The 42,783-nt window shown below is 71.3% G+C and carries 38 protein-coding genes and 1 pseudogene (1 of these 39 only partly in view); 20 read left to right on the top strand and 19 right to left on the bottom strand.

What is annotated here, in order from left to right; genetic code table 11:
• Positions 1–85: 85 nt before the first annotated feature.
• Together AB0B28_RS14720 and AB0B28_RS14715 are read right to left on the bottom strand one after the other, a co-directional pair.
• A complete protein-coding gene (locus tag AB0B28_RS14720) occupies positions 86–685 on the bottom strand; it encodes a bifunctional 4-hydroxy-2-oxoglutarate aldolase/2-dehydro-3-deoxy-phosphogluconate aldolase (protein WP_360120945.1) in 600 nt (199 codons plus the stop codon).
• Complete coding sequence (locus AB0B28_RS14715) at positions 682–1,596, bottom strand: sugar kinase (RefSeq protein ID WP_360120943.1); 915 nt, start codon at positions 1,594–1,596, stop codon at positions 682–684. The genes AB0B28_RS14720 and AB0B28_RS14715 overlap by 4 nt, the downstream gene beginning before the upstream one ends.
• A 155-nt stretch (positions 1,597–1,751) precedes the next feature.
• Here AB0B28_RS14715 and AB0B28_RS14710 point away from each other — a divergent pair, with 155 nt between their 5' ends.
• The 3 genes from AB0B28_RS14710 (at position 1,752) to AB0B28_RS14700 (ending at position 4,762) form a co-directional block, all read left to right on the top strand.
• Positions 1,752–2,153, top strand: a complete 402-nt coding sequence (locus AB0B28_RS14710; protein ID WP_360120941.1) for a hypothetical protein — start codon at positions 1,752–1,754, stop codon at positions 2,151–2,153.
• Between the two features lie 135 nt (positions 2,154–2,288).
• The gene (locus AB0B28_RS14705; RefSeq protein WP_360120939.1) at positions 2,289–4,193 is read left to right on the top strand and encodes a DEAD/DEAH box helicase; all 1,905 of its coding nucleotides are present in this window, start codon (positions 2,289–2,291) and stop codon (positions 4,191–4,193) included.
• Complete coding sequence (locus AB0B28_RS14700) at positions 4,190–4,762, top strand: hypothetical protein (RefSeq protein WP_360120937.1); 573 nt, start codon at positions 4,190–4,192, stop codon at positions 4,760–4,762. The genes AB0B28_RS14705 and AB0B28_RS14700 overlap by 4 nt, the downstream gene beginning before the upstream one ends.
• Positions 4,763–5,197: 435 nt before the next feature.
• On the opposite strand, the gene AB0B28_RS14695 is transcribed toward AB0B28_RS14700, so the two are convergent.
• A complete protein-coding gene (locus tag AB0B28_RS14695) occupies positions 5,198–5,848 on the bottom strand; it encodes an HAD-IA family hydrolase (protein WP_360120935.1) in 651 nt (216 codons plus the stop codon).
• 134 nt (positions 5,849–5,982) lie between these two features.
• Between AB0B28_RS14695 and AB0B28_RS14690 the strand changes: the two are divergent.
• Positions 5,983–6,501 (top strand): annotated as a pseudogene (locus AB0B28_RS14690) (GNAT family N-acetyltransferase); the annotation flags it as partial.
• 38 nt (positions 6,502–6,539) lie between these two features.
• Positions 6,540–7,307, top strand: coding sequence for a class I SAM-dependent methyltransferase (locus AB0B28_RS14685; protein ID WP_360120933.1), 768 nt, complete (start codon positions 6,540–6,542; stop codon positions 7,305–7,307).
• A gap of 126 nt (positions 7,308–7,433) precedes the next feature.
• Here the strand turns inward: AB0B28_RS14685 and AB0B28_RS14680 are convergent, their stop codons facing one another.
• The 5 genes from AB0B28_RS14680 to AB0B28_RS14660 all read right to left on the bottom strand — a co-directional run bounded on the left by AB0B28_RS14680 (position 7,434) and on the right by AB0B28_RS14660 (position 12,742).
• A complete protein-coding gene (locus tag AB0B28_RS14680) occupies positions 7,434–8,108 on the bottom strand; it encodes a response regulator transcription factor (RefSeq protein WP_360120931.1) in 675 nt (224 codons plus the stop codon).
• Positions 8,105–9,313 (bottom strand): histidine kinase, encoded by a 1,209-nt coding sequence (locus tag AB0B28_RS14675; RefSeq protein WP_360120929.1) that lies wholly within the window; start codon positions 9,311–9,313, stop codon positions 8,105–8,107. The genes AB0B28_RS14680 and AB0B28_RS14675 overlap by 4 nt, the downstream gene beginning before the upstream one ends.
• Positions 9,314–9,323: 10 nt before the next feature.
• On the bottom strand, positions 9,324–10,148 hold the full coding sequence (locus AB0B28_RS14670; RefSeq protein ID WP_360120927.1) for an ABC transporter permease subunit: 825 nt from the start codon (positions 10,146–10,148) through the stop codon (positions 9,324–9,326).
• On the bottom strand, positions 10,145–11,065 hold the full coding sequence (locus AB0B28_RS14665; RefSeq protein ID WP_360120925.1) for an ABC transporter ATP-binding protein: 921 nt from the start codon (positions 11,063–11,065) through the stop codon (positions 10,145–10,147). Before AB0B28_RS14665 ends, AB0B28_RS14670 begins: the two co-directional genes overlap by 4 nt.
• 132 nt (positions 11,066–11,197) lie before the next feature.
• Positions 11,198–12,742, bottom strand: coding sequence for a bifunctional 3'-5' exonuclease/DNA polymerase (locus tag AB0B28_RS14660; protein ID WP_360120923.1), 1,545 nt, complete (start codon positions 12,740–12,742; stop codon positions 11,198–11,200).
• Between the two features lie 163 nt (positions 12,743–12,905).
• Here AB0B28_RS14660 and AB0B28_RS14655 point away from each other — a divergent pair, with 163 nt between their 5' ends.
• Positions 12,906–13,049, top strand: a complete 144-nt coding sequence (locus AB0B28_RS14655; protein WP_360120921.1) for a GPGG-motif small membrane protein — start codon at positions 12,906–12,908, stop codon at positions 13,047–13,049.
• A 77-nt stretch (positions 13,050–13,126) separates the two neighbouring features.
• Here AB0B28_RS14655 and AB0B28_RS14650 read toward each other — a convergent pair whose 3' ends face one another.
• From AB0B28_RS14650 to AB0B28_RS14625, 6 genes are all read right to left on the bottom strand, one after another.
• The gene (locus AB0B28_RS14650) at positions 13,127–14,170 is read right to left on the bottom strand and encodes a LacI family DNA-binding transcriptional regulator (RefSeq protein ID WP_360120919.1); all 1,044 of its coding nucleotides are present in this window, start codon (positions 14,168–14,170) and stop codon (positions 13,127–13,129) included.
• Between the two features lie 16 nt (positions 14,171–14,186).
• Entirely contained in the window at positions 14,187–15,017 is an 831-nt protein-coding gene (locus tag AB0B28_RS14645) for a carbohydrate ABC transporter permease (RefSeq protein ID WP_360120917.1), read from the bottom strand.
• A 107-nt stretch (positions 15,018–15,124) separates the two neighbouring features.
• Positions 15,125–16,075, bottom strand: coding sequence for a sugar ABC transporter permease (locus AB0B28_RS14640; RefSeq protein WP_360120915.1), 951 nt, complete (start codon positions 16,073–16,075; stop codon positions 15,125–15,127).
• Positions 16,076–16,143: 68 nt separating this feature from the next.
• Positions 16,144–17,415 carry an extracellular solute-binding protein gene (locus AB0B28_RS14635; RefSeq protein ID WP_360120913.1) on the bottom strand — a complete coding sequence of 424 codons (1,272 nt, stop codon included), beginning with the start codon at positions 17,413–17,415 and terminating at the stop codon, positions 16,144–16,146.
• Between the two features lie 228 nt (positions 17,416–17,643).
• Positions 17,644–19,101 carry a glycoside hydrolase family 16 protein gene (locus tag AB0B28_RS14630; protein WP_360120911.1) on the bottom strand — a complete coding sequence of 486 codons (1,458 nt, stop codon included), beginning with the start codon at positions 19,099–19,101 and terminating at the stop codon, positions 17,644–17,646.
• A 213-nt stretch (positions 19,102–19,314) separates the two neighbouring features.
• On the bottom strand, positions 19,315–19,758 hold the full coding sequence (locus tag AB0B28_RS14625; RefSeq protein ID WP_360120909.1) for a hypothetical protein: 444 nt from the start codon (positions 19,756–19,758) through the stop codon (positions 19,315–19,317).
• 104 nt (positions 19,759–19,862) lie between these two features.
• On the opposite strand from AB0B28_RS14625, the gene AB0B28_RS14620 reads away from it, so the two are divergent.
• Positions 19,863–20,585, top strand: a complete 723-nt coding sequence (locus AB0B28_RS14620; protein ID WP_360120907.1) for a M50 family metallopeptidase — start codon at positions 19,863–19,865, stop codon at positions 20,583–20,585.
• Here AB0B28_RS14620 and hrpB read toward each other — a convergent pair.
• The 3 genes from hrpB to msrB form a co-directional block, all read right to left on the bottom strand.
• Positions 20,582–23,050 (bottom strand): ATP-dependent helicase HrpB, encoded by a 2,469-nt coding sequence (gene hrpB, locus AB0B28_RS14615; RefSeq protein WP_360120905.1) that lies wholly within the window; start codon positions 23,048–23,050, stop codon positions 20,582–20,584. The two genes, AB0B28_RS14620 and hrpB, sit on opposite strands and share 4 nt — an antisense overlap.
• Positions 23,051–23,159: 109 nt before the next feature.
• Positions 23,160–24,701 carry a serine/threonine protein kinase gene (locus tag AB0B28_RS14610; RefSeq protein ID WP_360120903.1) on the bottom strand — a complete coding sequence of 514 codons (1,542 nt, stop codon included), beginning with the start codon at positions 24,699–24,701 and terminating at the stop codon, positions 23,160–23,162.
• Positions 24,702–24,822: 121 nt separating this feature from the next.
• Positions 24,823–25,227: a peptide-methionine (R)-S-oxide reductase MsrB gene (msrB, locus tag AB0B28_RS14605; RefSeq protein WP_360120901.1), complete on the bottom strand. Its 405-nt coding sequence runs from the start codon at positions 25,225–25,227 to the stop codon at positions 24,823–24,825.
• Between the two features lie 61 nt (positions 25,228–25,288).
• On the opposite strand from msrB, the gene AB0B28_RS14600 reads away from it, so the two are divergent.
• The 5 genes from AB0B28_RS14600 (at position 25,289) to AB0B28_RS14580 (ending at position 31,916) form a co-directional block, all read left to right on the top strand.
• Positions 25,289–26,317 (top strand): beta-propeller fold lactonase family protein, encoded by a 1,029-nt coding sequence (locus AB0B28_RS14600; protein WP_360120899.1) that lies wholly within the window; start codon positions 25,289–25,291, stop codon positions 26,315–26,317.
• A gap of 84 nt (positions 26,318–26,401) precedes the next feature.
• A complete protein-coding gene (locus tag AB0B28_RS14595) occupies positions 26,402–27,010 on the top strand; it encodes a TetR family transcriptional regulator (RefSeq protein ID WP_360120897.1) in 609 nt (202 codons plus the stop codon).
• A 139-nt stretch (positions 27,011–27,149) separates the two neighbouring features.
• Positions 27,150–29,390 carry an MMPL family transporter gene (locus AB0B28_RS14590; RefSeq protein ID WP_360120896.1) on the top strand — a complete coding sequence of 747 codons (2,241 nt, stop codon included), beginning with the start codon at positions 27,150–27,152 and terminating at the stop codon, positions 29,388–29,390.
• A gap of 71 nt (positions 29,391–29,461) precedes the next feature.
• Positions 29,462–30,211, top strand: a complete 750-nt coding sequence (locus tag AB0B28_RS14585; RefSeq protein ID WP_360120894.1) for a hypothetical protein — start codon at positions 29,462–29,464, stop codon at positions 30,209–30,211.
• A gap of 13 nt (positions 30,212–30,224) precedes the next feature.
• Entirely contained in the window at positions 30,225–31,916 is a 1,692-nt protein-coding gene (locus AB0B28_RS14580) for a DUF2264 domain-containing protein (protein WP_360120892.1), read from the top strand.
• Positions 31,917–32,018: 102 nt separating this feature from the next.
• On the opposite strand, the gene AB0B28_RS14575 is transcribed toward AB0B28_RS14580, so the two are convergent.
• Entirely contained in the window at positions 32,019–32,645 is a 627-nt protein-coding gene (locus AB0B28_RS14575; protein WP_360120890.1) for a TetR/AcrR family transcriptional regulator, read from the bottom strand.
• Between the two features lie 75 nt (positions 32,646–32,720).
• Here AB0B28_RS14575 and AB0B28_RS14570 point away from each other — a divergent pair, with 75 nt between their 5' ends.
• Positions 32,721–34,172, top strand: a complete 1,452-nt coding sequence (locus AB0B28_RS14570; protein ID WP_360120888.1) for a serine hydrolase — start codon at positions 32,721–32,723, stop codon at positions 34,170–34,172.
• 63 nt (positions 34,173–34,235) lie between these two features.
• On the opposite strand, the gene AB0B28_RS14565 is transcribed toward AB0B28_RS14570, so the two are convergent.
• Positions 34,236–34,616 (bottom strand): nuclear transport factor 2 family protein, encoded by a 381-nt coding sequence (locus tag AB0B28_RS14565; RefSeq protein ID WP_360120886.1) that lies wholly within the window; start codon positions 34,614–34,616, stop codon positions 34,236–34,238.
• A gap of 306 nt (positions 34,617–34,922) precedes the next feature.
• Here AB0B28_RS14565 and urtA point away from each other — a divergent pair, with 306 nt between their 5' ends.
• The 7 genes in view from urtA to uca are tightly spaced (at most 28 nt apart) and all read left to right on the top strand, a layout consistent with a single transcriptional unit that may run on beyond the window.
• On the top strand, positions 34,923–36,191 hold the full coding sequence (gene urtA / locus AB0B28_RS14560) for an urea ABC transporter substrate-binding protein (protein WP_360120884.1): 1,269 nt from the start codon (positions 34,923–34,925) through the stop codon (positions 36,189–36,191).
• A 28-nt stretch (positions 36,192–36,219) separates the two neighbouring features.
• Positions 36,220–37,104, top strand: coding sequence for an urea ABC transporter permease subunit UrtB (urtB, locus tag AB0B28_RS14555; protein WP_360120882.1), 885 nt, complete (start codon positions 36,220–36,222; stop codon positions 37,102–37,104).
• The gene (gene urtC / locus AB0B28_RS14550) at positions 37,101–38,177 is read left to right on the top strand and encodes an urea ABC transporter permease subunit UrtC (protein WP_360120879.1); all 1,077 of its coding nucleotides are present in this window, start codon (positions 37,101–37,103) and stop codon (positions 38,175–38,177) included. The genes urtB and urtC overlap by 4 nt, the downstream gene beginning before the upstream one ends.
• On the top strand, positions 38,174–38,929 hold the full coding sequence (urtD, locus tag AB0B28_RS14545) for an urea ABC transporter ATP-binding protein UrtD (RefSeq protein ID WP_360120877.1): 756 nt from the start codon (positions 38,174–38,176) through the stop codon (positions 38,927–38,929). Before urtC ends, urtD begins: the two co-directional genes overlap by 4 nt.
• On the top strand, positions 38,913–39,602 hold the full coding sequence (urtE, locus tag AB0B28_RS14540) for an urea ABC transporter ATP-binding subunit UrtE (RefSeq protein WP_360120875.1): 690 nt from the start codon (positions 38,913–38,915) through the stop codon (positions 39,600–39,602). Before urtD ends, urtE begins: the two co-directional genes overlap by 17 nt.
• Entirely contained in the window at positions 39,599–40,306 is a 708-nt protein-coding gene (locus AB0B28_RS14535) for a GntR family transcriptional regulator (protein ID WP_360120873.1), read from the top strand. The genes urtE and AB0B28_RS14535 overlap by 4 nt, the downstream gene beginning before the upstream one ends.
• Positions 40,307–40,333: 27 nt before the next feature.
• On the top strand, positions 40,334–42,783 hold the 5' portion of the coding sequence (gene uca / locus AB0B28_RS14530; protein WP_360120871.1) for an urea carboxylase. It continues 1,126 nt past the right edge of the window; only the first 2,450 of its 3,576 coding nucleotides appear in the window; the start codon lies at positions 40,334–40,336; its stop codon lies beyond the right edge, outside the window.

Raw genomic sequence — 42,783 nt, 5'->3', positions numbered from 1 at the left:
CGTGGTCTCGCTCCGGGCCACGCTCTACGGCCGCCACCCCACCCCGCGCGGAGCCGGTGGCTCCGCGCGTCGCCTCACTTCCAGGTCAGCCGGTCAGCTTCGCCAGGTTCGCCGGGTCGGCCAGCGCCGAGCCCATGCCGATCACCGAAGCGCCCGCCGCCAGATAGGCGTCGACCTCGTCGGGGCCCACCCCGCCGGTGGCCACGAACTTGACGTCAGGGAACGGCCCCGACATGGCCTTGAACCAGTCGACGCCGAGCGCCGAGGCCGGGAAGACCTTCATCCAGGTGCAGCCCAGTTCGCGCGCGAGGCCGACCTCGCTGGCCGTGGCCACGCCCGGCAGGTGCGGCAGTCCGGCAGCGTGCGAGGCCTCCAGTACGGCCGGGTTCAGGCCCGGCGCGATCGTGTAGGCCGCCCCGGCGGCGGCGGCGCGCTCGACGTGGCCCAGGGACACCACGGTGCCCGCGCCCACGGCGCGTCCGCGCCCCTCGCCCGCCTGCACCGCCGCGGCGAGGGCCTCCTCCTGCCCGGGCTTGCCGATCGGGACCTCGACCAGGTCGACCGAGGCGTCCCAGACCCGCTCGGAGAGGGCCACGGTCTCGTCGGCGGGCAGGCCCCGCCAGATCGCCATGACGCGCTGGTCCGCGAAGAGTCGGTCGAAGTAGTCGCCTTGGTCAAGGGTCACTGGTCCTCCAGGATGGCTCGGACGGTCTCGGACGGCGGCGGGGGCGCGAGGTCCCCGACGGTCTGGAGGGCTCCGGCGGCGAGCCGGTGGCCCAGACGCAGGCACGCGTTCAGGGACGCGTTCTGCAAGCGGCCGTAAAGGAATCCGGCCGCGTAGGCGTCGCCGGCGCCGACGGGTTCGACCACGTCGACCGGTTCGGCGGGGGAGTAGTGCCGCTCGGTCCCCTCGAACGCGGTGACGCCGTTGCCGCCGTCCTTGACCACGAGCACGGCCGCGCCCGGCAGGAGGTCGCGCACGTCTTCGGCGGTTTTGACGCCCCACAGGGTCTGGGCCTCGTCCAGGCCCACGAACGTGATGTCGGCGCGGCCCGCGAGGCGGGCGAGGACCGGTCCGGCCTCGTCTGCGGGCCACAGGGCGGGCCGGTAGTTGACGTCGAAGCTCACCAGCGCGGGGGCGAGGGCGCGGTCTTCGAGGAGCTCGTCGACGAGCACGGCGCACGTGTCGGAGAGCGCGGGGGTGATCCCGGAGAGGTGGAGCAGGCGCGGGGGCGCGGTGTCGGCGAGGTGGCCCGGGCCCATCGTGGAGGCCGCGGAGCCGCGCCGGTAGTAGTGGACGGTGGTGCCCTCGGGGCCGGGGTCCTTGAAGTAGACGCCGGTGGGGCGGATGGGATCGGTGCGCACGAGGGAGCAGTCGACGCCGGCTTCGGTGAGGACGTCGAGGATGCGGCGGCCGAAGGGGTCGTCGCCGACCTTGCCGCACCAGGCGGCGTCGGCGCCGAGGCGCGCGAGCGCGACGGCGACGTTCGATTCGGCTCCGGCGACCCCGGCCTGGAGGTCGACGGCGGTGCGGAGGGGTCCGGCGGCGGTCGGGGCGAGGACGATCATCGACTCGCCGAGGCACAGGACGTCCATGCAGCTCCTGATCGGTTGCAGGCCCGTCGCTCGGGCCGTTGTCGGGGGTCGGGGGGACGCTTCAGCCTACCGGCTGGCAAGCGCGTTCTCAAATTCCCCGGGACCGTCCACTCCGATAGACTTGGATCACAGTTGGAGCCTTCCTGGGAGCGGCCATGACCGATGCGCGGCTGTTCAAGCTGTTCGCGTGGGTGATCGGCGTCCTGCTCATGCTGTGGCTCCTGGCCGAGTGCCTCGGCGGGGTGGACGAGACCGACACCCGCTTCGAGGACATGGAGCGCGACGCCGACCAGTACGCCGCCGACTGCGGCCGGGCCTGGGAGGCCCTCGACCTGGTCGGCACCGTGAACGGTGACAACGTGGCCGTGGTGGTCGACCAGATCGACTCGCTCGGCACCGCCGTCGCCGACCCGGACCTGAAGAACCTGGTGGCCGCTTATGCCGACCGGGCCCAGGAGATCGTGGTCGAGGCCTCCGGCGAGGACCTCGCCGGGGCGCACACCGAGTTCCGCGACGCGGCCGCGGTCAACCTCGCCATGAGCTGCCCGATGCGCTGAGCTGTGACCGGAAACGGCCCGCTCCGTTTGCGGGAGGAACCCTCCCGAACCGGCGCAGACCGACTTCTCGTGTTTGGGATCGGGCCCGCGCCTGTGGCAAAATGGCACGTCTGCCGTTGACCCGTAGGAGCCTCGTTGCCACCCAGCGAACTGCACGCCACCTTCCTGCCCGACCACGCCTCCCCGGCCGACGGGCGGCTGCTGTTCTTCGGCGGCGAGCGGCCCGCGGCCGCGGTGGCCGAGCTCGGGCTCCCCCCGGGGGAGGCGGTCGAGGCCGAGCTGTACCTGGGCGGCGAGCTGCGCGAGGTCGAAGGCGTGATGCTCCCGGTGCGGCCGGTCCTGCGGTCGCTCACCCGCATCGCCTCGCGCCCCGACATCACCGACTCGATCGCGGTGTGGGCGCGCATCGCGAACGCGGTGGACGACGACAAGTTCGACGACCTCGACCGCATCGCCGCCGAACTGCCCGCCGAAGGCCACGCCGCGCCGCACTCCGAAGGGCACGTGTGGACCCGCCCGGCGCTGGTGGGCGCCTTCGTGGAGTCCTACACCGAGCTGCTGCGCTCCGACTCCGGTCTCAACCTGCGCCTCATCACCGCCCAGCACGCCGACCCCGGCGAGGTCCGCGTCAACGCCGACCTGCGCCGCTACCAGTCCCACGGCATCGCCTGGCTCGAAGCGGCGGCCGAAGGCGGCGCGGGCGTGATCCTCGCCGACGACATGGGCCTCGGTAAGACCCTCCAGTCGATCGGGCTGCTCGTGCGCCGCGCCGGGAACGCCCCGCACCTGGTGGTCTGCCCGACCTCGCTGGTCGGGAACTGGCAGCGGGAGATCGCCCGCTTCGCGCCCCAGCTGAGCGTGCACCTGCACCACGGGCCCTCCCGCACCAAGCAGGCCGCGCCCTTGACCGAGGCCGACGTGGTCGTGACCTCCTACTCGATCGCACTGCGCGACGTGAAGCTCCTGCGCCACCTGGCGTTCGACACGATCGTCATCGACGAGGCCCAGGCGATCAAGAACCACCGCTCCCGCACCGCCGGGGCCGTGCGGGACCTGACCGGCCGCGTCCGAGTGGCGTTGACCGGTACGCCGGTCGAGAACCACCTCTCCGAGCTGTGGTCGATCTCCGAGTTCGTCAACCCCGGGCTCCTGGGCGGCCAGACCGACTTCAAGCGCCGCTTCGCCGACCCGATCGAGATCGGCCGCGACCCGGTCTCGGCCGCCACGCTGCGCGCCCGCATCGACCCGGTCGTGCTGCGCCGCATGAAGGAAGACGTGGCCGCCGACCTGCCGCCCAAGATCGAGTCGGTGGTGGCCTGCACCATGACCGACGAGCAGGCGGGCCTGTACAAGGAGGCCATCCGCGAGGCCTTCGACGAGGGCCTGGGCGACGGCATCACCCGCCGCGGGCGCGTCCTCAAGCTCCTGACCCGCCTCAAGCAGATCTGCAACCACCCGGCCCAGTACGTGGGCGAAGGCGACGGCGGGCTCGCCGAGCGCTCGGGGAAGCTCGACCGCGTCACCGAGATGCTCGCCGAAGTCGTCGAGGAGGGCGACAAGACCCTCATCTTCACGCAGTACCGGCAGATGGGGGAGCTGTTGTCCAAGCACCTCCACGCCGAGCTCGGGGTGGCCGCGCCGTTCCTACACGGCGGCCTCGACCAGCCCGCCCGCGACCGCCTCGTGGACGAGTTCCAGACCGGCGAGGGCCCGGCGATCCTCCTGGTGTCGCTGCGCGCGGGCGGCACCGGTCTCAACTTGACCGGCGCCTCGCACGTGGTCCACTACGACCGCTGGTGGAACCCGGCCGTGGAGGACCAGGCCACCGACCGGGCCCACCGCATCGGCCAGACCCGCACCGTGCACGTCCACAAGCTCGTGACCGCCGGTTCGCTGGAGGAGCGAGTGGACGAGCTGCTGGCGCGCAAGCGGGCCATCGCCGAGGCCGTGGTCGGCTCCGGCGAGGACTGGCTCGGGGAGCTCGACGACTCCCAGCTGCGCAAGCTCATCGAACTCGACGACGACGGAGGCCACCTGTGAGCGACCCGTACGGCCGGACCTGGTGGGGCCGCAAGTGGTGGCGGGCCCTGGAGACCATCGGGCTCAACTACCCCGACCAGCGCATCGTCAAGGGCCGGGCCCTGGCCGGGCAGGCCGCGGTGACGGGCATGAGCATCGAACCGGGGTCGGTGACCGGGCGCGTGAGGGACGGCGCGCGGACCTACGACGCCGCGATCCACATCCCGGTCTACAGCGCCTCGGCGTGGACGGCGGGCATGACCGCGCTGTCGCTCTCGCCCTCGTGCGTGGCCGGACTGCTCGCCGGGCGGCTGCCCAAGCGCATCGACGAGATCCTCGGCGAGACCGGGATGCGGCTGCTGCCCAAGAAGTTCGTGACCGAGGACCACAACCGCATCACGACCGAATGCCCGTGCGCCGACACGCGCGACGTGTGCGCCCACATCATGGCGCTCGCGCTGGTCTCGGCCGCGAAGATGGACGACGACCCATGGCTGGTCCTGCTCCTGCGCGGCGGCCCGACCAGAGACCTCGCGGGCCGCTTGAGGGCCGCCCGCCTCGCGAGCATGGACGCGGCGCAGGCCGCGTAGGCGACCCGGACGCAAGAGTCCGGGCTGCGCAAGGGAAAGGCACGACCGGCACCGAGCGCACCACTGAGCGATCGGCGGTCCGCCGCGCGCGGAACCCGCTCTGGAAGCCCGCCTCGCACACTGCTGGACAGGGGCGTTCCGGCGTGCGCGCGGAACCCGCCCGGTCTCCGGTTCGATCGCGGCGTCGATCGTGGGGATCCGGCGTGCGCGCGGAACCCGCGCCGCCCGGTCGGGGACTGCCGACCGAGCCGTGTCGCGCTGCGATCGGCGGTCCGGTTCGGCATCGTGTGATCGCCGAAGCCCGAAGCCCGAAGCCCGAAGCGAGGCGGCACGGTCCGCCCGGCGAGGTCAGTTCGTTCAGCGTTACGCGCCGAAGCGCGGGCGCGCGCCGCAAGATGGCTCGGTCCAGGCCAGCCTGGCGAGCGGCGCGGCCCGTCAGGCCAGCGTCACCGTCCAGCCTTGTTCCCCCGGTGTCACCCGGACGCCGCTCAAGTCCGCGACCCTCGGCAGACCGGCCGCTTCGTCGCCCTCGTAGCCGCCCACGACCACCGGGGACGCTCCGGCCGCCAGTGCCGATCGCAGACCCGCCGGGGCGTCCTCGAACACGACCGCGCGCTTCGCGTCGGCACCAAGGGCCTCGGCCGCCATCAGGTACGGCTGCGGGTGGGGTTTGCCGCTGGTCACGTCGTCGGCCGCCACCAGCACCTTCGGGAGCGGGACGCCGACCGCGGCGAGCCTGCGCACCGTCAACGCCCGCGTCGCCGAGGTCACCACCGCCCACGAGGCCGGGTCAAGCGAGCCGAGCAGTTTCGCCGCGCCGGGGATCTCGCTGATCCCGTCGGTGCGGTCGATCTCCTCGGCCTCGATCCGGTCGGTCTCTGCCGCCGCGTCCACGCCCGGCGGCGCGAACTGCGCGACCACCTCGATCGTGGGTCGCCCGTGCGCCACCGCCAGGATCGCCGCCGCGTCCAAGCCGTGCCGGGCCGCGAAGCGCCCCCACGCCCGCTCCACTGAAGCGGTCGAATCGACCAGCGTGCCGTCCATGTCGAACAGCAGCACCTCGGCGGCCAGTTCCGTCTCACCCATGCGCGTTCCCTCCTCGAACCGATCGGCAACGCTACCAACGGGAGATGTCCGTGACGCTACATTTCCCAGCCATCGGTGCGAACCCTCCCGAATTGCGGTTGCGCCCCTCTACCCCCTCGCCTACCGTCGTGCCCATGCCAGCGCTCATCGACCCGGACGCCCGCCTCGCCCCCTCCTTCGCCGCTGCCATCGAGGAGTTCATCGCCGAAGGCCGCGGCGCCCCCGAGGACGACTCGCTGACCGGCATGGTCATCCGCGATTACGCCCGCCCCGGCCACGACTGGGTCGCCCCCTATCTCGCCGTCGAGCACCGCTGGCGCACCGTCGCCCCCGAGAACTTCGTGACGATGACGATGCTCTGGTGGACCGAAGGCGACACCTACCTGGGCCGCATCAGCATCCGCCACCACCTCGACGAGCACCTGCGCGAGGTCGGCGGCCACATCGGCTACGACATCCGCCCCACCGCCCGCCGCCGCGGCCACGCCACCGCGATGCTCGCCGCCGCCCTCCCCAAGGCCGCCGCCCTCGGCATCGAGAAGGCCCTGATCACCTGCGACGCGGGCAACATCGGCTCCCGCAAGGTGATCGAACGAGGCGGCGGCGTCCTCGAAGACCAGCGCGGCGACAAGCTCCGCTATTGGGTCCCGACCGGGACCGTCTTACAGCAAGCGACCGCAGGGGGCATCAGGTGGGATTCGAACGGGTCGACTACGACCGCACGCAGCACGCCGGATACGCCAAGGGCCGCAGACTCCTCCCGGTCTCCCGGCGCGGCTGGAGCCGGGCCTTCCGCGAGCACGCGGGCGAGCGCCGCGTCAGACGCGCCGTCGACATCGGCTCGGGCACCGGCCGGTTCACGCCCGCGCTGGCCGACGAGTTCGGGGCCGAGGTGGTCGGGGTCGAACCGTCGGTGCGGATGCGAGAGGTCGCCCACATCGAGTCCGCGCACCCGCTGGTGACCTATGTGGAGGGCGAGGCGGCGGCCCTGCCGCTCGACGACGCCAGCGCCGACCTGGCGCTGATGTTCCTGGTCTGGCACCACGTGCCCGACCACGCGGCGGCGGCGCGGGAGATCGCGCGGGTCCTGGCCCCGGGCGCGCGGCTGCTCATCGCCACCACGCTCGCGGACCGGCTCAAGGACCTGGTGCTCTACCGGTACTTCCCGCGCACCAGGGAGATCGACGCCGCGCTGTTCCCGACCTCGGTCGAGACGGTCGACCTGTTCGCCGAGGCCGGGTTCGCGCTGGCCTCGCTCACCGAGGTGCGCCACCGCTCGGCCGACAGCCTCGCCGAATACGCTGAGCGCCAACGGATGCGGGCCCTGTCGGTGTACGAGCGTCTGAGCGAGAAGGAGTACCGGGACGGCATGACCGCCCTCGAACACGCCGCCGCGACCGCCGAAGGCCCGCAACCGGTCGAGGCCTCCTGCGACCTGCTGGCGTTCACGCGACTCTGAAGCACGCGGCAGCCGTCACAGGCTTGACGCCGCATCCGAGCCCCGCCGCGCGGGCCATGCGATTCGCGGAACGGTCAGCGCCGCCCGACTCCCGCAGGCCGAAAGCGGGCGCGCCGCGCCCGCCGCCTACTTCGCGTCGGGGCTGACCAGGCCCGTGTTGTACGCGAAGATGACCGCCTGGACCCGGTCCCTCGCGCCGATCTTGGCCAGGATGCGGCCCACGTGGGTCTTGACCGTGGACTCGGCCAGGTGGAACCGCTCGGCGATCTCGTTGTTGTTCCAGCCCTTGCCGATCGCCGTCAGCACTTCACGCTCGCGCTCGGTGAGCACTTCGAGCTGCTCGGCCGCGGCCTTGCCGTCGTCCTCGCCCTCGACCGGGAACTGGTCGGAGAACCGGTCGAGCAGGCGGCGGGTCAGCTTCGGCGCGACCACCGCGTCCCCGGCGGCCACGACCCTGATCCCCGACAGCAGCTCCTCGGGCTGCGCGTCCTTGACCAGGAACCCGCTCGCCCCGGCCCGCAGCGCCGCGTACGCGTACTCGTCCAGGTCGAACGTGGTCAGCACCAGGACCCGGCTGCGCCCGCCCGCGGCGATGATCCGCCGAGTCGCCTCGATGCCGTCCACGCCGGGCATGCGCACGTCCATCAGGACCACGTCGGGCCCCAGCTCCGTGGCCCGGCGCACCGCGTCCGCCCCGTTGTCGGTCTCGCCGAGCACCACCAGGTCCGGCTGGCTCTCCACCAGCATGCGAAAACCCATGCGCTGCAACGGATGATCGTCCACGATGAGCAACGTGGTCACCGGCGCTCCCTTCCATTCCTGGGAAGCCACAAGGCGACACGCCAACCGCCGCGCGCCTCGGGCCCGGCCACCATTGTGCCGTCGAACGCCGCGGCGCGCTCGGCCAGCCCCGCCAGGCCGCGCTGCGCCCCCGGCACATCGACCCGGTCGCCCGAGTTCGCCACCGTCACCGACAAGCCGTCCTCGCGGTAGTCCAGCGCGACCTCCGCGCGTTTGGGCCCCGTGGCGTGCTTGAACACGTTCGTCAGCGATTCTTGGACCGTGCGGTACACCGCCAGCTGCTGGTTCTCCGTCAGCTCCCACGGCTCGCCCGAGGTCCGCACCGTCACCGGCAGGCCCGCCTCGCGCACCCGCTCGATGAGCACTTCGAGCTCGCCCAGCCCCGGCTGCGGCGCGAGCTCGACCTCCTCGCCGTCCTCGGCCTTGAGCACCGACAGCACCCGACGCAGCTCGCCCAGCGCCTCGCGGCTGGTGCTCCCGATCGCTTCGAGTGCCTCCTTCGCCCGCTCCGGAGAGGCCTGCGCCGCATACGCGCCGCCGTCGGCCAGCGCGTTGATCACCGCCAGGTTGTGCCCGATGATGTCGTGCATCTCCCGCGCGATCCGGCCCCGCTCCTCGGCGACCGCCTCTCGCGCGGCCTGCTCCCGCCCGGCCTTCTGGAAGTCTCGCCGGGTGCGCACCAACAGCCCGATCGCCACCACGAACCCGGTGTAGAACAGCGTCGGCGTCAAGAACCCGAGCAGCCCCAGCAACGAGATCTCGTAGTTGACCAGCCAATCCACGAACGACGGCAGCGTCGACACCAGGATGCCCCACCACACCAGGCGCCGCGGCCGCCGCAGCACCAGGTTGTACAGCACCAGCGTGAACGCGATCGCGCCCGCCGAGTTCACCAGGCCCGCGTTCGCGTCCGACAGACCCAACGGGATCGTGATCGCCAACGGCACCAACTGGCTCAGCAGCACCGCGAACGGGTACTTGCGCCGCCACACCGTCCCCGCCATGAGCATCGCCGCCGCGACGAACTGCGCGAGCGGATGCTCGATCTCCACCGCCCCCGCCGCCGCGGCCATGAGCCCCGCGCACAGGCCCAGCGAGTACAGGATCGTCGGGAGGAGATTCCAAAGCAGCGGATGCCGAGAGTCGAACTCCGACATCCGCTGCCACAACCCGCGTTTGCGGGAGACGGTCACGGCTTTGGCCACGACCGGATTCTCACACGTCCCGGCGCTTCAGCAGCACCGCGGCCAGGCCGTAGGCCACGACGAGCCAGATGCCCATCCACAGCCACGACTCGCCGACGCCCAGCGCCTGCCCGGCCGGGTCGACGTAGGTGATCGTGTTCGACACGTTGCCCGGCGCGTACGGCGTCACATCGGACACCCACTCCCACGGCAGCAGCAGCGCCAACTGCGGCAGGATCATGATGACGCCGATGTAGAACCCGATCGAACCGGCCGAGTTGCGCAGGATCGAACCGATCGCGATCGCCAGGAGCGTCAGGTAGACGATCATCGCGACGTAACCGAACAGCGCCCTGGTGACACCGTCCTCACCGAGCGAGACCCCGCCCAGTGCCGTGCCGTCCAGCAGCGCCTGCGACAGGAAGAACGTCGCGAACACCATGACGGTGAACAGCACCGCCACCACCGCACCGAACACGGCCGCCTTCGACCACAGCACGCTCAGGCGCCTGGGAACCGCCGACATCGTCGACCGGATCGAACCGGTCGAGTACTCGCCGGTGATCGTCAGGATGCCCAGCACCGCGATGAAGATCGAGCTGAGCCCCACACCGGACATCGCGATCTCGATCGCGTCCCCGGCGCCGGAGATGCCCACGTCCTCGACCGGGATGGTCCCCGAGATCAACGCCCCCAGCCCGGCGGAGAACACCACCGCGCACAACAGCACGATCCACGTCGAGCGCAGCGACCACAGCTTGGTCCACTCAGAACGCAGCAGCCCCGCCGCGCTCAACTTGTAGTTCGCCGAAGGCGTGAAGGCCGCCGGCCGTTCGGTCATCGCAGCGGCGGTCATCGGCTCGCCCCTTCCGTGGTCTGGCGGTACTCGACCGAGTCCGCGGTCAACTGCATGAACGCGTCCTCGAGGGACCCGCTGTCGGTCCGCAGCTCGTGCAGGACCAGGCCGTGCGCGGCGGCCGTCTGGCCCACCACCGCGGCCTCGGTGCCCGACACCTCCAGGACGCCCTTCTCCGGGCTCGCGATGGAGATCCCCGGACCGGCCAGGTGCTCGGCCAGCCGCGCCGCGTCGGGCGAGACCACCCGCACGCGCGACTTGCCGCCGCCCGACACGAAGTCCTCCACCGTGGTGTCGGCCAAGAGCCTGCCCTGCCCGATCACGATCAGGTGCTCGGCGGTCTGCGCCAGCTCGCTCATCAGGTGCGAGGACAAGAAGACCGTGCGGCCCTCCGCGGCCAGGCCCTTGAGCAGCAGCCTGATCCACTTCACGCCGTCGGGGTCGAGGCCGTTCACCGGCTCGTCCAGGATCAGCACCGCCGGGTCGCCCAGCAGCGCCACCGCGATGCCCAGGCGCTGGCCCATGCCGAGGCTGAACCCGCCGACGCGCTTGCCGGCGACCTCGTGCAGGCCGACCAGGTCGATGACCTCGTGGACGCGGGACTTGGGGATGCCGTGCGTGCGGGCCAGGGCCAGCAGGTGCTTGTAGGCGCTGCGCCCGGCGTGGACGGACTTCGCCTCGAGGAGCGCGCCGACCTCGGTCAGCGGCGACTTGAACTCGGAGTAGTGCTTCCCGTTGACCCGGGCCAGCCCCTCGGTGGGGGCGTCGAGCCCGACGATGGCGCGCATCGTCGTCGACTTCCCGGCGCCGTTCGGCCCCAGGAACCCGGTCACGACCCCGGGCTTGACGGCGAACGTCAAGTCGTCCACGGCGGTCTTCTTGCCGTAGCGCTTGGTCAAGTGCTCTATCTCGATCATGCCCACCAAATTACGGCGCTCTGAGCGCCGCTTCATCGGTTTCCAGAGCGAACTTCAGAGGTGGGAGTGGTACCCGAGTACTACGACTTGAGCAGTGCAGCCGCCGAGCGCGCCCCCGCCTGAAGCAGGAGGCTACTTCGCCTCCGCGTAGCTGTCGACCGCCTTCGGGCGCAGCGGGATGCGCACCGGCACCTCCCCGAACAGGGTGCGCGTGGCCCCCTCGGCGGCCCGCTCGATCGCCCGGCACACCGCCGGGGCCCGCTCGGCCGGGCAGTGGACCATCACCTCGTCGTGCAGGAAGAACACCAGTTCGCCCAGGCCCTGCTCGTGCAGGTCGCGCCGCAGCAGCGCCAGGACGATCAGCGCCCACTCCGCGGCCGTGCCCTGGACGATGAAGTTCCTGGTGAACCGGCCCCGCTGGCCCGCCGACTTGGTGCCGTCGTCGGAGTTGAGCGAACGCCACCACCGGTCGCTGGGCGCGGGCACCGTGCGCCCGAGCCACGTGCGCACCAGGCCCCCGTGCCGCCCGACGCTCGCGGCCGACTCGACCCGGTCGAACGCGGCCGGGAACCGGTCCCGCATGAGCGCCACCAGCTGCGCCGCGTCACCCGAGGTGCCGCCGTACATCGCCGAGATGAGCGCGATCTTGGCCTTGTCCCGCTCGCCGCCCAGGCGCGGCGCGAGCTCGGTGTACAGGTCGTCGGCCGCGGTGGCAGCGATCATCGCCTCGTCGCCGCTGATGGCCGCGAGCAGCCGCGGTTCCAGCTGCGCGGCGTCGGCGGCCACGAGCTTCCAGCCCGGCTCGGCCCGAATCGCCTCCCGCACCGCGTGGGGGAGTTGCAGCGCGCCGCCGCCGTCGGTGCCCCAGCGGCCCGTGTCGGCCCCGCCGACCATGTACACCGGCCGGAACCGGCCCCGGTGCCCTTCCTGGCCGGGCGCGTCGCCCACCCACGTGTCGGCCCAGTTCCACCCGAAGGCCGACCACACCCGCGCGTGCTCGCGGTAGACCTTGAGCGCCTCGACCGCCGGATGGTCGACCGACGCGAGCTCCCAGTGGTGCGTGGTCTTGACGTCGAGCCCGGCCGCGTGGAACGCCGCGAGCACCTGCTTGGTCGAGTCGGGGTTGAGCTGGTGCCCGAACGCCTCGGTGACCTTGTCGGCCAACGATTGCAGCCGCCGGGGCCGCATCCCTTTGGACGGACGCGGACCGAGCAGGTCGCGCAGGAGCCGGTCGTGGACCTCCCGGTCGAACGGGACCCCGACCCGGCTCATCTCGGCGGCCACCAGGCCCCCGGCCGACTCGGCGGCCAGCAGCGTCGGCAGTCCCGTCAAGGCGGCGGCGACGGTGCGGCGGCGCTGGTCGAGCCAGGCGGCCTGCAAGCGGGTGAGCTCGGCGGGGCCGTCGACCGGTTCGGGCTCGCGTTCGAACAGCGTCCCGGCGTCGGGGTCGGCGGCCACGACGTGGGCGGGCGGCTCATGCCCCTCGACGCGCGAGAGGATGCGCTCGCCCAGGCGCAGGTCGCGGCAACGGCCGAGCCTGGCCCCGGCCTCGATCAGCGGCGGGTAGTCGCGCGCGAGGTCGGCCACGACCCACCTGGGCGCGACCTCGGCCTCCATCGCCTCGACGGCCTTCGCCAGCTGCGGGTGGTAGGCGACCTCGCCTCCGGGCAGGGGCATCGTCCACCCCTCGCCCGCCCTGCCGGACACCACTGCGACCTCCACCGCTCAAGTGGATCACGGACCACCGACATTCGGTCCCGCTCGCGGGCCGGGACCTGCGGCGCGGCGGGAAGTGAGGACAGTAGACATACTTTGCGCGCCACGGGGGTACCCGGGGCGCATGGCATTGATCCTTTGGATCCTCGCGGTCATCCTGGTCATCTACGGCATAGTGATGATCTTCCGAGGACAGGTACTTCTGGGCATCGTCGTCATCATCGTCGGCCTGCTGGTCGGCCCCGGTGGGGTGAGCCTGTTCGTCTAGCGAAGCCGCGCCCCGGGGCATCTCCCGGGGCGCGGCACTCTGTCCCATATAGGATATATCCTATACGATATAGGATTTCAGGCGGAGTCGCGGATGACCAGCGACGTGGGCAGGATCGTCAGCGGCTCGACCGGTTCGCCTTCGAGGACCCGCAGCATCGCGCGGGCCATCGTGGAGCCGATCTCGGCGATCGGCTGGCGCACCGTGGTCAGCGGCGGGTCGCAGAAGGTCGCCAGGGCGATGTCGTCGAAGCCGACCACCGCGACGTCGTCGGGGACGCGCCGCCCGGCCTCGCGCAGCGCCTGGAGCGCCCCGTGGGCCATGAGGTCGGAGGCCACGAACACCGCGTCCAGGTCCGGCTCGTCGGCCAGGAGTTGGCGCATCGCGGCCTGCCCGGACTCGGCGGTGAAGTCGCCTACGGCGATGATCGCGCGCCGGTCGGCGGCGGTCATCGCCTCGCGGTAGCCGTCGAGGCGGGCCCGCCCGGCGACCATGTCCTGCGGCCCGGCGATCGTGGCGATCCGCCTGTGGCCCTTGGCGAGCAGGTGCTCCACAGCGGCGAGCACGCCGCCCTGGTGGTCGACGTCGATGCACGGGGCGTCCAGGTGCGGCAGGCCGTTGCACACGACCGGCACGCCGCGGCGCAGCATCAACTCCGGCAGCAGGTCCGCGTCGTGCAGCGAGGCGAACATGACGCCGTCGACGTGCCCGCCCACGGCGTAGCGCTCGGCCCGCTCGCGGGCCTCGGCCGAACCGGTCGTCAAGAGCACCAGCAGCTTCCCGGCCGCGTCGAGCTCACCGGCGACCCCGCGGATGACGCTGGGGAAGAACTGGTCGTCGGAGAAGACGCGGTTGGGCGACTCGGGGAGGATGAGCGCCACCGAGTCGGTCCGGTGGGTCACCAGGGACCGGGCCGCGGCGTGCGGCACGTACCCCAGCTCCGCGGCGGCGGCCTCGACCGCGACCCGCAGGTCCTCGTTGACCGTGGTCTGGCCGTTGACGACCCGCGACACCGTCGCCCGGGACACGCCCGCCCGCTCGGCGACCTCCTCCAATGTGGGCCGCCCCTGGCGGGGTCCCCGCACCGTGCCGCCGCCTGGGCCCGCTTCCACCCGCCGCATGCCTTCCGCCTCCGTCTCAGCCCTTGACCGCGCCCTGCATGATCCCGGAGATCATGTACTTGCCCAGAAGGGCGAACACGGCCAACAGAGGAAGCGTAGCCAGCGCCGTCCCGGTGAGCACCAACGACTGGTCGGTGACGTAGCCGCCGCTGAGGGTCGACAGCGCCACCTGCACCGTGTAGGTGTCGGGGCTGGAGAGGACGATGAGGGGCCAGAAGTAGTCGTTCCAGGAGTTCAGGAAGGTCAGGACCCCGAGCACGACCGCGGCGGGCCGGGCGGCGGGCATGACGATCTGCCAGAAGATCCGGAACGTTGAGGCCCCGTCCATGCGGGCCGACTCGATGAGCGAGCCGGGCATCGCCCCGCGCAGGTACTGGGTCATGAAGAACACCCCGAACGCGCTGACGAGGGCCGGTGCGATGACCGCCCACAGCGTGTCGGTCCATTCGAGCTCGATCATGAGCATGTACAGCGGGATCACGCCCAGCTGCATGGGCACCATCATGGTCGCGATGACGCCGAGCAGGAGCACCTTGGTGCCCTTGAACTGGAGCTTCGCGAACGCGAACCCGGCGAGGGTGGAGAAGAACACCACCGAGACGGTCACGATCCCCGACACGATGAGCGAGTTGACCAGCGCCGCTCCGAACGGGACGGTGTCGAAGACGCGCTGCACGTTCTCGATCAGGTTGGCGCCGGGCACGACCGGCGGCGGGATCGAGGCCAGGGCCGAGTTGTCCCTGGAGGCGACCACCACGGAGTAGTAGATCGGGAATCCCGAGAAGAACAGGACGGCCACGAGCGTCAGGTACGCGAGGCGGCCGGGCTGCTCGCGCAGCGCGCGCATGCGGGCCCGGGCCCGGCGATCGGGTCGGCCCGGCAAGGCTGTGCGACCCGACCGCCGGGAGTCTGCGGGCGGTTCCACTGGAGTGGGGGCGAGGTCCTGGCTGGTCACTAGCTGCTCCTGATGCGGCGGATGAAGACGTAGTTGAGGAGGGCGACGATCACGATGACGGCGAACATCGTCCAGGCCACGGCGGAGGCGTAGCCGAATTGGAAGCCGCGGTTGAAGCCGTGCTCGTAGAGGTAGAGCGTGAGCGTCTGGAACTGGCGGGACGCGCCGCCGGTGATGCCGTTGGTGCCGCCGCCGCCGAACAGCTGCGGTTCGGCGAAGATCTGGAGCCCGTAGATGGTCGACACGATCACGGTGAACACGATGGTGGGCCTGATCATCGGGACGGTGACGCTGAACAGCTGCTGGAGGCGCGAGGCGCCGTCCAGGTGCGCGGCCTCGTAGACCTCCCGGGGCACGGCCTGCATGGCGGCCAGGTAGATGAGGGCGTTGTAGCCGGTCCACTTCCACGCGATCATGACCGCGATGGCCACGTGCGAGGAGGCCTTCCCGGTCTGCCAGTCGATGCGGCCCGCGCCCAGGGACTCCAAAACCCAGTTGATCAGGCCGAAGTCGCGGCCGAACATGGTGCTGAAGATGACGGCCACGGCCACGACCGAGGCCACGTTCGGCAGGAGCATCCCCATGCGCCAGAACGTCTGCCCCCGCAGGCGGGTGGTGAGCAGGTGGGCCAGGAACAGGGCCGCGAACAGCTGCGGGACGGTGGCCAGCAGCAGGATCGAGAGCGTGTTGCCCAGCGCGTTCCAGAAGTACGGGTCGGTCAGGAGGGTCTCGTAGTTCCCGAAACCCACGAACACCCGCTCGTCGGACAGCAGGCTCCACTCGTGCGTGGACACCCAGGCGGTGTAGGCCAGGGGGAAGATCCCGAACACGGCGAACAGCGCGAAGAACGGGGCGATGTACAGGTAGGGGGAGGCCTTGAGGTCGAGGCGGTAGCGAAGCAGGGGAGCGGTCTTGACCGGTGCTCCCTTGCCTTTGGCGGCGATGGTCATCGGATCGCTTTCACAGTCGGGGACGGGGCGGCGGGGCCGGCCGGGCGAGGAGCCCGGCCGGCCCTGGATCACTTGAACGATTCGAGGTCGTTGAGCACCTGGGCCCACGCCTCTTCAGGGGTCTGGCTGCCGTCCTCGATGCGGCCCAGGCCCTGGCCGATCGTGGCGAGCACGTCACCCTGGAGCGGACCCTGGTACTGCGGCTGGACCGCCTGCGCCGCGGCGGTGAAGATCTCGCCGACCGGGGCCTCGTTGAAGTACGCCTTGGTCAGGCCGGTGAGGGCCTCGTCCTCGTACAGCGAGGGCGTCGAGGGGAAGTTGCCGGTGGCCTCGAAGACCTTGAGCTGCTGCTCGGGGGCGGTGAGCCACTCGATGAACGCGTACGCCTCCTCGGGGTGGTCGCCCTGCTCGGGCAGCACCAGGTGCGAGCCGCCCATGTTCCCCGCGCCGCCGGGTACGGTCGCGATGTCCCACAGCCCGGACGCGTCGGGCGCGTTGGTCTCGATGTAGGAGGTCATCCACGCGGGGCAGATGATGGTCGCGAAGGTGCCCTCGTTGAACCCGGCGTTCCACTCGGGCGTCCACGCGCCCAGGCGGTTCGACATGCCCGCCTCGATCGCCTCGACCGACAGGTCCCAGGCCTCGGAGATGGCCGGGTTGGACTCCACGATCAGCTCGTTGTCGCGGTCGTAGACCCCTTCGGGGGCCTGCTCGACCATGGCGCGGAACATGTTGCCCGAGGACTCGAAGAAGTAGGCGCCGTCGGTGGCCTCGGCGTACTGGTGGCCCACGGCCACGTAGTCGTCCCAGGACTCGGCCCACAGCGCCGAGACCGCGTCGCGCTCGGTCGGCAGGCCCGCGGCCTCGAACAGGTCGGTGCGGTAGCACATGGCCATGCCGCCGACGTCGGTGCCGAGGCCGATCAGGGACTCCCCGTCGGCCGACAGCGCCTGCTGCCACTTCCAGTCCAGCCACTGGCCTTCGAGCTCGTCGGCTCCCAGGTCGAGCAGGTTGTGGAAGCGGTCGGGCTGGGCGGTGTACTGCGAGACGAACCCGACCTCGACCGCCTCGATGTCGGCCGCGCCCGAACCGGTCGCCAGGTGCGTGGTCAGGTTGGTGTGGTGGTCGGAGAACTCGGCGATGCGCTCCTCGAACTTGATCTCCGGGTTGAGCTTCGAATACTCCTCGTAGAGCGGGCCGAAACCGAAGTCGCCGAAGAGGCCGACGCTGAGGGTGATCGTGCCGTCGTCCTCACCGGAGCAGGCGGCGGCCGATCCGGCGACCAAGGCCGCTGCGGCGACTACCGCCAGTGCGGCGCGGGAAGGTCTGCTGGTCTTCAATGGTTCTCCACTGTGTGTGTCGGAAACGGGTGAGGGATCGCCGCTGGCGCGGCGGGTTCGGGGGCGGCCTGCGGCCGCCCGAGCGGCGGGGTGTTCGCGCGTCGCGGTCGCGACGCGAGGTCAGAGAGCGCTCTCTCGCATTGGGCGGAACGCTCCCGTTCCACGGCCCGCCGGGGGAGTGCCCCGGCGGGCCGTGCGCGGTCCTGGGGAGCCGCGCCGTGCGGGTCGTCAGCTCCGGAAACGGAACTGTTCGACCGACACGTAGTCCTGTGGCTGTCCTGAAGTGAACGTGAGGAACACATCGTGGACGCCGGTAGTCGAGGCCACATTCCCCGGCACGTCCTGCCAGGAGGTCCAGCCGCCGGTGTTCGCCACCGCGAACGACCCGATCGGCGCGGCCGACACCGAGTCGAGCCGCACCTCCACCAGGCCGCTCACCCCGCCCGGAGCCCCCGAGGCCACACGGGCCACGAAGTCCAAGGGGCCGGGCGAACCGAAGTCCACATCGTCATAGCGGACCCAGTCGCCGTCGCCCAGCGGCCCGATCACGCCCCCGTTCACCGGCACCCCCGAAGAGGCGTCGAACGAAGCCGACTCGATCACCGCGAACGCGTCACGCGTGCCCCCGCCCGGCTCGGACGGGTCGTCGGAGGTGGGCGGCTCGGTCGGCTCGCCCGAACCCCCGGCGGTGTAGACCCGCACGTAGTCCACGAGCATCGAGTGCCCCGGCACTGTCGCCGCGGTCGGCGTCACCTGCCCGGAGACCCCGTCGGGGAACGCCCCGCCCATCGCCAGGTTCAACAGGATGAAGTACCCGGCGTGCTCGGTCATCTCCGCCCACGTGTCCGCGGGCAGGTCGCCCTCGTCCACCGTGTGGTAGAGCTGCCCGTCGGCGTACCAGCGCAACTGGCCCGCCGAACCGGACTCGTCCCACTCGAACGTGTAAGTGTGGAACCCGTCGTGGCACGAGGAGCCGCACTCGGTGGTCGCACCGAGGCCGTTGAACTCGTTGCAGGGCCCGCCGGGCGCCACGCCGCAGTGCAGCACCGCGTGCACCGTGTCGGACCCGTTGACGTTCTCCATGATGTCGAACTCGCCCACCCCGGGCCAGTTCCAGTAGTTGCCGCGATACGGCGAGCCCAGCGACCAGAACGCCGGCCAGTACCCGAGCGCCTGCTCCCCGGTGACCTGCGGCAGCTGGAGCCGCCCCTCGATGCGCAGCGACCCGTCCTGCGGCGGCTTGAAGTCCCCGCGCACGGTCTCGATCCTCGCGGAGGTCCACTGGCCCGCGCCGTCGCGCAGCGCCGTGATCTCCAGGTTCCCCGAACCGTCCAAAGAGACGTTCGCGGGATCGTCGGTGTGGTAGGCGATCTCGCCGGTGCCCCAGTTCGCGGGCCCGCCCGGATAGCCGTGGCCGATGTCGATCTGCCAATTCGACGCCGACGGGAGCTGCCCCGCCGGGCCGTCGAACTCGTCGGACCAGACCAGGTCCCAGTCCTGCTGGGCCTCAGGGTCGGCGTTCGCGGCGTTGATGGTCAGCGCCGCGCTGGCGACGAGGGCGGCGCTCACCGAGACGGCGGCGAGCACGCGGGCGAGCCCGCGTTTGCCGAAGGCGCGCTTGGGCGCTGGGCCTTCGGGGAGTCGGAGTTGCGGTCGATGGGAATCGGAGGTGTGCGCGTCGTCCATGACGGCTCCTTTGCCGGGGGTGTACGGGAGAACGCTCTCCGAGTGCTGATCTGGGATCAGACTCTTATACAGAGAGCGCTCTCTCATTCTGTCCTGCCCCATTGATATCCAAAGGATCGGTGCATGTCAATGGCCCGTAATCGAAATGTTACGAACCGGAACTCGTTTCGCCTCACAGGAGCGCTTGCGTCCCTTGGGCTTCGCCCGAGCGGTTCAGCGCGCGCCGTCCTCGCCGTCGACGTGCGGCTCCTGGGACCGCCTTCGCAGCTCCCCGAGCCGCGCCTCGCGCTCGACGCGCAGCGTCTCGAGACGCCGGGCCCGCTCCCGCACCTCGGCGGGGGACTCGGTGCCGCCGAGCATCCGCCGCTCCAACCATTCGATGTGCTCGGCGTGCGCGGCCGCGTTGATGGCCCGCACGTCCTGGTAGGCGCCCCGCAGCGACTCCATCCGCTTGAGCGCGTCATGGCATTGGGCCAACAGGATCTCGATGTCGGCGTTCTCGCCGGCGTCGGCGTCCGAGCGCCGCGCCTCCAGCCACGCGATGCCCTCGCGGAGCCGCTCGCGGGCCTTGAGGTTGTGCAGGGCGAGCTCCTCCACGATCTGGTCGGTCAACTCCAGGAACCCCAGATGCGGGTCGGGGCGGTCGTCGGTGCCCATGGGGCCGTCCTTCCACGAGGTGGTGCCGCTGCCCCCTCTACCATACGGGCGCGGCTACGATCATCCTTCACCGCGCGTCCGAAACACCCTGAGTCTGAGGTCCAGTGGAACCCATCGAGACCGTCATCGACACCCTCTCCCAGCGCCAGAGCGCCCCTCCGGTCGGCATCATGCTCGCCTGCATGGCCGTGGCCGCCGCCGTGGTCCTCTACCCGCCCGCGTGGCGCTGGAGCCGCGGCCTGGTGACCATCGCCCACGAAGGCGGGCACGCGTTCACCGCCGTCCTGATGCGACGGCGCCTCACCGGCATCCGCCTCCACGCCGACACCTCGGGCCTGACGTTCTCGCGCGGGCGTCCCACCGGGTTCGGCGCCGCGGCCACGCTGGTGGCCGGGTACACCGCCCCGGCCGTGATCGGCCTGCTCTCGGCGGCCCTGATCGGGGCCGGGCTGATCGTGCTGCTCTTGTGGATCACCTTGGTGCTGTTGGCGATCATGCTGGTGTTCATTCGCAACTGGTACGGGGCCCTGGCGCTGCTCGTGGTCGGCGCGGGCGTGTTCGCCGCGACCTGGTACGGGAACGCGATCGTGCAGACCGTGGCCGCTTATGCCGGGGTGTGGCTGATGCTGTTCGGCTCGGTCAAGCCGGTCCTGGAGCTGGGCCGACGCCGCCGGGGCCGGCGCGGCGGGCAGTCGGACGCCGACCAGCTCGCCGGGATCACCCCGTTCCCCGCGGGCGCGTGGATCTTCCTGTTCTCGCTGTTCACGATCGCCGCGGCCCTGTGGGGCACCTGGCTGCTGCTGCCGGTCGACCAGTGGACCGCTTAGTTCGCGAGCCGCCGGTTGGTCTTGGCCGTGGGGGCCACCGAATCGGGGTCCTCGGGCCACGGGTGCTTGGGGTAGCGCCCGCGCATCTCCTTGCGCACCTGCTGGTACGGGCCCTCCCAGAACGAGCGCAGGTCCGCGGTGACGGCCAGCGGCCGACCGGCGGGGCTGAGCAGGTGCAGCAGTACCGCCACGCCCGCGATGCGCGGCGTGTCCTTCGCGCCGAACATCTCCTGGAGCTTGACGGCCAGCACCGGGGCCTCGCCGGAGTAGTCCACGCGCGCGGTCCGTCCGCTCGGCACCTCAAGGGACTCCGGGGCGGTCTGGTCGAGGTTCGCCTGCCACGGCAGGAGGTTCCGCAGCGCTTGAGCGACCGGGATCCGTTCCAGGTCGGCGCGCTTCCTCGCCCGCGACCACCACGGTTCGAGCCAGTCGGTGCCGTCCGCGAGTGCTGCGTCCGACACGTCCGGCCACGGCTCGCCCACGGTGTTGCGGCAGAACGACATGCGGTCTTTCAGGCGCTTCGCGTCCTCACTCCAGCGCAGCAGGTCGAGCCCTTCGCGGCGTAGCCCTTCGGCGAGCGCCGCGCGGACGAGCTCGGGATCGGGCTGTCGCAGCGGCTTCGCCGCGACCTCGATCGCGCCGAGGACCCGCACTTCGCGCGCGCTCACGTCGCGCCGCTCCCCGTCCCAGCCGACGCGCTCTGCTGTCGCGTCGCCGACGAGTTCGCAGGCCAGTTCCCCGTCGATCGGCACGGCCGAGCGGATCAGGGCCGCCGCGCGGCCGGGGGAGCGGTCGGCGTCGGCGATCGCGAGCCACTCGCTGCCGCTCAGCGCGGAGCCTTCAGCGCAGACCGCGCCGGTGCCGCCGACGGTCCGCCACTGCGCCCCGGTGCGCTTGGCGACCCGCTCGGGGAAGGCCAGGGCCACCACGGTCGCGGCCGCCTCGTCGTCAGGGACCTGCCGGTCGACCTCGGGGGTGCTGCGGCGCAGGCGCTTCACTTCTTGCTCCCAGGCGCGGTCGCGAGTCGACCGCAGGTGCCGCCAGGCCGCGAGCAGGTCGTCGCCTCTGCCGCGCCCGTCCATGCCGAGCAGCGCGGTGACCTCGGCGGCCTTGGTCGAGCCGACGCGGGCGGCGCCGTCGACGAGCGCCCGCGCGAGCCGCGGGTGCAGGCCAGCCTTGGCGAGCGTGCGACCGCGCGGGGTGGCGTCGCCCGCGGAGTCCATGGCCCCCAACGCGAGCAGCGTGGCCTCGGCCGCTTCGAGTGCCCCGGCGGGCGGCTGCCCCGGGAGCGCGAGGTCCGCGACCGGGGTACCCCAGCACGCCGCTTGAAGCCGAAACGAGGTGAGGTCGGAGCCGGCCACGTCGGGCACGGGCTGCGCCGCGCGCCTCGCGTGCTCGGCCTCGCTCCAGCAGCGCCACACCGCGCCGGGGCCTTCGCGTCCGGCGCGGCCCGCCCGCTGGCCCGCGGCCGCCCGGGAGGCGTATTGCGTGGTCAGGCCCGGCAGGCCGCGCGCGTGGTCCACGAAGGGCCGCCGGGTGAGCCCGGCGTCGACCACGATGCGCACGCCCGGGACGGTCAGGCTCGACTCGGCGATGTCGGTGGCCAGCACTACTCTGCGGCGGTCCCCGCGGCGCATGGCGCGGTCCTGCTCGGCCGACGACACCGAGCCGTGCAAGGGATATATATCGACTCCGAGGTTTCGGAGTTGGTCGGCCACCCGCCGAATCTCAGCGGCGCCGGGGAGGAACACGAGCGCGTCGCCGGCATCGGCGTCGAGCGCCTGCTCCACGGTGCGGGCCACGTGGGCGAGGAACCTGTGGTCGACCCGCATCCCGTCGGGGGCGCTGAGGCGTTCGCGCGGGGGAGCCCAGTGCATGGTGACCGGGTGGCGCATCGGTTCGGAGGCCACGGCGGGCGCGGGCCCGCCCTCGCCCGCGAGGAGCGCGGTCCACAGTGCGATGTCGGCGGTGGCCGAGGCGGCCACGATCCCCAGTTCGGGGCGCAGGACCTGCCGGGCCTCGACGAGGAACGCGCAGGCGGTGTCGGTCTCCAGGTGCCGCTCGTGGCATTCGTCGAGCACGACGAGGTCCACGCCGGGCAGTTCGGGGTCGGCCAGGAGCCGGTTGAGGAGCACCCCGGTGGTCACGACCTCGACGCGGGTGTCCTTGGAGCGCTTGGACTCGCCGCGGATCTGGTACCCGACGCGCCCGCCCGGCCGCTCGCCGAGGATCGCGGCTATGCGGGTCGCCGCGGCCCGGGTGGCGAGGCGGCGCGGTTCGGCCACCAGGACCCGGCGCGGGACGCTGGTGGGGGAGATGAGCCCGGCGAGCGCCAGGGGCGCGAGCGTGGTCTTGCCGGTGCCCGGAGGCGCGGCGAGCACCGCGGTGCCGGTGCGCGCGACGGCGTCGAGGAGTTCGGGCAGCGCGGTGCGGATCGGCAGGTCGGGCAGCTCGGGTGCGGACATGTCGACCATTGTCGCCGAACCGGAGCCGCCCCGGTCGCGGGGCGGGTGGACGCGAAACGGCCGGGCCGCGTGCCGCCTCGGCGACTGCGCGGCCCGGCCGTCGGGTTCGTCAGGTGCCGCAGCCGGAGCCGTCGTCCCAGAAGAACAGCGTGACCAACGTGTCCTTGTTGTACGGAGCGCCGGTGTCGCCCCGCGGGGTCTGGGACTCGACGGTGCACAGGTCGGCGTCCTCGGGCTGGTCGGACTGGGCCTGCACGGACACGTTCTGGAACCCGATCTCGGCCAGTTCGGTCCTGGCTGCGGTGACCAGGTCGCCGGTCACGTCGGGAACCTCGAGGACTTCGGCCGCCGGAGTGGTCTTGTTCTCCTCGGCCTTGGTGGTCTGCTCGGCCTGCTCGTCGTTGTCGTCGTCCCGCTCTTCTTCCTCGGTCGTCTCCTCGGCGGCCTCTTCGGTGGCCTCCGCCGAGGTCTCGGCCGGGGTCGTGCCGCGGGCGTCCGGTTCGTCGTCGTCATCGCCCCAGGGGCCCAGCAGCCAGATCCCGATCACCAGGACCGCGATCCCGGCGAGGGTGACGAGGATCGGTCCGGTCGGGTTGCGTTTGGGCTCTTCGGCTTCGCGCGGCGGCGGGAGGTCGCGCTCGTTGGGGCCCGCGCGGAACTGGCCGGTGCCGGCCCCGGGCCCGTAGTCGTCGTACTCGTCCTGGAACTGCGGCTGGGCCGAGGTGTGCGCGGGCGCGATGCCCGCGGCCATGCCCGCCGCGACGGGGGACATGACCTGCGTGGCCTGCGGGGACTGGCTCGGCGGGGTGAGGATCGCGGTGGTGCCGCCCCCCATGCCCCCCGCGCGGCACACCCGAGCGAGTTCGGCGGCCGAGGCGAACCGCTGGCGCGGGTCCTTCGCCAAGCAGCGCATGATGATCTGGCCCACCGGGCCGGGGATGTCCGGCGGCAGCGGCGCGGGCTGGCCGGCCATGTGGCCGGTGATGATCGCGGCCGGGTCGGTCCCGGAGAACGGGGGGCGCCCCGAGAGGCACTCGTAGGCCACGATGCCCAGCGAGTACACGTCGGTCGAACCGGTCAGGTCCCGCCCGGCCAGCTGCTCGGGGGAGGCGTACGCGAGGGTGCCCATCACGGTGCCGGTCTCGGTGAGCCCGGCCTGTCCGCGCGCGGCCGCGATCCCGAAGTCCACGATCTTGACGCTGCCGTCGGGTTCGACCAGGAGGTTCCCCGGCTTGATGTCGCGGTGGATGATGTGCGCCCGGTGGGCCACGTCGAGCGCCTCGGCCGTGGCGGCCATGATCTTCAGCGTCTCGTTGGGGGACAGGCGGCCCCGCTGGCGCAGCACGTTGTCGAGCGCCTGGCCCCGCACGAGCTCCATGATCAGGTAGGAGACCAGGCCCTCGGGGCCGTGCTCCTCGCCGTAGTCGTAGAGGTTGACGATCCCCGGGGACTGGAGCGCGGCCACGGCCTGCGCCTCCTGGTGGAAGCGGGCGCGGAACCGGTCGTTGCCGGAGAGTCCGGAGTGGAGCAGTTTGACGGCCACGACGCGGTTGAGCCGGGTGTCGCTGCCGCGCCACACCTCGCCCATGCCGCCCGCTGCGAGGCGCTGTTCCAGACGGTAGCGGCCAGCGATCAGGTTCCCGGGTTCCACCCTCGGCCTCACTTCGTTCTCGGGGAGAAGGGTCGAGGATGAGCTTAGTGGTGCACCGCGAAAGCGCCCGCGGGCCTCTGGCCCGTCCGGCCCCGCCCGTGCCGAACCGGGACGAGTCGCCTCAGGACTCCTCGGGCTCCAACGTCAGGCTGATCGAGTTGATGCAGAACCTGGCGTCCTCGGGATTGTCCCAGCCTTCGCCGTAGAACACGTGACCCAGGTGCGAATCGCAGTTGCCGCAACGCACTTCGGTGCGCTTCATGCCGAGGCTGTCGTCTTCGAGCAGGCGCACCCGCTCCCCGGCCAGCGGGGTCCAGAACGAGGGCCAGCCGCAGTGGGAGTCGAACTTCGTGTCCGAGGCGAACAGCTCCGAGCCGCAGGCCCGGCACCGGTACACGCCGCGGCGCTTCTCGTCGACGTATTCGCCGGTCCACGGCGCCTCGGTGCCGCCTTCGCGCAGCACCCGGTACTCGTCCTTCGTGAGCTGCTCTCGCCACTGCTCGTCGGTCTTGCCCGCATCAGCCATGCCGTCCATTCTAGGAGCCCGAGCGCGCATCGTCCCCCGACCGGACCGCTAGTATCTGCCCATGCGGTACCTCCTTGGCGACTACACCACTGAAGGCGGCCCCGGTCTGGTCGCGGCCGGGCCCGACGGGCTCGGCGAGCCCGCCGCGGTGGTGAACCCCTCGTGGGTCCAGGTGGGCCCCGAAGCGGTCTACACGCTCACCGAGACCGAGCCCGGCTTCGCCGCGGCCTGGCGCATCGGCGACGACTTCACCTTGGAGCGGATCGGCCAAGGCCGCTCCACCGGCGGCAACAACCCCTGCCACGCCACGGTCGACCCGACCGGGCGCTGGCTCCTGGTCGCCAACTACGGCGCCGGTGACGGGGCGGGCGCCTCGGTCGCGGCCCTCCCGATCGCCGAGGACGGCACGCTCGGCGAGGCCGCCGACGTGTTCAAGCTCATCGGCTCGGGGCCCGACCCCGAGCGCCAGAGCGGCCCGCACGCGCACCAGGTGGTGTGCCGCGGCGGCCGCGTCCTGGTCGTCGACCTCGGTACCGACCGCGTCCACGCGCTCGACCTGGCCGAGGACGGCACGTTCAGCCCGGCCGCCACCACCCAGCTCGAACCGGGCTTCGGCCCCCGCCACGTCGCGTTCGTGGGGGAGCGAGCCGTCATCGCCGGGGAGCTGGCGAACGCGGTCGCGGTGGGGCACTTCGACGAGCGCTCCGGCGTGTTCTCCTTCGGCCCCGCGGTCGGTCTGCCCGCGGGCGAGGTCGCCGATTACGCGGCGCTGCCCGACATCGGCCTCGAAGAGGACGCCCCGCGTCCCTACCCGGCGGCGGTCGTCCCCGACCCCGAGCGGGGCCTGGTCTACATCACCGTGCGCGGACCCGACACGCTCGCCGTGGTCGACCCCGAGACGGGCGCCCTGGTCCGGACGGTGCCCGTGGGCGGCGCGTGGCCGCGCGATGCGGCGCTGGCCCCCGACGGGACGCTCCTGGTCGCGTGCCAGCACGGCGGCGTCGTCACCCGTGTCGATCCGACCGGCGAGACCGCCCCGCACGTCGAATGGACCGTGCCCGGCGTCACTCGGGTAGCCCCCCTGTCGTGAAACTAGCGCGCGAAAGTTGCGCGCTCTGCAAAATTTCCTCATGAGCATCTTGTGAACACCGGCAACCCCGGTTAAGGTTGCCCCATGGCCGAAACGGGACTGCGCGAACGCAAGAAGGCCGCCACCAAGGCGGCCCTCGGCACCGCGACCCTGCGCCTGGCGATCGCCAAGGGCGGCATCGAACTCGTCACGGCCGACGAGATCGCCGCCGAGGCCGGCGTCTCCACGCGGACCTTCCACAACTACTTCCCCAACAAGGAAGCCGCGTTCCTCCACGACTTCCACGAGATGACCACCGCGTTCGTCGAGGGCGTCCGCGAAAGGGCCGCGCACCAGCCGATCTGGGACGCCCTCCGCGACGCCGCGATCGACCTGCGCATCAACGAGCGCATGGACCTGGGCGAGATCAAGTGCCGCGAGCAGCTCGTCCACGCCTCGCCCTCGCTCATCAAAGAGCAGTCGGGCCAGTTCATGGACCTGTTCACCGAAGTGCTCGGCCTCGTCGCCGACGCCACCGGCACCCGGCCCGACGACATGTACCCCCGCCTGCTGCTCGGCGCCGCCCTCGTGGCCATGAAGACCGCCAACGAGCACTGGATCACCGACCCCGGAGCGCAGACCCTCGGCGAGGTCATCGCCGCGAGTTTCGCCGTCTTCGAACGCGGCGTCACCCAGCCGCCCCCCGCGGCCTAGCCGCCCCAGACGCACAACCGAATAGGAAACACCAGGAAACCCGCCCGCCGCCATCGACGTCGGCGAACACCACCCGTCCGACCCCGCCACACACCCAACCAGGCGGGGCCGGCCAATCATCCTTGATTGGAGCACCCACGTGGCAACCTTCCTCTACCGACTCGGCAGAGGGTCCTATCGACTGCGCTGGCTCGTCCTCGCCGTCTGGGTCCTCATCGTCGCCGGAGTCGGCGCCGCGGCCGCCACCATGCAGCAGGAGACGAACCCCGAGTTCGTCCTCCCCGGCACCGAATCCCAGGAAGCCTTCGACCTGCTCGAAGACCGCTTCCCCGAGATGAACGCGGACGGCGGCAGCGCCCAGATCGTGTTCCAGTCCGAGAACGGCCTGCCGCTGACCGACGAGTCGAACGCCGCGGTGATCGACGACCTCACCGCGGTCATGGCCGAATCGCCCCAGATCGCGGGCGTCACCAGCCCCTTCGCGACCGACGAGGCGGGCAACCCGATCGGGATGCTCTCCGCCGAGGACCAGACCATCGCGGTCATGAAGGTCGCCTACGCCGAACCCGGCATGGAACTCGACGAAGACACCATCACCTACCTCGAAGACGCCATCGAGGACGCCGAAGACCAGGGCGTGCGCGTCGAGGTCGCCGGTGACGTGCTCCAGACGATGCCCCACACCGGCGCCACCGAGCTCATCGGCATCGGCGTGGCCCTCTTGGTCCTCGTGGTCACCTTCGGCGCGCTACTGGCCGCGGGCCTGCCGATCCTGACCGCCGTCCTCGGCGTCGCACTCACCACCGCGGGCATCCTCGCCGCCACCTCGTTCATGAACGTCTCGGAGTCGACCGGCACGCTCGCGTCGATGATCGGCCTCGCGGTCGGCATCGACTACGCGCTGTTCATCCTTTCCCGCTACCGCAACGAGCTCGCCGCCGACGGCCGCGTCGACGACAAGCAGGCCCGGGCCGAGGCCATGGGCCGCGCCGTGGGCACCGCCGGCTCGGCCGTGTTCTTCGCGGGCCTGACCGTCATCGTCGCGCTCCTGGGCCTGTCGGTCGTGAACATCCCGTTCCTCACCGAGATGGCCGTGGCCGCCGCCGTGACCGTCCTGATCGCGGTGCTCATCGCCGTGACGCTCCTGCCGGCCTTCGCCGGATTCGCCGGACGCAAGATCTTCTCCAAGCGGCAGCGCCGCCGCATCGCCGAAGGCGTGCACGACTCGAAGCCCAACGGCGGCAAGCGCTGGGCCGGGTTCGTCACCCGCCACCCGATCCTGGTCGCGGTCATCGCGATCCTGGGCCTGGGCGCCCTCGCCTACCCGGCGACCGACCTCGAACTGGGCCTGCCCGACGGCGGCTCGATGTCCGAGGACTCCACCCAGCGCCAGGCGTACGACCTCATCAGCGAGGGCTTCGGCGCGGGCTTCAACGGCACGCTCATGATCGTCGGCGACCTCGAAGACGGTGTCGACCCCGTCGCCGCCGCGCAGAACGTCACCGACGAGCTCAACGGCATCGACGGCATCGCCGTGGTCGGCAAGGCGTTCCCCAACCAGGACGGCGACACCGTCATGGTCACGGTGATCCCCGAGACCGCTCCCGCGGACGAGGCCACGAACGAACTGGTCCACGCCATCCGCGGCGTCCTCGCCGACGACACCGACGCGAACTGGGCCGTGACCGGCGCGACCGCGCTCAACATCGACATCTCCGACAACCTCAACGACGCGCTGCTGCCGTACATGCTCATCGTGGTCGGCCTCGCCGCGCTCATCCTGCTGCTGGTGTTCCGCTCGATCCTGGTGCCGGTCTTGGCGACCCTCGGGTTCATGCTCAGCGTGTTCGCCGCGCTCGGCGCGCTCGTCGCGGTCTTCCAGTGGGGCTGGGGCGCCGAGCTGTTCAACGTCGACCAGCCCGGCCCGATCATGTCGATGATGCCGATCCTGATGATCGGCCTCGTGTTCGGCCTGGCGATGGACTACCAGATCTTCCTGGTGACCCGCGTCCGCGAGGCCTACGTGCACGGCGCCGACCCCAAGACCGCGATCGTGGAGGGCTACGGCCACTCCTCGCGCGTGGTCGTGGCCGCCGCCCTCATCATGATCAGCGTGTTCGCCGCGTTCATCTTCAGCGCCGAGTCGCTCATCGCCTCGATGGGCTTCGGCCTGGCCGTGGCCGTCATCTTCGACGCGTTCGTGGTCCGCATGGCGATCATCCCGGCCGTCATGAGCCTGGTCGGACGCGGCGCGTGGTGGATCCCCAAGTGGCTCGACCGCATCCTGCCCAACGTCGACGTCGAAGGCGAGAAGCTCCAGCAGCGCCTCGCCGAAGACGCCGCAGAGGACGAGCGCGAGCTCGTCGGAGCGTCCAAGTAACCGGAACCCCGTGGGGACCCGCGCCCACCCCCGGCGCGGGTCCCCACGGGCTTCGGTGAACGGGGGACCCGATGGTCTTCTTCTGGGCGATGCTGATTCTCATCGGCATGATCACGGCCGACTTCTTCGTGCCGATGCTGCCGAGCGCCACGCTCGTGACGGCGGCGGCGGCGCTGGTCTTCGGCAACCCCCTCCTCATCGTCGTGCTCCTGGTCGGCGCGGCCGGCTCGTCCTGGTTCGGCGAGTTCATGGGCTACAAGGTGTTCCGCGCCGCCCGCAGGGGCCTGCGGCGGCGCCCGCCCGGCTGGGTGGGCCGCCTGGCGCAGCGGTCCCTGACCGGCACGGTGATCAAACTGGAGGCGATGCTGGCGCGCACCGTCACCTCCCACCCGTACCGCACCACCGTGGTGGCGCGGTTCCTCCCGGCCGGGCGCACCACCCTGGCCTGGATCGCGGCCGGGACCGCCCGTCCTCCCTACGGGCGCATGGCCGCGCTCGGCGGGGTCCTGTGGGCCGTCTACACCGTCAGCCTCGGCCTGGTGATCACCTGGATCGCCGGGCCCGGCCTGCAATCGCTCCTGGGCTCGGTGCTCACCGTCCTGGCCGTCGGCCTCATCCTCGGCTGGGTCGCCAAGCACTGGCAGCGCAACCAGGAGGCCGCCGAGCCGACCGAGCTGCACACCGAGGCCACCGACACCGAGGACGAGGCCCCGCCGGAGGCTCCCGGCGCGGCCGCCGCCTTAGCGCATCGTGGGCCCGTCCTGACAAGGCGGGCCCACCGCGCGTTTCCCGCACGCCTTGAAGGCGCAGCCGCGCGTTGATACCGTGTGCCCGGTGACAACTCCGCTGCGCACCTTCGGCCCGCTGCAACCGACCCACGCCGGATGGACCTCGGCCGCGATCGACATCGCCAGGCCCGCCGTCGACCTCGCCGTCCGAGGCCCCGACGCCCTCCCGGTCACCATGTCGAACCACTCCCACCACGAGAACTGGTTCGAGCTTCTCACCCGCCCCCTGTGGGGCCTCGCCGCCGCGAAAGACGACGTCCCCGCCGACCTGTGGACCGCCCTGGCCACCACTCTGGCGCGCGCGGTCGACCCCGCCGACGCCTGGTACGTCGGCGACCCGTCCGAGGGCGGACAGCGCCAGGTCGAGGCCGCCGCCGTCGGCTGGGGCCTGGCCCTGGCCCCCGAGCGCCTGTGGGAACCGCTGGGCTCCAAGGCCAAAGACGCCCTCGCCGCGTGGCTGTCGGCGGCCTACCTCGGGCCCGTGGCCGACAACAACTGGCACTACTTCCCGGTGTTCGCCGGGCACGGCCTGGCCCGCGTCGGCGTCGAGCACGACGCGGCCGTCGCCGCGGCGCACCTCGACCGCATCGGGGAGCTCCTCCTCGACAAGGACGGCACATTCGAGGACGGCCCGGGCGGGCGCGTCGACTACTACAACCCGTTCGCGTTCCACACGTACGCGCTGCTGCACTACAAGCTGGGCGGCGACGACCGCTTCGCCGCGGCCGCCGCCGAGTTCGCGCGGCGCTTCGGCTCCTGGTTCGCCGCCGACGGCGCATCCGTCCCGTATGGACGCAGCCTCGGCTACCGGTTCGCGCACTCGTCGCTGTGGGGCGCTCTGGTGGCCGCCGACGTGGAGGCGGTCCCGTGGGCCGAGGCCGCGGGCTACGCGCGCCGCAACCTCGCATGGTGGTGGGACAAGCCGATCCTCGACCCCGAAGGCCGCCTGACGGTGGGCTACGGGTACCCCAACGACGCGGTGGTCGAGCAGTACCTCACGACCGGCTCGCCGTGGTGGGCCATGAAGGCGTTCACCGGGCTCCTGGCCGGAGCCGAGCACCCGTTCTGGACCGCCGAGGCCAAGGCGCCCGCCGCGGGCCTCCACAAGGCCCCTCGGGCGGTCCACGTGCGTGACCACGGTGGTCACGTGACGCGTCTGAACGGCCAGGCCTGGCAGCCGTGGTCGCGCGGGGGACAGGCGAGCTACGGCAAGCTCGCGTACTCCTCGGTCGCGGCGTTCTCGCACCTGGCCGAGGGGCCGGGGCTGGAGTCGGCGGTGCCCGACGGGGCGCTCATGCTCTCCGAGGACGGCCGCCACTGGCGTGGCCGGGAGGACTCCGACGAAGGCGCGATCGACGCGAACGGGGTGCTGACGGTCAACTGGCAGCCGTGGGAGGACGTGACGATCACGACCTCGCTCGAAGCGGCCCTTGACGGTTGGCACGCGAGGGTCCATGTGATCGAGACCGGCCGGACCCTCCACACGGGGGAGGGCGGCTGGTGCGTCCCGCTTGAAGGCCACATCGCTGAGGCCGAAGACGGCAAGGCCGTGGCCACTTCGCAAGGGTTGCGCTCAGAGATCATCGACGGCGACTCAGGCCGCATTGCCGAGGTCATCACCCCGATGGCGGGCACCCACCTCTACTGGCCCAGCACGGCATTGCCGGTGCTCAGAGGCGTCCTCGAACCGGGCAAGCATGTGCTGAAATCTCTGATATATATCGGCTCCGAGGTTTAGAACCTCGCCCCTGAAAGTCAAGAACCAAGAGCGTGCGCGGCTCCGCCGCGCTCTCATCGGGAACAACAGCCTCCGCTCGGGTCGGTGCGGAGGCTGTTGTGTTCAGGCGTAGTGGCGGCATGCTCCGGGGAGTATCGCTTGCAGGCGGGAGGCCAGGATCGCTCCTGCGGCGGTCGCCTCGCGGGGGCCTGGGGCTCGGTAGAGGTGGTCGGCGAGGCCGTCCACCAGGGCGGTGAGTTCGAGCGCGGCCAGGGAGGCGTCGGTGTCGGGTTCGGTCTCGCCGCACTCCTTGCCGTTCTCGATGCCCTGGGCGAGCTTGCCGCGCAGGTGCGCGGAGGTCTCGACGGCGACCGCGGCGGCGGTCGGGTCGTCCGGGGCCCTGGTCTGGAAGGCGCGGGAGACGCGGTACTCGCCGCGGCGCTCGGGGTCGAGGGGGAGGAGTTCGACCAGGCAGTCGAGCATGATCTCCCGGATCGAGCGGCCCGCGGCCTCGCTCTCGGCGGTGATGCGGGCGACGCGGCCGAGGAGGTCGGCGGTGATCCGCTTGTAGGCGAACAGCAGCAGCTCGTCCTTGGACTTGAAGTAGTGCTGCACCAGGCCCACCGAGAAGCCCGCTTCGCGCGCCACGGCCGCCATGGTGGCGGCGTCGAGGCCGTCGTGGGCGATGAGGCGGTGCACGGCCTGGGCCATCTGCGCCCGGCGGAGATCGTGGTCTGCGGTCCTCGGCATCCCATAATCATACCGAGGTATGGTTATCGCAGAACCATACGTTCATACGGTTATTCCTCCACACCCAAGGAAGCCATGCACTCCATTCCGATCCTGTCCCTGGCGGCGCTCCTCCCGCTCGCCGCACCGCTGCCGCAGGCCGCGCCCGACGACATTCACACACAGATCGAGGCCTACCTCGACGAGCGCTTCGAAGCCACCGGCATCCCCGGGGCCGCGTACGCGATCATCGACCTCGAAGGCGAGACCCTCACCGCCGCTTGGGGAGAGGACGGCGACGGCGAGCCGGTCGCGACCGACACCCCGTTCCTGTGGGGCTCGGTCGCCAAGCCCGTCACCGCCACGGCCGTGATGACCCTCGTCGAGGACGGCCTGCTCGACCTCGACGCCCCGGTCGTGGAGTACCTGCCCGACTTCCGCCTGTCCGATCCGGACACCTCCGACCGGATCACGTTGCGCCACTTGCTCGAACAAAGCAGCGGCATCCCCGAGGGCACCGACGTCACCGATCGGTACGACGAGGTGGAGGACCCATACGGCGAGGCCGTGGCCGACCTCGCGGGCGTCGACCCGCGCGGCGAGCCGGGCGAGGCCTTCGAGTACGCGAGTGCGAACTACCTCGTCGTCGGCGCGGTGGTGGAGGCGGTCACGGGCGAGCCGTTCGAGGCGTACCTGCGCGAGGCGGTGCTCGACCCGCTCGGCATGGACGAGGCGGTGGCGACCACTGAAGAGGCGGCCGCGGTGCCGCCGGGGCACGCGGTGGCCTTCGGACAGGCCGTGCCGATCGAGACGCGCTTCGATCCGACCGGGCCGAGCTACGGGTACCTCGGCGGCTCGGTCGAGGACCTGGCCGCGTTCGCCGAGGCGATGCTCTCGGGCGGCGGCGTGGTCACACCCGAGTCGGTGGCGCTCATGCACACCGGGGCCGCCGAGGTGAGCGACACGATCGACTACGGCCTGGGCTGGCGCGTGGACGAGCGCAACGCCGACCTGGGGACGACCACGGTGTGGCACACCGGAGGCACGCCGGGGTTCACCGCGGGCGTGATCCTGCTGCCCGAGCTGGGGAAGGCCGTGGCGGTGGTGCAGAACCAGTACGGGTACTTCCAGGACGGTGCGCTGGTGGGCACGATGCTCGGGGCCGCGCGGCTGCTCGCGGGCGGTGAGCCCGCCGAGCTGGAGTCCGATCCGCTGTACGCGACGATCCTCGCGGTGCTCAGCGCGCTCGTGCTGGCCGCGCTCGGGTTCGCGGCGTGGACGGTGACGCGGATCGTGGGGGTCCGCGAGTCCAGTCGTGAGGTCGGCGGCCGGGTCCGCACCGTCGTGGCGGCGGTGCTGTGGCTCGTCGCCGCTGGGGCCCTGGCCTATCTGGTGTTCGTGTTCGCGCCGGGCATGGCCCCGAGCCGGGAGGCGTTCTTCCTGCTGCTGCCCGATGTGGCCTGGCTGGCGACGGCGCTCGGCGGAATCGTCATCCTCCTCGCCGCCTTGCGGATCTGCTACGCCGCCTTGCGTTTGCGTCGCGTTTGAGCATCGGAGGCGGCGAGTGTCCCCTCGCCGCCTCCGAATGCACTGTGCACGCCGCCGACGCGCTCAGGCGTCGGTCTTCTGTGTGAACGCCACTTGCCACCGTCCCTCTGTGCGGACGTAGATCTCGCTGATCCATTCGTCGGTCGTGTAGGGCTCGCTCTCCCAGGTTCCCGAGCTCGCGACCCGGGCCAAGGTAACGACCGTGTCGCCGATGCGCGCGATGCGCTCGCCTTCGGTCGTGGTCATGCTGTGGTGGGCCAGGCGGCCCGAGGCGATCCAGGCGATGACGTCGGCCTTGGGCGTGAAGCCGTTCGCGTCGACGTAGCCCCAGTCCTCGGTCATGTGGTCGGCGATCAGCGCCGCGTCGTTGCTCACCAGTGCCGCGTCCCGCACCGCCGCGAACGCGCGGACCTCTTCCTCGGGCGTCAGTGCTCCATCGCTCATGCGCCAGACCGTACGCGCCCCCTGTGACACGGAGCGCCGGTGGCGTTCCCGTCTGCCCGAGCGCGTTGTGCGGTCTTGTTTACGGACCCGCAATCACAGTTCATGCGGCTGTGCGCGACGTGAACGGCGGCGAAACACGGCGCTCTTAGCTTGTACTCAGAGCGGATACGACGCTGTATACGCGCCCGTACACCGCCGCGAGCTGCGGCGGTGTTCCCCAAGCAGACCCGGTACCCCTTTGCGCGGGCGGCCCTGGCCGCCCGGTCGCAGCGCCGGGACGCTCCTCTGCGAAAGGCCTTCTGCCACATGCCACACCGCTACACCCCCGGCACGCGAGCCCTTCGGGCCCTCGCCGCCACCGCCGCCGTCACCGGGCTCCTCGCCACCGCCGCCTGCGGCGCGCGGGCCGGTGAGGAGACCGTCGCCGCCGAGTCCTGCGTGGACACCTCGGGCGACGCGGTCAAGGTCGGCGCGCTCAACTCCCTCTCCGGCACCATGGCGATCTCCGAGACCACCGTGCGCGACGCGATCTACCTCGCCGTCGAGGAGATCAACGCCGCCGGCGGCGTCCTCGGCAAGGAGATCGAGATCGTCGCCGAGGACGGCGCGTCCGAACCGACCGTCTTCGCCGAGAAGGCCGAGAAGCTCATCCGCGAGGACTGCGTGGCCGCGGTCTTCGGCGGCTGGACCTCCGCCTCCCGCAAGGCCATGCTCCCGGTGTTCGAGGACAACGACTCGCTGCTGTACTACCCGGTCCAGTACGAGGGCCTCGAAGCCAGCGAGAACATCTTCTACACCGGCGCGACCACCAACCAGCAGATCATCCCCGCGCTGGACTACCTCGCCGAGACCGGCGTGAAGTCGCTGTACCTCGTGGGCTCGGACTACGTCTTCCCGCGTACGGCGAACGCGATCATCAACGCCTACGCCGAGGCGCACGGGATCGAGGTCCTCGGGGAGGACTACGTGACGCTCGGGTCGACCGAGTTCTCCACGATCGTCAACCAGGTCAAGTCCGCCGACGCCGACGCGGTGTTCAACACGCTCAACGGCGACTCGAACGTGGCGTTCTTCCGCGAGTACGCGAATGTGGGCCTGACCGCCGAGGACATGCCGGTCATGAGCGTGTCCATCGCCGAAGAAGAGGTCGGCGGCATCGGGATCGAGAACATCGAGGGCCAGTTGGCGGCCTGGAACTACTACCAGACGGTGGAGTCTGCGGCGAACGAGGCGTTCGTGGCGGCGTTCAAGGCCGAGTACGGGTCCGACCGCGTCACGTCCGACCCGATGGAGGCGGCCTACAACTCGGTGCACCTGTGGGCGGCGACGGTGGAGAAGGCCGAGTCGTTCGCGGTGGCCGACGTGCAGGCGGCCGCGGACGGGGTCTCGTTCGAGAGTCCTGAGGGGACCGTGGTCATCGACGGGGACAACCACCACGTGACCAAGACCGCGCGCATCGGGGAGATCAGCGCCGACGGGCTGCTCTACACGGTGTGGGAGTCCGAGGGCGCGATCGAGCCCGACCCGTTCCTGGAGGGCTACGACTGGGCCGCCGATCTCTCGGTGACCGAGTAGCGGTGCGGGCGATCAGGAAGGGGATGCGATGGATCTGTTCGTAGGGCAGTTGTTCACGGGTCTGAGCACGGGTTCGATCCTGCTCCTGGCGGCGCTTGGCCTGTCGCTCACGTTCGGTCAGATGGGCGTGATCAACATGGCGCACGGCGAGTTCATCATGGCCGGCTGCTACACGGCGTACGTGACGCAGCAGGTCGTGGGGGACGCCGGGGTCTCCCTCCTGATCGCCCTGCCGATCGGTTTCGCCGTCGGCGGGCTCATGGGCCTGCTGCTGGAGGCGCTGCTGCTGCGGCGTCTCTACCACCGGCCGCTGGACACGCTGCTGGTGACGTTCGGGGTCGGCCTCCTGCTCCAGCAGGCGGCGCGGGACGCCTTCGGCGCTCCGGCGGTGAACGTGACCGTTCCCGAGGCGCTGCGGGGCGGGGTGGACCTCTTGGGGACCACGGTCCCCAAGACGCGCCTGTTCATCATGGCGCTCGCGGTCCTGGCGGTGACGGTCGTGGCGCTGGTGCTGCGGTTCACGCCCGCGGGGCGGCGCATCCGGGCCGTGGTCGGCAACCGGGACCTGGCCGAGACGGCCGGGATCTCCTCGCGCCGGGTGGACGCGGCCACGTTCTTCATCGGTTCGGGCCTGGCGGGCGTGGCCGGGGTGGCGTTGACGCTCATCGGCTCGACGAGTCCGACCACCGGCCAGTCGTACCTGGTGGACGCGTTCCTGGTGGTGGTCGCCGGGGGCCTGGGCCGCATCAAGGGCGCGGTGGTCGCGGCCGTGGCGCTGGGTGCGATGCAGGCGGTGTTCGAGACCTATTCGACCGCTTCACTGGCGAAGGTCGGGGTGTTCGTGGTGATCGTGGTGTTCCTCCAGCTTCGCCCGCAGGGGCTGTTCACGCTTCGGACCAGGAGCCTCGCATGACACGTTTCCTTCAGACCCGCACCGGCACTTGGACCGGGTTCGCCGCGGCCGCTCTAGTCCTGTTCGGTCTCGCGCCGTTGGTGCTCTCGGGGTTCCGGCTCGGCCTCCTGGCGCAGTTCCTGTGCTACGCGATCGTGGCGGTCGGGATCGGGCTGGCCTGGGGCCGGGGCGGGATGCTCACGCTCGGGCAGGGCGTGTTCTTCGGGATGGGCGCCTACCTGATGGCGATGCACCTGAAGATGGCCGACGCGGCGTTCGAGGGCGGCCCGGGCGCGGTCCCGGACTTCATGATGCTCGCCGGGATCCGCGAGGTGCCCGCGTACTGGGCGCCGTTCGCGTCCCCGGCGTTCACGATCGCGGCGATCCTGGTCCTGCCCACCGCCTTCGCGGTGCTGCTGGGGTTCGCGGTGTTCAAGCGGCGCGTCAAGGGCGCGTACTTCGCGATCCTGTCGCAGGCGCTGGCGGGGGCGTTCGCGATCCTCCTGATCGGGCAGCAGTCGCTCGGCGGGTTCAACGGGCTGAGCCGGTTCCGGTACTTCTTCGGGTTCACGCTGGCCGATCCGGTGAACCAGCAGATGCTGTACTTCATCGCCGCGGCGGTGCTGCTGGCCGTGGTCGCGATCGCGTTGCAGCTGCGCCGTTCGCGGTACGGGGAGCTCCTGGTCGCGGTGCGCGACGCCGAGGAGCGGGTGCGGTTCCTGGGGTACGACGCGGCGAACGTGAAGGTCGTGGCATACGCCGTCGCCGCCTTGTTCGCGTCGGTCGCGGGCGCGGTGTTCGTGCCGATCGTGGGGATCATCTCCCCGGCGAGCATCGGGATCGTGCCGTCCATCATGTTCATCCTCGGCGTGGCGATCGGGGGCCGGGCGAGCCTGATCGGCCCGGTCGTCGGCGCTCTGGCGGTGGCGTGGGCGCAGACCGCGCTCTCGGAGCAGTTCCCGTCGGCGTGGACGTACGCGCAGGGGCTGCTGTTCATCGTCGTCATCGCTTTGCTCCCCGGCGGGATCGCCTCGATCGCCGCCGTCGCCAAGAGGTCCCGAACCCAGCCAGTCACTGTGGAGGCCGCCGCATGAGCGTCTTGACCTGCAAGCAGATCGAAGTCGACTTCGACGGTTTCAGGGCCGTCGCGGGGGTCGATCTCTCCCTCGCCCTCGGCGAGGTCCATTTCCTGATCGGTCCGAACGGGGCCGGGAAGACCACGCTGGTGGATGCGATCACCGGGTTGGTGAAGTACTCCGGTTCGGTCGTCAAGGACGGCGTGGAGTTGCGCGGACGGAAGGTCCACCACATCGCGCGGGCCGGGATCGGCCGGACCTTCCAGACCGCGGCGGTGTTCGAGAACCTCACGGTCGCGCAGAACCTCGACATCGCCGCGGGGGCCGGGCGCTCTGCGTGGTCGCTGCTGCGGCGCCGCCGTCACCTGCCCGAGGGCGTGGTGGACACGATGGACCGCATCGGCCTGGCCGCGCACGCCGACACTCCGGCGGGGATCCTCGCGCACGGCCAGAAGCAGTGGCTGGAGATCGGGATGCTCCTGGTCGGCGACGCCGACGTGCTGCTGTTGGACGAGCCGATCGCAGGGATGGGCCCGGACGAGCGCGAGACCACCGGCCGCCTGCTCCACGACATCGCGGCCGACCGGGCCGTGGCGGTGGTCGAGCACGACATGGACTTCATGCGGGCGTTCGCCTCGCGCGTGACCGTGCTGCACGCCGGGGCGGTGCTCGCCTCCGGTTCGGTCGAACAGGTCGCCGGGGACGCCCGCGTCCAGGAGGTCTACCTCGGCACCACGGAGAAGGAGACCGCCGATGCTGCGACTGCATGACGTGAGCTGCGGCTACGGCCGCTCCGCGGTCGTCCATAATGTCGACCTCGAAGTCGGGGCCGACGAGGTCGTGGCGGTCATGGGCCACAACGGGGCCGGGAAGACCACGCTGCTGCGCGCGGTGGTAGGCCTCCTCCCGGCCATGCGAGGCACCGTCACCTTCGACGGCGAGGACGTCACCGGCAAGGCCGCGAACCGGCGCGTCAAAGCGGGGATGGCCTATGTGCCCCAAGGCCAGCAGTGCTTCGCGCATTTGAGCACGGGGGAGAACCTGCGCCTGGTCGCCGACGGACGCAAGCGCGGCAAGGTCCTCGTCGACGAGCAGCTCGACCGCTTCCCGGCGCTGCGGCCGCTTCTTGGCCGCCAGGCCGGGCTGCTCTCGGGCGGGCAGCGGCAGCAGCTCGCGATCGCGCGGGCGCTGATCACCGAGCCGCGGCTGCTCATCCTCGACGAGCCGACCGAGGGCATCCAGCCGAACGTGGTCGCCGAGATCGAGTCGACCATTGTGGATCTCGCTGCGGGTGGTCTGTCGGTGCTGCTGGTCGAGCAGCATCTCGGGTTCGCGTTGCAGGCCGCGAGCCGCTACACCGTGCTGCGGTCGGGCCGTGTGGCCTCCGAGGGCGCGACCGGTTCGGGCGCCGAGACGCGGGTGCGGGAGGCGCTGTCGATATGAGCTTCAGTCCACTGCCCGAATCGAACGAGCCGCTCGCGGCGCGTGTCTACGTGGCGCTGCGCGCCGACCTCATGGCCGGCCGGTACGAGCCGGGCAAGCGCCTCGGCGAGGAGCGACTGGCCGGGAACTACGGCGTCTCGCGCACCCCGGTGCGCGAAGCGCTGAGCCGCCTGGCCGCCGACGGCCTGGTCTCGCGCGAGGTCGACGGCCTCTATCCGTACCGGCCCCACATCGCGCAGCTCAACGAGCTCTACGAAGTGCGCCTCACGCTCGAACTGCGCGGCCTGGCCCGCGCCGCGGCCGACCCGGAGGTGCGCCACGACCGGGACCTCCTCGGCCCCGAGCTCGACCGCTGGTACGCGCTGCGGGCGGCCCCGCCCGAACCGGGCGCGGGGATGGTCGACGCCGACGAGCGCTACCACCTGACCCTCCTGGCGTCCTCGGGCAACGCGCAGCTCGCCGAGGCGTTGAAGGTCGTCAACAACAAGATCAGGCCCGCGCGGATGTTCGACTACTTCACCGCCGAGCGGATGGCGGCGACGATCGCCGAGCACATCGCGATCGCCGAAGGGGCGCTTGAGGGTCGGTTCGCGGAGGCGACGGCGATCTTGGCCGGGCATATCGAGACGTCGCGGTCGGTGGTGGTGGGTCGTGCGGAGGCGGCTTTGACGTGGGCGCATCTGGCGAACGCGGTCCGTCCTTAATCTCTCTTATCGGAAGTGGGTCCTGTGGTGTTCGAGCGAATCCTGATCGCCAATCGCGGCGAGATCGCGCGGCGGATCGCGCGTTCGGCGCATCGGTTGGGTGCGCGGGCGGTGGCGGTGTATTCGGAGGCGGATGCGGCGTCGTTGCATGTGCGGGAGGCGGATGTGGCGGTGTGCGTGGGCCCGGCCGCTCCGGCGCAGTCGTATCTGAACGTGGACGCGATCTTGTCGGCGGCGAAGGATTCGGGTGCGCAGGCGGTGCATCCGGGGTACGGGTTCTTGGCCGAGAACGCGGAGTTCGCGCGGCGGGTGGCCGAGGCGGGTCTGGTGTTCGTCGGGCCGAGTCCGGAGCATCTGGAGTTGTTCGGGGACAAGGTGACCGCGCGCGAGGCTGCGGCCGCGGCCGGGGTGCCGCTCGCTGCGGGGACCGGGGCGCTCGGTTCGGTCGATGCGGCTGTGGAGGCGGCCTCGGGGATCGGGTTCCCGGTGATCGTGAAGGCTTCGGCCGGTGGCGGGGGTATCGGGATGCGCGTGGCGAACGACGCTGCGGAACTGGCCGAGGTGTTCGCTTCGGTGCGGCGGTTGGCGGCCGACAATTTCGGGGACGACGCGGTGTACTTGGAGCGGTTCGTGCGGCGGGCGCGGCATGTGGAGGTGCAGGTGTTCGGCGACGGTCTGGGCCGGGTGGTGAGCCTTGCGGACCGGGACTGCACGTTGCAGCGGCGCCATCAGAAGGTCGTCGAGGAGGCCCCCGCGCCGCATCTCCCGGAAGCCGTACGCGAGGGGATGCACAGTGCCGCAAGGGCTTTGGCGGCTTCGGCTTCGTATCGTTCGGCGGGGACGGTGGAGTTCATCTACGACGCCGAGCGTGAGGAGGCGTCGTTCCTGGAGTTCAACACACGGTTGCAGGTCGAGCATCCGGTGACCGAGCGGATTCTGGGGATCGACTTGGTGGAGTGGATGATCCGCGCCGCCGCTGGGGACACCGGGTTCCTCGACGAGATTCCGGATTCGGGTCCGGCGGTGATCGGGGCAGCGGTGGAGGCGCGGGTGTACGCCGAGGACCCCGCGCGCGACCACCTGCCTTCGGCCGGGCTCTTGACCTGTGTGGACTTCCCTGAGAGTGCCCGGGTGGACACGTGGATCGAGCGGGGCCTGGAGGTGCCTGCGGTCTACGACCCGATGCTGGCGAAGATCATCACCGGCGGCGAGACCCGTGAGCAGGCGTGGGCGGCGCTGGCTGAAGCGTTGGACGAGACCAGGATCGAGGGCGTCCACACGAACCTGGGGCAGTTGCGGGCCGCGGCGGTCGATGCGCGGGTGGCGGCGGTCGCCCATGACACGGGGACGGTCGCTTCGATCAGGGACGCGTCGCCGCGGATCGACGTGCTGGCGGCGGGGGTGCTGACCACGGTGCAGGACTTCCCGGGCCGGATCGGGCACTGGCAGGTGGGGGTGCCGCCGTCGGGGCCGATGGACGACCTGTCGTTTCGCCTGGGCAACCGCGCTCTGGGCAATGACGAAGGTCTGCCGGGTCTGGAGTGCACGATCGCGGGGCCGAGTCTGCGGTTCAGCGTCCCGGTCACGGTGTGCGTGACCGGCGCACCGGTACCGGTCGTCCTCGACGGGGTGCCGGTGGCGCAGTGGGAGCCGGTCCGGGTACCCGCCGGCGGGGTCCTCGACATCGGGCAGATCGCAGGCGCGGGCGCTCGCGCGTATGTGCTGTTCCAAGGGGGCCTTGACGTTCCGACGTTTCTCGGTTCGGCTTCGACGTTCCCGCCCGGGCGCATCGGCGGCTACACCGGCGACCAGCTGCGGGTGGGGGACCGGCTCGTTCCGGTCCTCGCCGAAGCCCCCGCCACTGCGATCCTTGTTGAGGACCGGCCCGTGTTCGGCCACGACTGGGCGCTCGCGGTCACCCCCGGGCCGCAGCCGGCGCCGCATTACTTCACGCAGCGGGACATGGAGCGGATCTACGACGCGTCCTGGACGGTGCAGGTCCATGCGGGGCGTTCGGGGGTGCGTCTGGACGGGCCGCGCCCCGAATGGGCGAGGCGTGACGGCGGTGAAGCGGGGCTGCACCCTTCGAACCTGCACGACAATCCGTATTCGGTGGGGACGGTGAACTTCACCGGGGACACTCCGGCATTGTTGGGCCCGGACGGGCCGAGCCTGGGCGGGTTCGCGTGTCCGTTCACGGTGACCTCGTCGGATCGGTGGAAGCTCGGGCAGTTGCGCCCCGGCGACACCGTCCGGTTCGTGCCCGTGGCCGAGGCTGAAGCCGACCGGCTGCGCGCCAACCCGATCGCCGCGCCCGTGCCGTTGCCGCGGGCTGCTGAGGATGCGGCCACGCTCGCTGTGATCGAGGCGGACGGCGACCGTCCGGCGGTGGCCTATCGGCGGGCCGGGGATGACGCGGTGCTGCTCGAATACGGTCCGATGCAGCTCGACCTGGGCCTGCGGATGCGGGTCGGGGC

It is taken from the genome of Glycomyces sp. NPDC046736 (assembly GCF_040645615.1).
GTDB lineage: Bacteria > Actinomycetota > Actinomycetes > Mycobacteriales > Micromonosporaceae > Glycomyces.
Note: the sequence above shows the minus strand (reverse complement) of the source record. Positions and strands in the feature narration are given on the sequence as shown.

Excerpts from the sequence above, each read along its gene's own strand:
- AB0B28_RS14625 (WP_360120909.1), bottom strand. The coding sequence starts at position 19,758 with ATGGGCACCGACGACCGCCCCGACCCGCATCTGGGGTTCCTGGAGTTG.
- AB0B28_RS14650 (WP_360120919.1), bottom strand. The coding sequence starts at position 14,170 with ATGCGGCGGGTGGAAGCGGGCCCAGGCGGCGGCACGGTGCGGGGACCC.
- AB0B28_RS14695 (WP_360120935.1), bottom strand. The coding sequence starts at position 5,848 with ATGGGTGAGACGGAACTGGCCGCCGAGGTGCTGCTGTTCGACATGGAC.
- urtA (WP_360120884.1), top strand. The coding sequence starts at position 34,923 with ATGCCACACCGCTACACCCCCGGCACGCGAGCCCTTCGGGCCCTCGCC.
- AB0B28_RS14655 (WP_360120921.1), top strand. The coding sequence starts at position 12,906 with ATGGCATTGATCCTTTGGATCCTCGCGGTCATCCTGGTCATCTACGGC.
- urtE (WP_360120875.1), top strand. The coding sequence starts at position 38,913 with ATGCTGCGACTGCATGACGTGAGCTGCGGCTACGGCCGCTCCGCGGTC.
- AB0B28_RS14665 (WP_360120925.1), bottom strand. The coding sequence starts at position 11,065 with ATGATCGAGATAGAGCACTTGACCAAGCGCTACGGCAAGAAGACCGCC.
- AB0B28_RS14630 (WP_360120911.1), bottom strand. The coding sequence starts at position 19,101 with ATGGACGACGCGCACACCTCCGATTCCCATCGACCGCAACTCCGACTC.
- AB0B28_RS14715 (WP_360120943.1), bottom strand. The coding sequence starts at position 1,596 with ATGGACGTCCTGTGCCTCGGCGAGTCGATGATCGTCCTCGCCCCGACC.
- AB0B28_RS14570 (WP_360120888.1), top strand. The coding sequence starts at position 32,721 with ATGCACTCCATTCCGATCCTGTCCCTGGCGGCGCTCCTCCCGCTCGCC.
- AB0B28_RS14575 (WP_360120890.1), bottom strand. The coding sequence starts at position 32,645 with ATGCCGAGGACCGCAGACCACGATCTCCGCCGGGCGCAGATGGCCCAG.
- AB0B28_RS14535 (WP_360120873.1), top strand. The coding sequence starts at position 39,599 with ATGAGCTTCAGTCCACTGCCCGAATCGAACGAGCCGCTCGCGGCGCGT.
- AB0B28_RS14595 (WP_360120897.1), top strand. The coding sequence starts at position 26,402 with ATGGCCGAAACGGGACTGCGCGAACGCAAGAAGGCCGCCACCAAGGCG.
- urtB (WP_360120882.1), top strand. The coding sequence starts at position 36,220 with ATGGATCTGTTCGTAGGGCAGTTGTTCACGGGTCTGAGCACGGGTTCG.
- hrpB (WP_360120905.1), bottom strand. The coding sequence starts at position 23,050 with ATGTCCGCACCCGAGCTGCCCGACCTGCCGATCCGCACCGCGCTGCCC.
- urtC (WP_360120879.1), top strand. The coding sequence starts at position 37,101 with ATGACACGTTTCCTTCAGACCCGCACCGGCACTTGGACCGGGTTCGCC.
- AB0B28_RS14660 (WP_360120923.1), bottom strand. The coding sequence starts at position 12,742 with ATGCCCCTGCCCGGAGGCGAGGTCGCCTACCACCCGCAGCTGGCGAAG.
- AB0B28_RS14565 (WP_360120886.1), bottom strand. The coding sequence starts at position 34,616 with ATGAGCGATGGAGCACTGACGCCCGAGGAAGAGGTCCGCGCGTTCGCG.
- AB0B28_RS14645 (WP_360120917.1), bottom strand. The coding sequence starts at position 15,017 with ATGCGCGCGCTGCGCGAGCAGCCCGGCCGCCTCGCGTACCTGACGCTC.
- AB0B28_RS14640 (WP_360120915.1), bottom strand. The coding sequence starts at position 16,075 with ATGACCATCGCCGCCAAAGGCAAGGGAGCACCGGTCAAGACCGCTCCC.
- msrB (WP_360120901.1), bottom strand. The coding sequence starts at position 25,227 with ATGGCTGATGCGGGCAAGACCGACGAGCAGTGGCGAGAGCAGCTCACG.
- AB0B28_RS14710 (WP_360120941.1), top strand. The coding sequence starts at position 1,752 with ATGACCGATGCGCGGCTGTTCAAGCTGTTCGCGTGGGTGATCGGCGTC.
- AB0B28_RS14585 (WP_360120894.1), top strand. The coding sequence starts at position 29,462 with ATGGTCTTCTTCTGGGCGATGCTGATTCTCATCGGCATGATCACGGCC.
- urtD (WP_360120877.1), top strand. The coding sequence starts at position 38,174 with ATGAGCGTCTTGACCTGCAAGCAGATCGAAGTCGACTTCGACGGTTTC.
- AB0B28_RS14670 (WP_360120927.1), bottom strand. The coding sequence starts at position 10,148 with ATGACCGCCGCTGCGATGACCGAACGGCCGGCGGCCTTCACGCCTTCG.
- AB0B28_RS14600 (WP_360120899.1), top strand. The coding sequence starts at position 25,289 with ATGCGGTACCTCCTTGGCGACTACACCACTGAAGGCGGCCCCGGTCTG.